This window comes from Lactiplantibacillus xiangfangensis (genome assembly GCF_001438845.1).
In the GTDB taxonomy this organism is placed as follows: domain Bacteria; phylum Bacillota; class Bacilli; order Lactobacillales; family Lactobacillaceae; genus Lactiplantibacillus; species Lactiplantibacillus xiangfangensis.
The window spans coordinates 55,187-99,905 of the sequence record NZ_JQCL01000098.1 but is presented as its reverse complement, the minus strand read 5'-3'; the positions used below and the strand labels follow the sequence as shown (position 1 = coordinate 99,905).

The window sequence follows — 44,719 nt, the reverse complement described above, 5'->3', positions numbered from 1 at the left end:
TAATCATCAGATGAATTATTGTATTTCATCTGACAACCATAAAGGGATTATCGCAGCCTTACAATTATGCAGGCGTGACCAAAATTAATTATTTTAATTTATTGTAAATGACACTTTCAACTGCTACTTAGACCGGCTAAAACCAGTGCCGGATCAACGCACTACCACCAAGCGTCAAAACAGCCAATAAAATACCGACTGAGCGTAAGGCGTGGCTATCAACCGCGGATTCACTAGTTTGTGGTAATTTACCACGAGTTTGAATGGCTGGCGTTGCTGCATCAGCTTGGGTAACCGTCGTCTTTGCGCTCGACTTCTTAGTCGCTGGTGTTGATGAACTTTGAGCGGGTGCCTGACTAGCAACACTCTGTGAACTAGAACTAGTCGCTGCGCCCGTTCCGTTTTCAAACCCACCGTCAACATCGATCGTCCCCGTATCTTCATCGATATCTGGGTTCGGGTCGGTATTGTCTTCAGGATTATCAGGTTCCGTAACGATGGTATCAGTATCGGTTCCATCGTTAGAATTCGAGTTTTCATCTGGCGTACTCGTTACGTTAGATGAACTGGAGCTTGCCGAATTATCACTTGATGAATTGGAACTTAAATCACTTGAACTTGATGAGCTAACACTTGAATCACTTGAACTTGAAGCACTTGAACTTGATGAGCTAACACTTGAATCACTTGAACTTGAAGCACTTGAGCTTGATGAGCTAACACTTGAAGAACTGGAACTTGAAGCACTTGAGCTTGACGAACTAACACTCGACGAGCTAGAACTTGACGAACTGGAACTTGATGAGTTAACACTCGACGAGCTGGAACTTGAAACACTTGAACTTGACGAGCTAACACTCGATGAGCTAGAACTTGACGAACTAGTTCCGCCACCAGAGCCACTGTTTTCATTCTTATCGTAAACTTTCCCGTTAGCTTCTTCTTTACTCCGGTCACCGTTAGTGCCGCCGCCCCATTCCATAATGGCTTGGTTCTTGAAATGGTAGCCACTATTCATGAGTTCTGGTTCCGTCACCTTAGTATAGTAATCAATTACAATAAGGTTATTGACCTTATCATTAAAATCTAAGTTAAACCCATTATCGGTGTATTTTACATTATAAGCATCTTCACTAATCTTATCCGCCCGCTTATAAGTCGTTTGCGAAGACCATTTACCATTGTAGACTTCAACGCCTTCGATCATGGTTTGCTTATCACCAATGGTATCCGAAATGGATAAGCCTTCCATCTCTAATTCTTGGCGGTTTACTAGAATCGTCCACTTAATCCGGCCATTTTCGACGTCCATCGTACCCTTTTTGGATAGGTTAGCTTCATTGGAAACGATATTAATGACCGAGTTGCTCGAGCCACCGTTTTCCAAATTGAACACAACGTCTTTTTCACCAGTATCTTCATAACGATACTTAGTGGCCAGGTTCAGCCGGATTTCGGTATTGGTCTTGCCTTCAACGTTTTCGTTCATGGTCAGGACCACTTTGCCATCCGAGGTCACTTTCCCAGTCCCAATCACCTGACCGGTCTCCTCATCGGTAACGTCAAAGACGTCCCCCACCGTTTTGGCCCGCAGGTTTTCTGGCAAGTCAACCGTAATCGTATCACCAGCATGTAAGGCCTTGTCACCAAATGCAAGGTTGTATTCAATCTGCACCGTGTCGGCATGCTTATAGTCTGGACCGTTTAATACGGATGCCGAGGTTGTGTAATCCTTCGCATCGTAATTAGTGGCCGCTTGAGCTGGCATCGCTTGGCTTAAAACAAACAGTAAGACAAAGCTTACTAATCCTAGTAGCCAATAACAGCTACGTTTACCTAATTTCAAAGTTAACTCCTCCTTATGTTTATCTAAAGAAAAGTATACGCCTGCCAAAGTCATTTTCAATAGACTTTGTAAAGGATTGGGTTACTTAGTCAATTTATATTGAACAAGTTTCTACTTATAAATAAGCGTCTCAGTACTAATGAAAAACCGGGCATCGGCTTTTCAGTCGTGTCCGGTCAATTAATTGCGTTAGTCGTGCCCAAAACTGGCCGTTTTTGCAGCCATAAACTGTAATACCGTGACGCCAACAATGAGAACGGCACCCGTAATCCCAAATAAATTAAAGTTAACGCCTAAAAACAGGACGCTTAAGATGGTTGCGGATAACGGTTCAATCGTCCCTAGCACACTCGCCGTCGTCGGTAAAATAAATTCCAAGCTCTGCAGGAAAAATAAATAAGCTAGCATCGTTCCAAAAACAATTACAAAGCCAACTTCCAGCCAAGCCATTGCGGATAATTGGGGGACGTGGCGCCACGCCTGACTCCCGCCAAACACGAACATGCCCCCAATCAGCATCGACCAGCCAACGATGGCCGTTGCGCCGTAATCCTTAATAAGTTTCGTCGGCATGAGCGTGTAAATCGTCGCTCCAACGGCGGCCAACAGCCCCCAAATCACTGCCGTCAATGGCAACGCCAGTGAATGCAAATGCCCCTGTGTCACGATTAAGACGGTCCCAATCAGAGCCGACGCCACTGAGATCACGTTAATCTTACTAGGCACCCGCCAGGAACGGGCCGCCAAGAAGAGAATGATCAAGACGGGCGACAATGATTGTAAAATGGCCGCTGTCGCTGCGTTACCAGTGCTGATAGCCATGAAATACGTTAACTGCGTCCCCACCATTCCTAGCAAGCTGAACGCGACTAATTTTCCCGCCGCAGCTGGTCGTTTAAACACCGCCATCACGGGCACCCGTCGCAGGGCACCGTAGATGAGTAGCAGGAGCCCCGACACGACCATCCGCACAGAAACGAGCCACAGTGTTGAGATATTCGTCGTATCAAATAAGTGTTGCGCGACGGTCCCCGAACTTCCCCAGAAAAACGGCCCCGCACTCGCAAGCACAAAACCAAGCGTTTTCTTTTCCATTGCGTAACCCCCTCTAGATCTTATTAGACCTAGTCTAACAAGTATCTTTTCCATTTGAAAGGGGCCCGCGGTTAATTGACAGGGTCACGCGACTAGTCTAATCTTATAGCGTGCAAGGAGGAAACGCATGAAACATCAAAAATTAATTTATTGGTTGCTTGGGATCTTTGCGGTTGTCTTCATTGGCGGCGCATTAATCATCCCAAACCCAGCCATTAAAAAACAGGTTATCAGTATTGGTAATATTATTACGGGACATGCTACCAAGACCAGCGGTGCGACCCACAATGTGGCCCATACCGATCTTGGGGAAAAGTACCAACTTTCTAAAAATGAAATCAAAACGTTAGGTCAGCTGAAAGTCACGGGGATTGGCGACTCCATCATGGTGCGGACGACTCCTGATTTGAAGGAGATTTTCAAGAGTTTTAACGTCGACGCTAAGGTTGGCCGGCAAGTTTCCGCAGCGCCTTCAGTCATTAGTCAATTAAAAGCTAACGATGCGATTCAAAAAAACGTGTTAGTCAATTTGGGGACTAACGGTCCAACTGACGCCGCCGCAATTGACGGTATCATCAAGCAAATCGGCAGTGACCATCAAATCTACTGGGTCAACACCCGCGTTCCCGGTAAGAAATGGCAAGACAGCAATAATAAGCTGATCGCCGCTGCAGCTAAGAAATACAATAACGTCCACTTGATCGACTGGTTATATATGAGTCAAGATAACGATAACTGGTTCGTAGACGACAATTTACACCCAAACACCTTAGGCGAACGCGAATATACCGCGACAGTCGGCCAGACCATGGCCAAGACGGCAACACCGTAACGTCAAAAGTGGGCCAAAAGGCGATTAGTTTGTGAGCATTAACGTGAAAGCAGCGATTATTCCTGAGTTTGGAATAGTCGCTGCTTTCGGTTTAAGCGGAACAAACTGCCTTTTGGCCCACGTTCCTACTGTCTCAGACTCAATTTTTTTACAGCATCATTAGTGCATCGCAACGATCATTCGGTCGCCCCACGCCTCTAACGCTTGCAAACTTTTTTGTAATTCTAAACCGGTCGACGTTAATTGGTACTGGTAGTGGTCGCTTTCCGTAATCAAACCAAGCTGGCTCATCTTAGCGAGTACCGTTAACAATTTCAACGTGCTTAAGCCCCGCACACGCCGGCGCAAGACCATAAAGTCGGCTGGTTGCTGGCCCAAATTACTGAGCGTTAACGCGTACCACCGATCATTTAGTAACGCTAACCCAACCTTCGTTCCAATATTGACATCCCGCATGACCATTGTCCCTGACCTCTTCAAATTAGATTATCCACTTATTTTAAGGAAGTCAGCTGGCAAATGCGAGTAATTAGTTCGCCGGTCTATTCTTTGAACTGGATTTTGACGTAGTCTCTGTAAAGCGGCACGTCGGCCATCAATTCTTGGTGGGTTCCAGAACCGCTGACCCGACCACCTTCAATGAAGTAAATCTGGTCCGCATCGATAATCGTACTTAAGCGGTGCGCAATCACTAAAGTCGTCCGGCCCTTCATCAATTCACCCAAAGCCTTTTGAACCATCGCTTCGGATTCTGAATCCAAACTAGCCGTTGCTTCGTCGAGCATTAAAATCTTAGGATTGCGGAGAAATGCCCGGGCAATCGCTAAACGTTGCCGTTGTCCACCGCTGACCTTCACGCCCCGCTCACCAACTTGCGTATCCAAACCGTCCGGCATTGCCCGGACGAATTTATCAGCGGAAGCCAGCGACAAGACGTGCCATAACTGCTCATCACTGTAGCTTTGGTCAGAACCATACGTTAAGTTATCCCGAATGGTACCGGCCATAATTGCGGAATCTTGGCTAACGTAACCAATTTGGGACCGCCAAGCATTTAAGCTAATCTGGTTCACATCCTGGTCGCCAATTGTAATTTGCCCACCCTGAGGCTGATAGTAGCGTTCAAGCAAACCAAAGATTGTGGATTTCCCACCACCAGATGGTCCGGCAAAAGCGACGACCGTATTTGGTTTTGCTTCAAAACTCACATCGCTTAAGATCACTTTACCGTCATCATCGTAGGCAAAGTTCACGTGTTGCATCGCAAGCGTTTGGTCAGCTACGGACTGGTCCGTTCCGGTCGTTAAAGCTTCTTCAGGTTCATTCAACAAGTCACGAATGCGTTCAGTTGAGCCGTTTGCCTTGGATAACGTGGTAAAAAATCGACCCAATGTCCCTACAGGACCAATAATTTGGAACAGGTACATTAGAAATGAGACCAACGTTCCCATTAACATCGTGCCACTAGCGACCCGCGCCGCAGCGTACACCAGCACGCCCACAAACAAGGCCATCATGCTAGCTGTCATGACCGGACCCGCAACTGAATCATACATTGCTTCTTTTAAACCGATTTGATAAAGTTTCGTAATTTGTTGTGACCCGTTCGTCGTTTCGGAAGGTTCGGCATTGGACGATTTCACCAGCCGAATCTCACTCAGGGTTTCGTCGGCAGTACCGTTAAACCCAGCTAACGCATCTTGGCGTTGCCGACCAATCTTACTACTCTGACGCATGATTGGCATCATCACGAGTAAGATAAGTGGAATCGCTAAAACCATGATGGCCGTCATCTTCCAGTCCATCAAAACCATAATGACCAACGCACCGACAAGTTGCAGCAGTGACGTGACCATCTGTGGAAACGCATTAGCGAGTAAGTCCTTAATTTGCGTCGAATCGTTGACCAACCGCGACGTCATTTCACCGGTCTTAACATCGTCAAAGTAGCTGACGGGTAATCGTACGAGCCGGTGCCATAACGTTGTGCGTAAGTTTGCCACAACATTTTCACCAAAGATACCAAGTAGCGTTCCCGACACGGCACTGATTACCGCACTAATTAGGAACAAGCCAATCACGCCAACCAATAACTGCTGGTTAACACCGTGACTGAACCCGTTAATTAAGGTCTGCGCAAACTTCGGGACCATTAGTTGGGCACCGGTTGCCAACAAACCAAGTCCTAACCCAATCCAAAGTTGCCAATATTTCGGCGCGGTCTGCCGAATCAGGTGTAAGAACCCCTTCATATCAAACTTACCGCGGGTAGCGGTACTTGGTGCTGTCATTCTACGTTCCATTTCTCTCTGCCTCAAAATTTCTTAATATTAGAACCAGCCGCGACCGCGACCCCATCCTGGATGTTGTGACCAGTCGTGACCATGGCCAAAATGCATTAAATCCTGAACGTCTAAGTCAGCGGCGTTTACGCTGACCTTATCTAACAAACGCTGTAATTCTGCTTGTTCGTCATCACTCAAATTACCGAATAACTGGTCCGCCAAATCGGCAACGCCTTGGTCACGATGACTGGCCATCTTTTGCCCTTTTTCGCTTAGACGGACAATGACCACCCGTTTATCCCGACTACTAGGCTCACGAACGATCAATCCCGCGTCCTCTAACCGACTGAGCGTCGCACTAACCGAACTCGGCCGGATATCTAAGATCTCTGCAATTTCCGCATTCGTTAATCCTGCGGGTGAGTCGACTAATAGTTGTAACAAACGAACTTGTCCACGACCGTTACGTTCTGAGCCCCGACCATCAAAGTGGTGTTGATGGGCCACCGCCATTAGAAAGGCGCGATTTTGCATTAATTTACCAAAACTATTAAATAAATCTCGATTGTTTGTCGTCATAAAAATGACCTCCTGTACTTGAATGATAATTATGTTAGCACGATAGTTAGACTAATACAACAAAAACTAACTAGTTTTCTAATCGATTGGTTAATAAAAGCGGACAACCCCTGATTTAACAGGATTGATCCGCTCAATTTTTATTTAGTTTTTATACTGCGTGCCATCAGTGAAAACCGGACTAGGGCCAAAACCAAAAAGCCCGTGAAGACTCTCACGGACCAAAAGGTTAGGAGGTGGCAACTAAAAATCAGACGGCACGGTATAACCGGTTGTTGCTGATTCGGGTTGCTTTTTGTCGCGATATTCACAAGGCTATGCTGAGGAACTAACCAGCCACAAACAGTTAGCATCCTCATAAAAAAGCTTTTATAGTCAACAAGCAAATGTTACAACCGGCAATCCATTTTTAACAGCTACCACACTATGGCTATATTATAACTGATATTGTGCTATTTTTCACATTATTATTAAAATAAAAATGCAATCTTTACAGACTGCATTTCGATTATCTTATGACTTGGCAACTACGAAGTAATTCCCTTCCGGATCCGCAAAGTTAAACGTTAACTGACCGTGATTATCGACCACCGGCCCAGCACCTGGAATCTGGTGATGCAACGTGTTGAATTGGTCACTGAAGAACATTAGTGACGGAAAGTTAGTGGCAACTTCTGGTGAGTATTGCGCGATAAACGCCTTTGAGAAAAACGCGAGTTCAACTTCCGGGGTAATCTTCAACACCACGTTATTTGATCCATCTGGCAACGGGTTAATCTCCGCCACCCGTGCCCCTAGGTGATCCTGCCAAAACTGAACAACCTTTTCCACGTCCGTTACATAAACCATGCAGCGTACTTTATCCATCAAGCGATCCTCCAAGCTAAGTTTTACATTTATTTTACCCGTTACAACCTACCGTTGTCGCCCGAAACGACACCCGTCCCTACTTTTTATTTAAACAGCCTTTTTCACCAGCCATCATAATTTTATTTATGATGCGATAGTTGTTTCCTTTATTTTGGCGTATATTGGGGGCAGTAACCAAAAAAGGAGCTATTTAGAATGCGTTTATCTAAATTAATCACCACGACTAGCATTATTTTATTAGGGGTCGCCGGGACCGCCTTGCCGGCACAAGCCGCGACCACCTACCACCGCACTAAAACGGTCAATGTTAGTCACAAGCCTTACTACGCCACGAGCAAGAAGGGGCATACGTACCGCTTTGTCGGATCTATTAAACATTTCAACTTCAAAGCTAACCACGCGTTAAAAAACTACACGCACACTACTTGGACCCGCACGGCTAAAACGGCCGTGACAAAACATGGTCAAAAAGTGACCTACTACCACGTCACCAATGCCCAAAATAAGGCCACTGGCTGGGTCGCTGCCAGTTATCTCAAGGCCGGTAAAAACTACCAAGCAACAACGACCAAGTCAGTTAAAACCGCCCCCTATTACCGAGCTAGATCCGTTAAATTCACTAAGTTAAGCGGATCTAATCAAGCTATCAAGCGACGTACCGGTAGCGCCCTAAAAGCCCACCTGACTTACAACCGAACCAAGCAACGGAGTCTCTACATTCACGGCAAAAAAGTGCACTACGACTACGTCACTAGTGCCAACAAAAAGGCTAAGGGCTGGGTCAAAACCAGCGCACTAAAAGCCGGCAAGCATTACCAAATGTCGACACCTAAAAAGATGGCGGCCCAAACCTTTATTCGGGCTAAAGCTGGCAAGATTTACGCGTTAACGGGTTCTAATAAAGTCCTTAAAATGAACCACGCCAAGGCATTATCTGCAAGTGACACCTATACGGCAACCCAGTCCCGTCACGTTTACTTGAAGGGCAAAAGGTATACTTATTACCACGTCACCAATCCAGCTGGCACCGTTAACGGCTGGGTGAATCGCGCTTACCTCAAAGCTGGTCAGCATCAGACCTCAACAACGCCGTCCGTTTTTGATGGCCGCCACGAAGACGTTTTATACATCGGTGATAACACCACCATTTATAAAGACGCTAACTTAACGCAGGCTAGCACCACGCTCAAAACTGAAAGTTCAATAACGGCTTACCCAGACGGCATTCGTGAACTTTCCGATCACGTCTACGCCATCCCCGTTAAGGTCGCCGGCCAAGACGGTTACATGAAGGGGCAATTCCAAGAACTCCCAGATAACCGCCTGCTCCCCGCTGGTTTCTACTACAGTCTGTCTGACACCAGTTTCTATGGCGACGTCAAACCTACCGATAGCGTCGTAAAAATCAGCGCCTCATTCCTAACGGGCACCACTTGGCAATATTACTACGCCGGTGGCCATACGATTTACCGTTATGATGGCCAAAATTGGACAACTAAATAAGTCTCCAAAATGGTAGCAACTAAAAGCGGTAGCAAGATTGTGACGACAACCTTGCTACCGCTTTTGCGTCCGATAATTTTCCCATTTAGTCGCTAAATAACCCCATTAAGTCACTGGCTTGTAACCGTGCCTTGGCTTCCCCGCGAACATCCAGTTTGATTTGGCCGTCTTGGACCATCACCAACCGGTTACCATAAGTCAACGCGTCACTTAGCTTATGGGTAATCATCATCGTGGTCAAATGTTGCTTTGTCACGATGGCTTCCGTCAGTGCCATGACTTCCTTGCTCGTCTGCGGGTCTAAGGCGGCAGTGTGCTCATCCAGCAATAACAATTGTGGCTGACTCAAAGTCGCCATCAGTAACGACAACGCTTGCCGTTGCCCCCCTGATAAGTATTTCACCTGCGTCGTCAAACGGTGTTCTAGGCCCATATTTAGGCTGGCCAATAATGTGGCGTACCGCTTTGCCTGGTCTGCACGGCGGTAACGTCTTAAACTCAAACTACCCGTATGTTTTTCAGCTAACGTTAAATTTTGAGCGACACTCAATTCACCGGCCGTTCCCATTTTAGGATCTTGAAAGACCCGTGACACCCACCGTGAACGGTAGGCTACCGACCGTTTTGTGACGCGGTGTCCGGCAACCATTAACTCACCGGCATCTGGCGTCAAAGTTCCAGCAATCGTGTTTAAAAGCGTTGATTTTCCCGCACCATTATTGCCGATGACGGATACGAAGTCCCCGGGTTCAATCGTCAAGTTCACGTTCTTCAAAACGTGCCGTTCGTTGCTGGTTCCCGGGAAGAAGACTTTCTGTAGTTGTTGTACGTTCAGGATGGCGGTTTGTGACATTTTGCTCGACTCCAATCTGTTTGAGGTAACGGTTTAATTGACGTTTGGTTTGGTATTTAGTCTGTAACATCGGTAAGCAAATCACAATGACGAGGATGACGGCTGACAAGATTTTAAGATCGTTAACCGGAAAGCCCATCCCCATGGCAAGGGTCAGCAAGTAGCGATAAATGATCGCTCCGACGACCATGCCCGTCAACCGAATCCATATCTTACGTCCATGGAGGAAAATCTCCCCAACTAACACGGAAGCGAGTCCAATGACGATGGTCCCAATCCCCATGCCGATGTCCGCGTAACCATTACTCTGCGCAATGAGGCCGCCGGATAACGCAATCAAGCCGTTTGATAGCATGTAGCCAATGATGACCATTCGATCCGTGTAAATTCCGTTGGCTGCACTCATTGCGGCGTTGTTCCCCGTTGCCATTAGTGACAACCCTAAGCGTGTTTGGAACAACCAAACGAGGGATAAAACAACCAGCGTGGTGATGATGCCCCCAATTAGGATGGTCTGGACATCCAGTGACCAACCGGCAGGCAGGTAATTCGTCAGTACTTTTTGATCTAGTAATGGCACGTTTGCCCGGCCCATAATGTGCATGTTGATAGAATATAACCCGGTCATGGTCAAGATTCCCGCCAGCAGTGACGGCATCTTCAACTTGGTATCCAACATCCCGGTGACCCAACCCGCGGCACAACCGCCAAGGAACCCCAACAGACTAGCCGTTAAAGCGGACTGGCCGTTGAGCATGGTACTAATCGTAATGGCCGCGCCGAGTGGAAAACTGCCTTCAGTGGTTAAATCCGGAATATCTAAAATTCGAAAGGTCAAGAACACCCCGATAACGAGCGGGGCCCAAAGTAACCCCTGTCCAATACTTGTGATTAACATGTTCGTTGCACCCCTTTCTAAGGTTGTTTGATTTGGTCAGCCGTTAGTCCAATTGATTTGGCATTGGCCTTATTAACGTATAGGTGTACTTTATCCGCAGTCTGGACCGCCATAGTTGCTGGTTTCTTTTTCTTAATCAAGACGTCGTAAGCCATCTTCCCAGTCTGTTCACCTAACTCGTAGAAGTTTAAACCGTAAGTGGCAGTTCCACCGTCTTGTGCCATTTCGATTGATCCGGTCACAACGGGCAGTTTAGCAGCCTTAGTCTTTTGACCGATCGTCTTCATCGCGCTGGCCATTAAATTATCCGTTGGTAAGTACAGTCCGGAGATTTTGCCTTCTAGGCCGGCCAATACGCTGGCAATATCGTTAGTACTAGTCGCGCTGACCACCTTGAGTTTAATCTGATACCGTTGCGCGTATTGCTTAGCGATTTTAACTTGTAAGACGGAATTTTCTTCCGAAGAATTATACATAATCCCAATCGGCTTGTTACCCTTAGCCATGCTCTTGAGTAATTTTAACTGCTTTCCCACCGGCATTAAGTCGCTGGTCCCACTGACGTTGGTTCGTGGTTGTTGATTACTTTTCACTAACCCAGCGGCTTTCAAATCCGTCACCGCCGTGACCAGCGTCGGTGTCGTCGTGGTCTTCTTCGCCAAAGCCTGGGCAGCCGGAGTTGCGATTCCGACCAATAAGTCATTTTTTTGTTGAACCAACTGTTGGCTCATCGTGTTCAGATTGGCTTGGTCGCCCTGAGCATTTAAATCGTGATACTTGACCTTAATTTGACTACCATGCGCCTTCAATTCTTGATCTAGCCCCGCTTTAAATCCTTTACGGGCTTGATCCAGCGAACCGTGTTGAACGACCTGCAAGATACCAACCGAAACGGTCTTGTCATTATTACCACTACCATTTCCGCTACAAGCGGTCAAAATCAACGCCATCCCAATCATTAAGCTTCCTAACATCGTCTTTTTCATCATCAATCTCTCCTCAAAGTTGGTTATCAATAACTTCATTCAACGTCTTGATTGAAGCTTTCAGAAAACAAAAAACACCAGTTAGATTCAGGATAGAATCTAACTGGTGTTTTATCGGGCCCGATATTTTTCCAGATAGATTGTACCCGTACCTATCTGGTGTTTAAGTCATGTGAAATAACTTTAGCTCCCGATAGATACAAACGCGTCGTGCGTGCGCTTGTATCCATCGTATGAATACAAACGCTATCTAAAGAAAAAGCTAAAGGCAAATTGGTTATTTAAATGAAGTTTACTAATTAAAGACATCGGCGGTCTTCCTCTCATTTCAATTTACAATTAATAGTTAATCATTAAAGAATTCTCATGTCAACTAATATTTTCACAGAATTTTATTATTTTCCAATTTAAATAGTGCCCTAAGGCGTTGGCACGTCACTTAATGTCCAGTTGACTGCCCCAGAATATTTAATGCTTGAATCGGCGAAAACCCCCGGTTCAACATCTAAGAAGATCCCAGCTTTGCTAGTGTCCTTAGGATCAGTCGTCCAATTTGAAGTGACCTCCGTCGTGTTCGACGTGCCACGATCCCCAGAATCAATCAGGGTGCTCTTGGTCAAATCACTCACCTGACCATTAGCGTCACGATAAGTCAGATAACCAGGCAGCTTATGACTGCCACTAGTTAAGTCGGTCGCTGAAGCGTACAGGTACCATTTGGAACCCGCCGTTCGGGTGTCATTGATGTTAACGTTCCAAGGTGAAGATGGGCCGTATAACGCGGTTGCTGTCGGGACACCGTGGCTTCCAAAATCAATACCACTAGAAATCGTGCCGAATTTGACCGTACCCGGTTTGACTAAGGTAATGGTCTTAATTGCTGACTTCTTCGTCCCGTCAGTTGCATAGAAATCAATCGGCATACTGTCGTTAGCGGCGACCTTCTTCAACGCCGCTGCTAAATCGCCCGTATCCGTTTTGACGTCGACACTACTACCAGACGAACTCTTCCCGGTAACATTGGCCTCAGACTTCACCCAGTCGGCAAAGTCACTGTCAGACATGGCTTCTAGCTTAGTCACATCATCACTCGACAAGTTAAGGGTCGTCTTGTCCGCAGCAATCGTAACTGGAGCAACTGTTACAAACGAAAATGCCGTCCCGTAATCCCCGAATTCATTGGATTCAGCAACTGTTAAGCTCGTTGAATTTTTAAGTGCATCTCCAGTTAAATTTAGCGTCCACTTGCCATCATCACCAACCGTCGTCGTATCCCCAGTAACATTGTTACTAATAAGATCACCAGGATGATCCCCTTTTCCATTAAGAACCGTCGTTCCAGTGGTGACGGGCGAAGTCGTAATAGTTGGAAGTAATTTTTTGCCCACTCGACTACTGTAATACTTATTAACGTGCGAGGATAAATCGGTTGTAAAACAGTAAGCAATATAGATAGGACCACGAGTTTTCAAATCTTTCAAATCAACATTAAAAGTAATATTCTGATCAATCGAAACACTTGTATTTTTAAACCCGATACTAATAACTTGAGACGGGGTAGTAAACGATTTCCCATTCCTATCCAACAAGTCAAAGTAATATGATGTAATATTTCCAGGCTTACTTTGTCCTGCCCCGGTTGTTGTCGTCATCGTTCCACTAACTGCAATATTAATTTGCGTCGTACTAGTTGAAATCCGGTCTTCAGATCCATACGGTTTTAAACCGTCTGCTTTAACAGTAACTGTTGGCGTCTCCTGTAAGAAAGATAGCTTCCCATTGTCGCCACCTTCATTAGGGATCCGTCCACTTCCCATTGAATCTAGTCCCGCTGTCACGTCCGTCAACGTTGCCGCATGAACTGCTGGACTAGCTGACAACACCGTACCAGAGATGACCAACAGGACGGCCAACACACGCCAAACTTGTTTCATTTTCATCGTGTCGTCCCCCGTTCCGTCAGCTGCACATCACGCCAGACTAAATAGCCCAGAACAGCGCTAAGTAATAATAAGCCACCCAAAATCCGCACGTACCACGCGTAAGCTTCCGCCGTTTGTGGTAAGCGTCCTGATTGAAGCGTCTTTTGCAACGTTCCGGCCATGGCACCAGCGTTGCTAGCTTTCCCTGTGTCCGTTTGGCGAATTGTCTGACCAGTTGGAATATGGTGATTAGCCTGAATCGTCGCCGGATCAACTACCGTGCTTGTACTTGGTGTGAAACTAACGCCCGTCTGCGTTTCAGATTGCGCAAACGCCGCCACTGGCATCAACCAAACAATCACGAGCATTAACGCTCCCGCAAGTCCTAGCTTGATTGTTTTCAACTTGATCACCCCTTAATTGAGTTTATGCGTTCTTCTTTTGTCGTCGTTTTTTGATAAAGAAGATCAACCAAAGGACTAGTAAAACAATCACTAACATACCAAGTGCACCCAACCCAATGAGCCACCAAATACTAATCCCGTTGTTATCTACGGATGCCTTATTATACTTTTGTGCTGCCGCAGCCGTAATTGTAAAGTCTTTATCAAAAGTCCATTCATGGTCACTATTTTTAACCGTCATGTGTAAATGATATTGACCCGCTTGTAATTTCGTATCGCCCAACAAGATTGGGTAATCATAACGGGTATTGGGGGCCATCTGAACACCTTTGCGCGTCGCTTTTTTGACAACCTGATCATTACTTTTACTCGTAATCGTCGTCTTAGTCGTTAAGTTCGGAATCATTACCGCCGTTGGGTTCCGCAATTCTGCAATAATCCCCCGGTGATAATTAATCATGCCAGCTTTAACGTTACCTAAAAGCATGTTAGGCTTGGGCGTTTGCCCCGAAGTGTACTTCATCCCAATGACGTAAGAATACTGACTCTTCATGTTCATGGCACCTTTGACGGAGCCAGTCACCTTGTCATCGACCCGCTTAAAGTACCAGCCGCCTAAAATGACCCCGTTGACTTGCTGGCTAGGCATCGTCACTTGGGCGCTCACCGTTTTAGACCCATTAGCGGGAACCGTTACGGTTTTTGTGCCATTGATTTTAGTCAGATCACTCATCTTATACTTCAATGATGAATCGTAGTTAGTTTTCGGAGAGACGTATTCAATACTACCGTTCGTATTCGTATACGCCGTATTGATGCGCGTTTGGACTTTCATATCTTTATTGGTGCTGTTGTAGATAACCGTTCGCAACGTTTCCGTTTGTCCTTTTTTCATTTTTAAATCAAAAAAGGAATTCTTCTTGTTGATTTGGTTCTTAGGGATCTTAGCTGCAACGCTAAACCCAACGTTACCTTGCGTCCCTTGCGAGTGCTTCGCAGCTTTTGCTGGCAAGCTAACACTTAAGTCCAAACCAACTAGTAGCCCCGTCACTACCCACTTCTTCAGCCATTTCTGCATATGAGTAACGACTCCTTTCAATTATATGTAAAGAAGATGCCCATTACCAAGGCAATGGCCATCTTCTTTTTAGTTATCTTACCTTATTAACAATTAGTTAGATGGGGTGTCGCTTAAACTCCAGTTCAAAGTCCCATCGTAAGTTTTAGCAGAAGCCGTGTTAGCAGCCACGTTTAACGTCAGGTTGGCAGGGTCTAAAGAATCGACCGTTACCCCAGCACCATTGCCCGTAGCTGCGGTTAAAACAACGTTAGAAGTTGTTCCAGTTGCGCTACCACTACCAGCATCGATGGTAACGGCATTAGAAACAGCACCGTTGCCATCAGTACTACCAGAAGCGGTCACGTTACCAGCTGGTAAGGTAATCGTAGCACCCTTCAAGCTAGCAATGTCACCCGTACTAGTGACACTTAAATCCCAGCCAGCGTTGGTCCCACGACCGTCAGCAACTTCAAGAATAACCTTTGAACCAGTATTAGCACCACCTGAACCTAATTTGAAAGTGCCGTTAGTAGTTGCACTGTCCTTGCCGGCCTTACCCTTAGCATCAGTTGCGCCGTCAACAGCACCGTTAGCGTTGTACTTATGTGCATTGATCAAATCAATTTCATGGGTCCCAAAGTCAATTGTAGTTGGGGCGTAGGCTAAAGCTAACCCGGCGCCCGGCTTACCACCGTTATTACCATTGTCAGTTGGATCTGGATCTAACGTTTTATTGGGGTTGTTTGGATCAACGGGTTTCGTCGTATCCGTATTAGCTGTAAACGTAACCCCAGTCGTGGTAGAACCCGCATCGGTAGTTGCTGCATTCGCAACAACTGGCGCAGCGGCCCCTAATAATAAAGCACTCGTCATTAATAAACTACTTACCATTTTTTTCATAATTAAAGTACATCCCCTTGTTCGTCTTATTCTATATTTATAATTTAACACATTAATCTTTAATGGCAACCGTTTATTACCAAGGCATACTAATCATCCCTGCATAAAGGTGCACTACATCAATCATTACAGCAATAAAAATATTTTTCTTGAAAGAAATAAAAATTCATATTCAAAGTGAAAATACACATTATGCATTCTCCAGTTCAACCCACGGCTAATAAAGATAACCAGCGCTTTCTTTGATATATGGGCATTCGTAGCTGTTAACAATCTACGGTGAACAGTTTATCAAAAAATAAATAAACTGATGTGAATCGTATAATTAACACCTTGGTTTTAGTATTTCAACCGCTATCAATAACCTTTATAATATAGATTCAATTACAGATTAATAATACATAAAAGCTCCCTATTCGTGAATAAAGCTTATACATCCATTCATTTTTCAAAAATGCGTCTTTGTCTACAACTGCATTATATGGGGTGCTTGTATTACATTTACTTATAATGAAATATTTCAATTGCAATATCCCGTCCTTTGCTGCACAACTCATCCAACTCGTTCAACAAAAACTATTGTTTATTAGAATTAATATATGAATATTTGAATGATCCTCTAAATAATCAAAAGTGGTCTATTTCCTTTCCCCTCTCAAACCACAGTTATTTCCCTATTATCAAAGGAATTATCACTTTAAAATCTTAAGCGATTATTTTTTAGGTACATCTAAAAAATATTTCATTTACTATAATTTTATGCTACATTGTTAGAGGCTTAAGAGTTAAAGAAAGGTGGAATTTGAATTGAATTCTCACAAAAATGGGGAAACGACGAAACCCAAGCATAAGCTAATCGAATATGCGAACGGTCCGTCGTTGGAAGAAATTAATGGTACCGTTGAAGTTCCTAAGGGAAAGGGCTTCATGAAAACATTGTTTGCTTATTCTGGTCCGGGCGCGTTAGTCGCCGTGGGGTATATGGATCCGGGCAACTGGTCAACTTCAATCACTGGTGGGCAAAATTTCCAGTACATGTTGATGTCTGTTATCTTAATGTCAAGTTTGATCGCAATGTTGCTTCAATACATGGCGGCTAAACTTGGCATCGTGAGTCAGATGGATTTGGCCCAAGCCATTCGTGCCCGTACAAGTAAGGGGCTTGGCGTTGTTTTATGGATTTTAACTGAGTTAGCCATCATGGCAACTGATATTGCTGAAGTTATCGGGGCAGCCATTGCGCTGTACTTGCTATTCCATATTCCGTTAGTCATCGCGGTATTCATTACCGTCTTTGACGTCTTAGTACTGCTTTTATTGACCAAGATTGGTTTTCGAAAAATCGAAGCCATCGTGGTCTGCTTAATCCTAGTGATTCTATTCGTCTTTGTCTACCAAGTTGCCCTCTCAAACCCTGACTGGGGCGGTGTTGTTCGTGGACTTGTTCCGAGCGCCGCAACTTTTTCGACGGATCATCCCGTGGGGGGAATGACCGCCTTATCTGGTTCACTTGGGATTATCGGGGCAACGGTTATGCCACATAACCTGTACTTGCATTCCGCAATTTCACAAACACGTAAAATTGACCACGATGATGATGAAGACGTTGCCCGCACGGTGAAATTCACTGCTTGGGACTCTAACATTCAATTGACTTTTGCCTTCTTCGTTAACGCGCTACTGCTCATCATGGGTGTGGCCGTTTTCAAGACCGGCGCCGTTAAAGATCCGTCATTTTTCGGCTTATTCCAAGCTTTGTCAGACGCTTCAACCTTGAGCAACCCGCTCTTGATCGAAGTTGCCAAGTCGGGAATCTTATCCGTCTTGTTTGCCGTTGCGTTACTCGCTTCTGGCCAAAACTCAACTATTACTGGTACCTTAACGGGACAAGTGATCATGGAAGGCTTCATTCACATGCGCACACCACTATGGGTTCGTCGCTTGGTCACGCGCCTGATCTCCGTGGTTCCCGTGCTTATCTGTGTCCTATTCACCAGTGGGAAAACGGCGGTTCAAGAACACACCGCCTTGAATAATCTAATGAATAATTCCCAAGTCTTCCTGGCCTTCGCCCTACCATTCTCAATGTTGCCATTATTAATGATGACTAATAGCGAAGTGGAAATGGGAAAACGGTTCAAGAACAGCCTTTGGGTCAGCGTTCTCGGTTGGGTATCTGTCATTGGGCTGACGTATTTGAACATGATTGGGTTACCCGATCAGATTCAGGCCTTCTTTGGCGACAATCCCACGGCCGGACAAGTCCAACTTGCAAATATCATCGCCTACATCTTAATTGCTGGGGTGCTCTCACTATTAGCTTGGACTACTTACGACCTCTACCGCGGTAACAAGCGTTACGCCGCAAAAGTCCAGGCACACTTAGAAGCAACTGAAGATTAAACAGTAACTTCATAAAACCAGCTCATTTCTTCCATCATAGTAGTGAGTTGCGATTCATTTGAAAAATCAAACTAAAGATTGAAAGTGCTAAAGCTAGTTCAATCGTTGCCATGATACTACTTATCGTTAAAAGATTAGTGTTTTTCGTCGCTTCGCCGGGCTTACACCACGGACGGTCCGGGACAATTGCGTCTTTTGCAATCGTTCCGGGCGAGGGACTAGACCGCTCCCCAGGCTAGCCCCGGTCCCACGACCGCATGTCATCAGTGGCAACCGGAATAGCTTACAAGCAGCTAATTTTTATTGGCTTAGATACTGATATAGCAGTGCTTAATCCTTAAATTTAACTTTCAACCTTTAGAAATCGAGCTACAAAAAAAGGATCCGAGACAATCGTCTCGGGTCCTTTTTGCGATGCAAGTTGTGTTAGTTAAGCCTTTAAGAGTTTTTCAACTTCGCTCTTAAGCTTAGCATCATCCATACTCATATAAGGCGCGACTTCATCAGCGGTCTTGTCAGTATCATGGCTGTCATCGTCCATAAAGTGATTCCAAATCGCATCGCGAACTGGTAACTTGGAGTCACTCCAATCAAAGACATCAGACATCTTTTCATCCAATAAACTGTTCATTTCCACATTCTCAGCCATACTAAAACAACTTCCTTTCTAACTTTTTGGTACACCTCTAGTATAAGGCAAATTTGAGAAAGTGACTGAAATTGGTCTGGATTTTTTCAGATTGTTAAGTCACCGGCTAGCTAGGTTGATAAATTTCCCGTAACGCCGCAATGTCTCCATCAGATAAGACGCTCTTTCCCTGACTGACTGGGTACATGACGGATTGGGTAGACGTGCTGTGGTCTAGTCCCAGGGCGTGACCCAATTCGTGCACGGAAACTGCTTTACTGAAGGCGGCGCTGTAATCCCCGTTCAAGCTGGCAGAGGCGTTATTCCAATACTTAATGCCGCGAATGCTAACTTGCTTAGTAATCTGGGGACCACCGTGCCCTAATTCAATCGTCGTATCACCGGCCGGCATCTTTTTGAAGTAGACCGAGAATGTAATCGAGTTTTGATGATTCTGGGCACTGCCTTCAACCAAGTGAACTAACCCAGTTTGGTTGTAGGTGGTGACAGCTTCTTCAAATACTTCTCGTCCAGTTACAGAGAGTTTCGGGTTAAAGTGGTAGTAGTAAGTTTTAGACAGTGTCGTCTTTTGAACAATCGATTCAATCGGTGTGGCATTCGCCGACTGCTTCTTCGTGTTAGACTGTGCTTTCGCCTCAGTCGCTTGTTTAGCGCCAGTTGTTTCAGAAGATGACGTTTTCGCCGTAGCGCCATCCGCCATCAAATGACTCGACAAGCTTCCGGACAAGGCCGCAACTAGGTTGTTGCGCACCTGACTGACAATTGTCGCTGCCTGGGGTACGAGGGTCGCCCGGTTGTTATAGCCCCAACCAACGGCCACGATGATGATCAGCGTCCAAAATAGATTTTTAATGACTTTCAAATTAGTGACCCCTTTAAGCGTAATTCATCGATTTGCGTAAGTTTCATAATACCGATTAGATTATCCCCCATTTTACAATTACTGAACACTGAAAGGTTCCTCAACCGAATAATCCTAATAAAACTTTATACAGCTACAGATTGGAAACTGAATTTTGTGATCGAACAACTAGCTAAAAGTATCGTAATTAGTCACGACCGGGGCTATCGGTGAACCTTAGACTATTCCATGAATCTAACTGATTCCCGTAAATCAACAGCTATCGTCAAAGTTGAGTTTAGCGGAGTCGGCAGAATCGGTGTGCTGTGTCGGCAATGTCAGTCTGGCGTTCCTGGCCGGTCTGATATTGCGGGGCGATTTAAATACGTGGGTTACCGGCTTTAAATCGAGGGCGCAGACCGCACTATGGCTGCGTCCGTCCCCCACAGCACAGCGGTTCTGTCCGACAGAGCGGCACATTTAGATTTTTAGTTTCTCAGTTTAAAAGTCCGTAAAAAAACGGCAATCACGGTCAAATAATCGACCGTAATTGTCGTTGAAGGATTTTACTTACGAAAAACAAATAGTTTTGATAAAAAGAAGTTTCCAATAATCGCACAAAGTTGACCAATAAGTTTGGCAATGGGTGCCGAAGTGCCAACTAGTGAAATCGTAATCCACAATACTAGGGCTTCAATCAAGTAAGTCGCAATCCGTGTGCCGTAAAACTTGCCCATTTCACGAAACGGATGGGCAGAATGATGCTTAAAAACAAGCAAGCGGTCCACCCAGAAAGCCACCTGAACACTAATGATCCATGCCGTTGCGTTAGCGACTTGATATTCAACCTTAAAAACTTGGTCCATCAAATAAAAAGTCACAAAGTTAACGGCAACACTGATGAGTCCCCAGAGGACGTACCGAACCGCCTGATTTCTGGTCTGTTTCTTCGGCGAAGCCAGCTCAGCATCCAAATCAGCGATGGGTTCAAGCATTTCCTCCGCCGTCATTTCCGTATCAGGGGTCAATTCACTAGTTGTTTTTGGTTTAGTCATCGTCCTCACACCTTTCAATCCAGTTATAGGGTATTGGCCTTTTATTATGCCTAATGCAAATTGGCATTGACCAACATTCCAACTCTCATTAATAAGTTTAGCACAACGTTCCCTATGACACTCAATCTCCGTGAAAAAGATGGCCGAATCCAAAAACTAAATTGCGATTACTTGGGCAGATGTCACCTGTTGCGACCGGGCGACGCGCCGCTTTAAAAGCCCCAGTTCAACCGTTTGACTGCCGGTACTGAGCACCATTCGACTGGCTTTTAAATCAGCAATCGTGACGGACAAGCCCCGCCGGTTAACACTCAACTTTCCGGTAAGTTCCATTGTTCCAACCGTCAACTGGCAGTCGTAGGTGCCCTGCGGTGGAAGTTGTTGTAGCCGACTAGCAGGCCGAAACTGAAGTGGTTCGTCCTGACGCGACTGAACTAACTGCCCCGCTAACGCGTACTGGTGCCCCAGTAATTCATTGGCCTGTTCGATATGGCCAAACTTGATTAACCGCCGAATCTGAGTCGACCCGATCTTTTGTTGATCTTGAGCTAGCTCCGAGACGACGACCACGTCAAACGCATCGTGATTATAGCGCGGCATGTCCGCAATCGTTGCCTGACCGCCACGACCAAACGTATAGTCGAAGCCGCCAACCACAACATCCGCATTGAGTGCCATCAAGTAATCCCGTACAAACTTTTCCGGTGCGATGCCGGCAAAGTCGCGGTCAAAGTCAACCACATAGGTCGTATCGACTTGATTTTGCGCTAATAAGGCCAGTTTCTGACTAATGGTGTTCAAGTACCGAAAATCCGTTTGCCGACTGGTATTGAAAACCCGTGAAACGTGCCGGTTAAACGTCATAACGGCGAGCGGTAAGTGCCGTTCGTGCGCTAATTGACGTGCCCGCGCAATCACGTGCTGGTGGCCCTGATGGACCCCGTCAAAAAACCCGAGGGCGATCACCTGTCGCACCGGTTTGGACATCATTGCTAATTTATGTGGGTTTAACCGAACTACTTTCACGATAATTTCCTCCCAATCTCTGACGAACAAAGACGTCCGAGCATACGCCGCGGACGTCCTTGTTCGGTACTCTAATTAAGCCTAGGCTTATTTGCTAGCTTGCTTCAAGAAGTAGCTAAATGGTTTCAAGTCTTGTGCTTGGTACTTTTTAACGAATTCATCAATCTTAGTTTGATCTTGCCATGATGAGTCAATGAACATGTGCTCAGTTGTGAATGGCATCTCGTGGGTTAACTTAACGTCAATCAAAACAGGCTTGTCCGTGTTCTTAGCAGCATCCATAGCTTCCTGGAATTCAGCCTTTGTCCGAGCGGTGAAGGCTTCTGCGCCCATCCCTTTGGCAGCGGTTGCCCAGTCAGTAGCTGGCAAATCAACACCTGACAATGGTTGTTTGCTATCGTCAGTTTGTTCTGCTTCAATAAAGCCTAACGTTTCATTGGAGAAGACCACGTTGACAATGTGTAACCCGTATTTAACTTGGGTCAGAATTTCTTCCATTAACATTGCGAAACCACCATCACCACTCAAGCTGTAAACATCGCGGTCTGGGTAAACAACCTTGGCAGCAATTGCAGCTGGTAAGCCAAAGCCCATCGTTGCGTACTTCCCAGAGGTAACCCACTTTTGATCACCATGAATATCAACTAAGCGTTCGAAGTTAATGTTGACGTTACCAACATCCACACCGAAGACGGCACGGTCACTAGCAGTCTTGTTCAAAACATCGAAGATTGGTTCTGGACGAACTGGCATTTGATCACTGTCTTTGAAGCTATCTTGCCATTCAACCCAGTTCTTCTTGTCAGCGATAGAAGCATCGTAGAAGGCAACGTCTGATTTAGCTTCACCAGCATCGATCATTGCCCGTAAGGCTTTCTTAGAATCGGCTAACATCGGTACATCAACGTGATGACGTTTGCCTAACTTAGCACTTTCAATATCAATTTGAATAATTTTAGCTTTGCGATTGAAGAGGAAGATACTGAATGGTACATCGTTACCAACCCAAACGATCAAGTCAGTGGCGAAACCAATTTCAGCCCCAGGCTTAGGTGCAACCCGACCGGTTGAACCTAAGTATGCTGGGTAATCTTCGTCAAGAATACCTTTAGCCAATACTGATGAAACTAATGGCATCTTGAATTTTTCAGAAGCTTCCTTTAATTCATCGGCAGCATCCTTAGCACCAATCCCGAAGTAGATCATTGGGGACTTAGCGTCCTTGATCATTTTAACGGCTTGATCGACACTTTCCTTAGCTGGTTCTGGATAAACTGGTTCAACGTGCGTGTTAGCAGCTGAAACATAAGTGTCATCAATTTCTGCCCAGCCGAAGTCCTTAGGAATGGTTAGAACGGCAACGCCCTTCTTTTCGTAGGCTTCTTGGATGGCTTCGTCGACTAATTTTGGTAAGCTCTCAGCCGTCATTGCGGTCCGGTTCCAGACAGCAACGTCATCGAAGATTGGTTCTTCGTTCATTGCTTGGAAGAAGTCAATGTTCATCCGGCTAGTTGGAACTTGTGCCACAATTGCGAGCACCGGTGTCCGGTCAACCTTGGCATCGTATAATCCATTTAATAAATGAACCGCGCCAGGGCCAGCAGAACCGAAGCAAACCCCAATTTGACCAGTTAGCTTTGAATCAGCAGCGGCCGCAATGGCACCTGCTTCTTCGTGACGAACTTGGATAAACTTGAAATGATCCTTTTGGTTATAAAGTGCATTCATAGTTGAATCAAATGAACCACCCGGATAACCATAGATATGATCTACTCCCCAAGATTGAATAACGTTCAGTACGGCATCTGAGCCACTAATTTTGTCAGCCATAATATAATCTCTCCCATCCAATTTTCGCTTCGCATCGATTGGGATGTAAAGTTGTTTATTTGCTAATTTGTTGTTGTAATCGCTTACAACGTTATAATAGAGCCCGTCCATTGGTATAAGCAAATCAGTTGTTCGACCAAATGTTTTCTTATTAAAACCGCTGTCACTACGATTAGGCGCTGTTACACTTTTAACAAGTAAAATTTAACTCAAAAGATTCTTAAAAGAATTTGAAATATTCTAATATTAAATCAAAAAGAAAGAACTCAGCGTAAACTGGATTCTTTCTTTCAGAAAGCAATAAATTTCGATTAGTCTATTGATAAGCATTCTCTATCTATACTTTTATTTTTAATAAAATTTGTAGAAGGCTTGCTTCGTTTGAACTCAATTTTGTATTTTTACGATACGCTACCGAGATATGAAAGGCTTCGCGTAACGGATCATCAATTTTCAATCCGACTAACCCTTCACCCGGTAAAATGGCGTCCTTGACAAGGAACCCTAGCCCCAAATTAGTGCGGACAATGCTCTTCATCCAGGTGATGTCTGAAGTTCGATAGATCACTTCCGGTTTAACACCGGCAGCTTGGCAATAATCACGAAAAGCTTGGGGGTGAATAAAACTGTCGTCCATCCCAATAAACTTCTGTTGGTCAAGCTCTTGAAAACTAATCTTTCCCCGTTTCGCAAACGGGCTATTTTCACTAACGATCACTTCAAACGGCCGGTCGCCCAGCGCAGTGGTCTGAATCTCCCGCAAATGCAACGGGTGCGCGGAAGCAATCAGCGCAATGTCGAGCTTGCCCTTTGCTAGGTCATTGAGGACCTGTGCGGACCCCTCTTCCACGACCTTCAGCTGCTTCAACCAGCCCCATGCTAATAGGTGCTTTGCTACTTGGGGGAAAAAGAGCGCCCCAAGGATAGGCGGTAAACCGAATCGAATTTTCGGTTGTTTGGCAGCTTCAATTTCACGGTGCGTCAATTCAAGACTGTCACTCATCACTTGCGAGTTCCGGTATAGCAGCTGTCCAGATTCAGTAATCAGCATCTGTTGGTGTGCGTGATCTTGTTGTACGAGCTGAGCATCAAACTCTTTTTCTAATCGTTTCACGGCCTGCGTGACGGCTGGCTGTGAAACGGCGAACTTTTCGGCGACGTAAGTATAATTTTTATACTTCACAACGGCCCGAAAAAGCGCTAAATCACGAGTATTCACGGTGGATCAGTTCCTTTCTTATACGTTCGTGCATTCCTTCACGCCCTAAGCAAACTGGTGGACGTTTATAATTATTACTACCATCATATAGCTAAACCTGGTTTCAGGCTAACGGATTGATTAGCGGTGTTGCGCTGTTTTGACACACAAGATTGAAAACAATGAAGAGACTGTCTTTATTAGCACAGTCTCTTCATTGTTTTATGAGTTTATTTGAAAATTGAAACTTATAACTAAATACTGTTGTATTAGCGAAGACGGGCAGAATTGGTGTGCCGTGGTGGCAATATTAACCGGTGGTCCTTTGCCGGTTAATATTGCCGGGCGATTCAAAGACGTGACTTTTCGGCTTTGAATCGAGGGCCCAGACCGCCCCTCGGCTGGGGCCGTCCCTCATAGCACACCGTTTCTGCACGGCGAAGCGAGCGATTTAGTCTTAACTTAATTCTGCCAAAAAACAATCGTAGTAGATTTCGGTCATCATTTGCCAATCGCTGTACTGAATCCACTCGTCGCCCTTGTGCGCAATTCCCTTTTGACCAGGAAATGACGGGCCAAACGCAACGGTGTTAGGCATTCCCCGGGCATACGTGACACCCGTCGTGGTTACGGGTGTGCCGTCCAGGCCGGTATCCTGCTGATAAATCGCTGAAAACCGTTTGATGAACGGTTGGTTCTGATCTTTAACGGTCGACGGGAAACGGCGGTTAATGATCAATTCAGCATCACTCGGCAAGACAGAGCACAACTGATCCATCAATTGATCTTCACTGACTGAAATCGGATAACGCATCGAAAAATTAGCCGTGAGGGCGACATCACTTTTAGCAACGGCGTACAGTGATAGCTGTAATTTCCCCGAGGCGGCGTCTTCAAAATCAATCCCAAGATTATGCCCGTCATACTGATGACCAATCTTAGTCGCAAGCCAGTCGAAGAACTGACCCGTTTGGCCACTCAATTTGGCCAGAAACGACGCGGCTTGTGGAACGACGTTATCCGCTAAATCAGGTGCGTTACTGGGTGCTTTCTTACCATTAAACTGTTGAACCGTCCCGTCAGCCAAAGTCACAGTGGCTGCGGCTGGCAAATAACTGCGGTCAAACGGGCCACTAATTGATGTGATTTGGTCCAACGACCCATCGTTGGGCTTCAACTTCAGCGTCACGTCCAGCAAGCCCCGTTCGCCATAAACGATGGGGAACTTGCAGTCCGGTGTGATTCCGACAACTGGCGCGGGTTGCTCTGCTAAATAGTGAGGCAAATCCCGACTGCCACCCTCTTCGTCACTGCCGAACATGATGCGGACCCGCTTTTTGAGGGTCGTCCCACGCAATTTGATCAAATACAGCGCAATCAACGTTGAGAGTAGTGGGCCCTTGTTGTCCAAGATACCCCGGCCATACATCATATTTCCAACCTGCGTCAGTTGATACGGTGGGTAGTGCCAGTCGTTTTCAACATCGACCACGTCCACGTGGCCTAACACGCCAAAGTATTCCGGCGCATCGGCAGGCCCCGCTTCAGCCCAACCGACACAATTGCCGGCTAAGCCCGTCCGGAAGCCCATCTTTTTCGCTAAATCTAGCATGTACGCAACGGCACGTTGCGGGCCAATTCCAAACGGTGCTTCAAAGGTCGCGTGGCTGTTGACACTGGGAATCCGTAATAAGCCGTTTAAATCCGCTAAAAAATCATCTGCGTGGCTATTAAATAATTGTTCAAATTCTGGTCTAAGCGCTTGCATATTCATGCCCCTTAAATGTTACTGAAATCGATATCAACGTCCTTCAATTCGGCGGCTTTCTCGTCGCGTAAATATTGATTATCTAAAGTTTTAATGAATGGGTAGTAAATAAAGAGGTCCAGCACCATTTCAAACAGCTGCAATGCCGAACCAAGCCAGCTACCGGTCGACAACCATCCCGATATCAGTGGTGGCGTGGTCCAGGTCAGCATAACCCCATTCGTCAGTGGGACCCATCCTAACGAGAAGACGATCCCGGAAATAACCGTGTTAACAACGGGCGCGATAATGAATGGAATCGCAATGATTGGGTTCAAAACAACTGGCAACCCAAAGATCACGGGTTCGTTAATCCCAAAGATTCCAGGAACAATGGCTAATTTAGCCAGTTCTCGGACCCGTTTTGAACGACAAATCGTCAACATAATAATCAGTAAGGATAAGGTACTCCCACCCCCACCATACGTGGTGAACATATCAATAAATTGTTGGTTGTAAATATGAGGAATCTTGTCCCCGGCTTGCCAAGCTTTCAAGTTATCTTGTGACAAGACGAAGAAGATTGGCGACCAAACACTGTTAGTGATGGTTGGGCCATTGATCCCGAAGCACCAGAGTAATGAGGCTAAGAAGTTATACAAGGTTGCTGATCCTAAGGAGTTCCCAACGTGGGTCAGCGGTGCTTGTAAGACAGCGTAAATAAAGTTATAGGCGGTATTAAAGTCGGTTAAGCTGAAAAGGACCCGGACAAGGAAAAAGGCCAGCACAACTAACGCACTAGGAATTAAGGCGTCAAACGATTCACTAACGGCCGGCGGTACCCCGTCAGGCATTTTAATCGTCCAGTTCCGTTTAACCGCAAATTTAAAAATTTCAACACTAAGAATGGCCGTAATGATCCCTAAGAAAACGCCGTTGGGGCCAAGAAAGACCGTTTCAACAGCGCTATACGATTTTTTACCCACTTCAAGGGTCGTTGGGGTCAAAATTAAGAAAGAAATAATAGCAACGGCCGCGGAGTTAACGGCGTGTAGCCCGCGATTCTTACCATAAGCGTAAGCAATCCCGAAACAAGATAATAATCCAGTAAAATTAAAAACTGAGTTAGAAACGGCACTAAACCATTCGGTCCAATGTTGCCCTAAAATCCCCGTCCAGAAGTCTGCCCAACCAGGAATCGGGAAGTTTCCGAACAATAGAAACATTGATGTCACAATGATCAGTGGCATGATGACTAAAAAACCATCACGTAACGAGCGGAGTACAACGTTATTACCAATTTTGGTTGCAACCGGCATTAACACTTGTTCAAACTTTCTTTGCATAGTGCTTGCCTCCTCATTCTATTAATAACAATATTTACTAATATAGTCCGTAGCATCTTCCTTGTTAGCCTTTTTCGCACACAGGGTCAGACCATGTTCAATGGCGTCGGATAAGCCCGTCCCACCTTTTTTCGGCATCTTAACAATATCTAGTTGACGCTGATACTCAGCCAGAAGGTCCGCGTTCTTTTCCCGCGCAACCATGGCAACTACCGGCACGTCGGAGCCACTTTGGACCGCCAGACCGACTTCACAGGCCATCTGCGCAAACTCTGGGTAATCATAAGTTGGGCCTACAAGTAAAACATCGGGCGCCATTTTTTTGCACATCCGCATAACCTTTCCCTGCACGAGTTCACGATTATCCGCATAGTAGCCGGTGCCACAATAAAAGGTTGCCATCACGTCGCCTTTTTGTTGCTTAAGGTCTTTAGCTAAGGTATCCGCAGCCCCCATGGCAAGCTTTTTCCCGCCTAACTCGGTGTCCGCCTTTTCCTTACCTCCTAGCCCAGCTTGAATCTGGTCTAACAAAACAATGACTTTCATACGATTTAACCTACTTTCTAATGATGTCTGTACAAGATATTATGGAAGGTATATTTATCAGAACGGTAATACGAATCGTCGTACAAGATAGGATAGCCATCCACTGAGAAAGTCACGGCGTGGGATAAGAATCCCGCAGCGCCCGTGGGTACCGTTAACAAGTTAGCAATCCGTGCATCCATTAAAATGGCTTCCAGCTCTTGGCTAGCGTACCCAATCGTCAGCGTTTCCTCCAACTGTGCGTACAGCGACCCACTCGCCTCACTAATTGTCAGATCCGGCAAAGTCGCAATCCGCACGTACAGTTGTTCCACCGTCATGGGCTGCTGATCAATCAACCGTAGCCGTTCGATTCGCCATAACGGTTCATCACCGGCAACTTGTAGCGCCGCTTGAACGTGTTCGGGGACAACCGTTAATTTGGTCAGCCGTAGGACCCGCGTCTCCGGGTGCAAATGCATCTTTAAGGCCACTTCCGTAAAACCGGACAACCCATCGACCCCACTTGAGATCTTTTCCGGCATCATGGGTGCCAACACGTAAGTCCCGCGGTTGCGGTCTTTGACTACAACGTGTTGTCGTTGTAAGACGTCAATTGCCTTGCGCATCGTTAACCGACTTGTACCGTACTTCTTGGCTAAGTCACTTTCAGCGGGTAATTTCTGATGATCCGCATAGTTTCCTTTTCGAATCGCAACGGCTAACTGCTCCGCCACCTGTTCGTATAAATATTTTTTCACCCATTCCACGTCCCTTAACTAATCAATTGGTGCCTTAATCCGCTTAGCATAAGCGTCCATCCAAGCTTGTGTAATCGGCTCGATGGTTGTCGTTCCATTCTCACCTGGATTAGCCATCATCACCTTCGCCGGATGAGTTTCATCACCAACGGCAAAAGTGAATTCAACGTTCGTTGCGACACCCCATTCACCCGCCTTATTCAGCGCAATCAATGAGAATTCGCCCGCTTTACCATAACGTTTCTTTAATTTCTCAACAAACGGATAAACTGCTTGGTCACACGCGGCTTGTGGGGATAATCCCGTTCCCATTAAGCGCACGATTTCATAACACAAACAGCCCTTCATAATATCTTCGCCAAGTCCAGTCGCCGCTGCGCCACCGATTTCGCTGTCACAGTAATACCCGTCGCCGACTAAAGCGGAATCCCCAGTCCGGCCTGGTTTCTTCATAAATAACCCAGAAGTTGACGTCCCAACACTCATTGAGCCTTGCTGGTCCAAACTGACCATTCCAACCGTGTCATGGCCGTCATACGGGCTCAATCCCTTAGTTTCAATTTCACGTTTGCGTTTCGCCCAAATTTTTTGTGCTCGTTCGGTTAACATACTTTTCCGTTCGAACCCATTTAACGCGGCGTATTCCGATGCTCCGGTTCCAACCAAAAAACTATTAAAGTGGTCATGACTTAACTTTCTGGCAACACTGACCGGATTTTTCACATCACTAATACCCGCTACGGCACCAACTGCGAAGGTATCTCCATCCATGAAGGCCGCGTCCATTTCAACTAGACCATTTGCATTTGGCAAGCCACCATAGCCCACCGATTTAAAATATGGGTAATCCTCAACGGTCGTAATTGCCGTTTCCACGGCATCACCACTGGATTGCCCTTTTTTCATTGCTTCAAGGCCTTTTTCTAGGCCTTCATAAGCCATCCGCCAAGTTCCAATCATTGCAATTGCCATTACTCATCACTCCTTTTGATTTTTAACGTTGTAATCGTTTTCACCCACTATTTTAAGCGATATTGTATATACAATCAAGAACATTTTAAACAAATCAAAAAGTATTGTATAAAAAATTAAATATAAAAAGATGTTTACCATTATATTAAGTGTTTAACCAATTTTACAACCCAATTATTGATTATACCGTTGGTTAACTTACAAACTGCCGATATAATTTATGTTTTTAACGTCGATTTTACACCTATACCAATTTTAAAAATTAAACAATAAATTAGTTAGCTCACTACTTAAAAGCTTACCTTTTCATCCTAATAACGGGCCCGATTTACTACCACGAAATTCGAATCCAAGCCGTAGCTATTTTGTTAACCGCTAAATTCGAATTTTGTAGGTCTACCTAAAAAAGTATTTCAGTTTTGTATTTTTTATTGTACAATAACAATTGTTCAAATGTTTTGAAATAGAGAAAGGTGGAATTGCACTTGAGTGAAAAAGAAACTATCCCAACCCGCAAGCATAAACTGATTGAATATGCGAACGGCCCATCCCTAGAAGAAATTAACGGTACGATCGAAGTTCCTAAGAACCTTAATTTCTGGAAAACACTGTTTGCCTATTCAGGCCCTGGCGCCTTAGTTGCCGTTGGTTACATGGATCCCGGCAACTGGTCAACTTCCATTACTGGTGGGCAAAACTATCAGTACATGTTAATGTCTGTCATCTTGATATCAAGTTTGATTGCGATGTTGCTTCAATACATGGCCGCTAAACTTGGTATCGTGAGTCAGATGGATTTGGCCCAAGCCATCCGTGCCCGGACGAGTAAGTCCCTCGGAATTGTTTTGTGGATTTTAACTGAATTTGCCATCATGGCAACCGATATTGCGGAAGTTATCGGGGCTGCCATTGCGTTATATCTATTATTCGGAATTCCTTTAGTAATTTCAGTTTTTATTACCGTTTTTGATGTTTTGCTCTTATTGTTATTAACTAAAATTGGTTTCCGGAAAATTGAAGCCATCGTTGTTTGTTTAATCTTAGTTATCCTATTTGTCTTTGTTTATCAAGTTGCTTTATCTAACCCTGATTGGGGTGGTGTGATTAAAGGCCTCGTGCCAACAGCTGCCACCTTCTCAACGGCTCGTTCCGTCAATGGGATGACCCCACTGTCCGGTTCACTTGGGATCATTGGGGCAACGGTCATGCCACATAACCTTTACTTGCACTCTGCGATTTCGCAAACTCGAAAAATTGATCACAGCGATGAAGCAGACGTGGCGCGGACCGTTAAGTTTGCCAGCTGGGATTCAAACATTCAACTGACAGCGGCCTTCTTCGTTAACGCCCTCCTACTTATCATGGGGGTTGCCGTCTTCAAGAGTGGCGCGGTTAGAGACCCTTCATTTTTCGGGTTGTATCACGCATTATCTGATACATCAATGCTCAGTAACGGAATCTTAATCAACGTTGCAAAATCCGGTGTGCTTTCAGCCTTATTCGCCATCGCCCTATTAGCCTCTGGTCAAAACTCAACCATTACTGGGACTTTGACCGGGCAAGTGATTATGGAAGGTTTCGTCCACATGCGGATGCCACTATGGTTACGCCGCTTAGTCACCCGGTTGATTTCTGTGATTCCCGTCTTGATCTGTGTGGCCTTAACTAGTGGCAAGAGCGCCATTGACGAACATACGGCGTTAAATGATTTAATGAATAATTCGCAAGTGTTCCTGGCCTTTGCCTTACCGTTCTCGATGTTACCATTACTGATGATGACCGACAGTGCGGCTGAAATGGGCCATCGTTTTAAGAACAGTCTGTGGTTAAAAGTTTGTGGTTGGGTCTCCGTCATTGGTTTAACCGTCTTAAACTTGATTGGTCTACCCGACCAGATTGCCGCCTTCTTCGGTAGCAATCCGACCGCGACACAAACTGATTTAGCTAATGTCATTGCTTGGCTTCTAATTGCGGCGGTTCTCGCCCTCTTAGTTTGGACCATCTATGACTTGCACCGTGGCAACCAACGTTACGCGGCTAAACTGGCCGCCAAAGCAAAGGAGAGTGCTGAATAATGGCTACAAAATTTAAACGAATTCTGGTCGGGGTCGACGACTCAGCCGACGCCCTACTCGCCTTCAACTACGCCATTCACCAAGCTAAGCAAGACGACGCTGAATTGATCATCGTTTCTATTTTGGAAAATGATGACATGAACGTCTATCAAGCTTTGAGTAAAGACTACGTACACGGTGAACGTGATGAACTCGAACAACACCTGGCCAAATACCAAAAACAAGCTCAAGATGCTGGTCTGACAAAGGTTCGCACGGTCATCGCTGAAGGTGAACCTGGTGAAACCATCGTTAAAGAAGTGATTCCCCACGTTCAGCCCGACCTTTTAATCATCGGGTCCCTTGCGAAAAAGGGCATTGCGAAGCACTTTGGGAGCCAAGCCGCTTACATGGCTAAATATGCCCCAATTGCCGTATTAGTGATTCGCTAAATTCACGACTAAAAAAGATCTTGCAATCCGTTGAGATTGTAAGATCTTTTTATTTGATTATAATTATTTTAGGTGTGGTGAACTTTAATTGAATATTATTCCTAAACGTCTTATAATGACCTTGTGTTAAGGATTGAAAGGAGCGTTCAGAATTGACCCCAAACGAGACTTACGATGCATTAGAACGGTGGTACCTTTTACCCACCACTGAATTCACGTGGCGACCATTTACAGATACGGCGGTTTACGTCAAAACGGTGCAACAACGGTTAGTTTATCGGTTAGATTTAGAAAATATGGCAGTCATCATTTTCAAAGCAGATCCTAGTACTGAACTCTCGGAACACTTTCTACCGCTCAAAACGATCCCATTGACCGCTGAGCAAATTAATGATTTAAAGCACCACAATAATCCACCAGTCATGCAATAATTGCGTTCTATTAACCAAAATACCGATTGCGGGTCATCATTTTAATGACTTACAATCGGTATTTTAGTTATTCAGTTTTAGTATTTGCACGCCGGTCGTGGCGAATCAACCAGAGTAACCCGATCAATAACACAACGATGACGGCTAATCCCAACGCATTTTTAAAGTGGGCCTTGATGAGTTCATCCCCGCCACAAGCGTAGATCACGGCGGTTGGAATACTTCCGACCAACGTTGCCAGTGCGAGTTTACGTGGCGTCACCCCCGTCTTGATTGCCGCCAAACTCACTAATGACGTTGGAATGAATGGAATCGTGTACCCAATAATAATTCCTAGTAATGGGTGTCGCATGTTTTCAATCGCATCAACAATCTTACTCGGTTTAGCGGTCTGTTTTTCAGTCACGCGGTTAAAGACCCGTTGGGCAATCAAGTTGCCTAGCGTAATTCCGATAATGTTGAGGACGGCACCCAGGCCCTTACCAAAACAGATCCCCGCAATCACGCTAATGGTCGCCACCGGTGCACCGGGAATGATTGAAAAACAAATCAGTAGCGGAACCACTAATAAAATATCGACGGCCCGATGACGCCGAACTTGGGCCACGATTGCTGCCTGGTCAAAGACTTGTTCACGTAACATCTCCCATGTACCGTGGTACCGAATTGCTAGCAGTACGATCAGTAGCGCCGCCAGTACTGCGGCCACACTGATCAACTGATGTTTTGATAAGCTGACTTTCACCGGCTACGCCCCCGTTGGTTTTGATAATATCCTTATTATCACTAATATTAGACCTGCTGGCAATCAATTACACGGTAAACACCATAAATAACTAAATAGAGCGTCCTGGATGGGGCGCGTGCTTAATTTCATGCGCCACGTGACCCAACATTGCGTTGACCATTTCTAAGATGTGCGGGTCATCCAGACAGTAATAGACGTGTTTGCCCCGTTTACTCCGCGTGACCAACTGATATCGAAATAAAATGGCTAATTGGTGCGACACAATCGGCTGCGCTAGCTGGACATGGTCCACAATACTTGAAACATCAGCTTCATTATTTTCCAAGAAGTACAAAATTTTAATCCGGTTCACATTGCTAAGCACCTTATAAATTTTAACGGCTTCCGCTAAAATCGGTTCACTAACATCCATCTAAGCATCCTCCGTTCCTATATCAATGCCATTAAATGACTAATTAAGCCGCTATCCCAAAAGACGTACAATCCAATCAAGACGTAGCAAATCTTCATCAACCGCTCACCGTGGGCCGTCATGACCCGTTCCACGGCCGGAATATCCGCCACTAGTTTAATCAAAAAGACCACGATAATCGTCAAAACACCAATGAACCCTAAAGTCATTAAAAAGTGTCCCATCGTTTCCCCAACTAAAACTGGTAAAAAGATGGACAGATTACACCCCGCACAGACTGATAAGTAAGTGACTAACACACTCAAAACAGGCGAACGACTCGTCTTGTCCCCGTCATCATCGTCATCATCGCGAAAGGCCATCCAAATCGGCAAAAAGCCAAGTATTCCCAGTAACCACTCTGGTAAGAATAAAGCCAGCGTCTTACCGATAAAGAAGCTCGCCGTTAATAATAGTAGGTTTCCTAGCAGGTACCCGACTAATACTTGCCAAACCCGGTACTTCTTTAGTAAAAAGATCATCATGAAAAAGAAATCCAAGTTAACACTCAAAAATGTTAACGCCAATAATCCATAATTCAAATTGCATCCCTCACTCTCTTTAATATATATTAAATGTCGCATATGTAATATGTAAAGGACAAATTAAACTGACCTTTCGATTTTAGACGCTAAAAAGCACTCCAGACCATTAATTCGTCCGAAGTGCTTCTTTACACGCCGCTTTAACTATTGAAAGCGCGCCTCCCAAGGCAATCCCATTCTATCCGATAATCCGGATTAAGTTAAGTGCTGATCTTCAAGTCATCACCAATGATCCATGATTTGTGGGTAAATAAATCCAGCATTCATTCAAAACACTTGGCTTATTCCCCATTAGTCGCAAAAAAAGCCTCCCAAAAACTATTTGGAAGACTCTTTATGGTATTTTACTTTAAAAATAAGGAAACAAATTTAAACGCGGCGTTTACGGAACCACATCACAACACCACTAGTTGCAGCTAATAATGCTAACCCAGCAATTCCAAGCCATTTCTGAACTTGTTCGCCGGTTTGTGGTAACCAACCAGTTGATGATTGGCTAGTTGTGCTGCTTGAGCTAGCTTGATCAGTTGGCGTTGCAGTTGCTTCTGCTTGGCCGGTTGTGGTTGATTGGCTGCTGGAGCCAGCTTGGATGCCAGTACCTGCTGAACCTTTGTCACCATCTTGACCCTTAGCACCTGACTGACCGTCTGCGCCTGGTTGACCATCTACACCCGGTTTGCCATCTGGACCCGGCTTGCCGTCTGTGCCTGGCTGACCTGGTTTACCGTCTACTCCTGGCTTGCCATCTGGACCTGGTTTACCGTCTACTCCTGGCTTGCCATCTGGACCTGGTTTGCCGTCTGCACCTGACTTACCATCTACACCTGGTTTACCGTCTGCGCCCGGTTTGCCATCAGTGCCTGCTTGTCCTGAGGTGGCTGGCATGCCATCTACACCTGGCTTACCGTCTGCGCCTGGCTTACCGTCTGCACCTGGTTTACCGTCTGCGCCTGGTTGACCATCTGTTCCTGGCTTACCGTCTGCACCCGGTTTGCCATCTGGACCCGGTTGACCATCTGTTCCTGGTTTACCATCTGTTCCTGGTTTACCATCTGTTCCTGGTTTACCGTCTGAGCCTGGTTTGCCATCCGTACCTGGTTGACCATCTGTTCCCGGCTTGCCATCCGTACCTGGTTGACCATCTGGACCTGGCTTGCCATCTGCACCCGGTTGACCATCTGGACCTGGTTTGCCATCTGTTCCTGGCTTGCCATCTGTTCCTGGCTTACCGTCTGTTCCTGGTTTGCCATCCGTACCTGGTTGACCATCTGTTCCCGGCTTGCCATCCGTACCTGGTTGACCATCTGGACCTGGCTTGCCATCCGTACCTGGTTGACCATCTGGACCTGGCTTGCCATCTGTGCTTGGTTGTTCACCATCAATACCTGGTTTAACTTCCGTCCCTGGTTGTTCTGGCGTAGTATCATCAGTCGCCAAGTCGGCAAGGATTTCCGTACCATCTTGACTTGCAGCCATGGCTTTTTCAAGACTCACTTTGCTAGCTGCACGTGCGACAGATTTGAAATTAATGGTTGCTAACTTACCAGCTGGTTGCTTATCAAAACTGACCGTTAACTTCAAGACACCATTTTCAACGTCCTTACGTAAAATCTTTACGCCACTTGCTGCCTCGATACTATCAATATCACGACCATCAAGCTTAACTTCCATGTCAACGGCACCCAATGCACGCTTGTCATTGTTATCCGCAATATCGATGATTGCCTTGTTACCTTGACGGTGCAAGTTTACCTTTTTAACGTTGCCACGCTTCTTTTTAGCTAATTCAGCTTGTGATAAGAAGGCAGATTTGTCGAAGACCTTGCTATCTTGCATGTGTGGTACGTTTGGTACTTGTAACGCGTCTAAAACTAAAGCCGTGATATCAGAGTTACTACCACCCTTTAAACGCCGACCGCTGTCCACAGTTTCACCACCAAGTGCAATAAAAATATCGTGGTTAGGACCATTATTAGCACCATGATTAGTACCAGCACCACCGTGATCGGCATTGGCAATCACTAACGTATCATGAATGTGCCCGGTCTTTTCAAGTTGATCCATAACTTTTTTGAACATACCATCATATTGTGAGTATTTGCTCCAATAATTATCGTTAAACCAACCGCTACCATGACCCGTATGATCCATGAAGTCACTTTGCATGTAAACCATGGACGTACTATCAAATGCGGAAGTTCCAATATAATCAGCAACGTCATCAAATGACTTTAATGACTGAGAATTCTTCGTTTTTACGGAAGCATCGGGTTCAACAATAGCATTGACGATTTGCCCCCATTCAGCAAAGGCTGCTGCCCCCTGAGTTGGGTTATTATCTTGCAAAATTTTGAAAACTGAAGGAAATTGTGGCTTTTCCTTACCAAAATCTGCAAAATAGTTTTCTCCCATGCTTGTATTGGTTCCTTGATATTCCTTTGGTAGCGTTCCCCACGGACGACCATGCAACATGGAAATGTAGTTTTGCGCTGAAATTGCTGGTTGCACGGATTTCGCAGTCGTACTCATTGCAAACTTATTATTGAACAGGTCCAATAAATACGGATTTTTCCGCTTAGCTAAGATGTTAGGGTCCGTTGTCCACGCAGGGGTGCCCGTTCCTTTCGCATGGTACATCCCCTTAGGATCCCAGGAATTACCACCGCCATCAGTTGTTAATACGACCACGTGCTTATAAGGCCTGATTTCAGCATTCTTAGCAACTGCTGCTTTTTGAGCGTCGGGTGCTTTGATAATATCACCAACCCCAATGACACCATCGCCGTTAAAGTCCAACGCCTTTTTGCCATGGATTTGAATCGTTTGTGGGGTTCCTAGTTGTGTCTTACCACTTTCAGTTATCTGTTCAAAACTTACTTTCGTGGTACCAGCCTTCTTGGCAGTAAAGTTCACATGCGCCAACCGGGTCTTGGCATATTTGATAAAAGCGTCCGTTGTTAAAGCAGCTGTCGACGTAATTTGGAGCCGCCCGTCAGCAACGTGCTTAACAACGGTTTTAGACCCACCCAAAGTTCGTTCAGCGTTGTCGAATTGTAACATGGTCGGATCGAATACGACGTCTATTGCCGTTTCGCCCGGCTCGCCTGCTTTAACTTGGCGTGCATGCACTTTTAGCCCGTATGTATGTCCAATCGCAACTGCTTTTGCGCCGGTCATCATTGTTTCAACTGCTTGGTTTCCAAGGAACACTTCATGCGTTTCAGCAGAAGCTTCTTTATTCAAAGCCGCTACTTGTTCAGCAGTTAGTGTGTGGTCGTATAACCGGGCCGATTTAACTTTCCCCGTCATTTGTGATTGCACATGGGTACCAGGATGCGCATCGCCACCCAAAACAAAATCATTCGTACCCTGGGCTAAACGCAGGTTTCCAGGCATCGGCAATGATTGAACTAACTTCCCGTCTAAGTACAAGCTAGCCGTCTTATTTTTATCAATCACACCGACCGCATGTACCCAATGTCCGACACGTAAATCTCCACTTGGCTCCTTATAGCTATGACCGTCGTTCGCAAAAAACGTGACTTTACCATTTTGGACGCCTAAACCAAGCCCACCACTTTCTTGGCTAGAAAAAATTTCATGTTCATGAGCAGTATCGGCCGCTGGATCGTACTTAAAGTACGCTTCAATTGCCATACCATTTTTCAGCTTATCAAACTGTGCGGATGAAAAGACCGTGTAAAAGCCCGATTTTCCGTCAAAGTTGTGGACTTCACCCGGTAATTCAGGATCCGTGGTTGTCGTAGGGTTACCCTTCTTAACCCAATTAGTCTGGCCCTTTAAATCAGTCAATTGGCCATTCTTTACCTGCAAATCAACAAACGCTGAATCAGAGACAGCATTCGTCGTTGTTGGGGTATCCGCTTTTGCCTTAGTCGCAGCGGCAGACTTCACCATCGTTGCAGATGATTCGTTTGAATTTGTTACGGCGGCAACGGCGGGGGTTACCGTCGTTGTCAAAATAGATGAACAGATTAATAAGGTCGTTAAAACTCGCGGCTTCATTAAAGTTATCACTCCAAATAGTTTATTATGATTACTTTCATAACCATGAAAACAAGCATAAAGAACTAATGTAAATTATTCATAGCGAACCATGTAAAGAAAAGATATAGTTTGTGTCGAGATAACCGCACACTAATAATTACAGTCATTAGTTAATGCTAGTATGTCACGATTTAGGCAAGCAAAAAGGTGCCCCCTGTTCGGTAGGCACCTTATTCATCGATTACTGTTCGCGTTGATAGCCATTATCTACAAGTTGATTTTTAAACCAAGTTTCAAACATCGTGCCATACCAAATTGCACCAAGCAGGTTAATAATCAGGCTGACGTTTTCTGAAAACAGGAGTTGCGCAACCATATTGACCAATATTAGGGCTAAAAACGGCACGGCCGATTTAATCATAAAGTATGGTGTTCGGCAGCGGACGCTGAATAACGCATAAAACCACGTAAACAGTAAGGCCCACCAATTAAATGAGCCGTAAACTTTTTTAGTGATTGTTTCACCATTAACTGTCTTTGTAAAAATCATGTTTTCTTTGACCCGGCTTCTAAAGCCAAACCACTCGGACCACCCAAAGTTCACATCAGCCCCTCCTTATAAAAAACAATTAAAGTCCATTATACGGGCCGGCTTGCTGGTTCGTCAAACTTGAAGCGGATTGTCGTTTTGAAAACTATGGTTAATCATGCTTGAAAAATTCCCGCACTTCCGCCAAGTAGCCGTGGGCAGCATTAACGCGCCGTAATAAGTCCTGATCGTGAGTAATGGTAAAGCCGGTCTGGCGTAAGTGCGCATATAAATCGGCGTACGGTAATTGCACGGCCTTGGCTGCCGCAATTTCAGCATCGATATCATACGCAACTTTTCGAAAATCGACAGCCAGTTGACCCGCATCGGTGACGGTTAGTAACGCGTAGTGTGCGCGTTGGTCCGCCATCAGCTTCGGATATGGACTGTACGGCTGTCCGGTTGCACCCGGGTTGATGATCAGCTGTCCGCTCGAAGACGTCCGCATGAGCTGTTGATGCGTGTGTCCATAGATGGCGACGTCATGGTCCTTCGCCAAGTGATCAAAGTTTTCCTGCGCCTCCGCAGGGTACAAATCGTGTCCCGTCGACCGCTCGGGCTGGTTATGAGAAAGCCCAAAGTTCAGTCCGTTGACCACCATCGTCGTCGCAATCGGACGGTGCACTAACGCTTGGTAATCCGCTGACGCCAAGCGTTTGATTAAATACATCGTCAAACGTGCGAAGTAAACTTTTGACTCGTCGTCCCAATGTCCCTGCCCAGTAACTACAAAGTCAATCCCCTGTTCCCAGTTTCCTTGTAACCAGACTTGTGGCTGAACCGCCTTCAACGCGTCGTACAAATCCTGCGTTCCTGGGCCGGGTAAAAATAAATCTCCTAAAAACCAATAATCAGTTGCTCCCGCACGCTGGGCATCCGCCAGCACTGCCCGTAATGCGGATAGATTCCCGTGAACGTCTGCCAACACCGCAATTTTTCGTAACATCGTGCCCACTTCCTTTAGTTGATAGTTTTAGTATACGCCGAACCCCTTAAGAAGTTCATTTTTCTAAACGTAAATAAAACTTATTAATTTCATTGTAAAAGGTCAACTAATAGGCGCCAAGATAAGAATAAATTATGATTAGTATTAATGACAACCGAATAGATTGGGGGATTTATCATGTCACACTTACCTGTACGGCTCAGCGCCAACGCACCATTTATTCATTTAGAAACTTGCTTACACGCCATCGTTCAAGATGGTTTTAGTGGCCTTCACACCGTTAAACTCGACTTAATCAACGAACTCACCCGCCTCTTGGACGCACGCATTACGATTCTGCTCGACCAACCCCACTTTATCTTAATTATCCACAACCACGATGAAAAATTAGCGGTCTTAGGTACCGTCCAGCAGCATAGCAATCAAGCTTACGATATTACGTTGGATGGTCACACCGTCAATACCGGGCCAACCATGATTCAAGCCATTCGCGACTTCATCTAAATGATAACAGTCGGCTATGACTAGCATCGTCACACAATTTTTTTGTTTAATAAACCTTTGTCACCATTAATTATCCACACCCCATATGCTAAAATTGAACTTGTATTCAATATCAAGGAAGGTGTGTCTGGTGACAAACGATAAAACCGCAGTCGGGCGCCGCATCAAAACGTTGCGGCAAGCCAATCATTTTAGTATGGCCACCCTTGCAACCATGGTTGGCGTTGCTGGCAAAAGTACGATTAACGACTGGGAAAAAGGACGCACTCGCCCCCATGGTGAGCGATTAGTCAAAATTGCCCAAGCGCTTGATACCTCCGTTAACTTTTTACAACACGGGGACTTAAAGGACTATGTGTTCAACGTCCTAAAAGACGATGGCCTTAACAATCCTGAGTTTAACGTTCTGCTATGGGAATACGTCGATTTGACCACGACCAATCCCGGTATTCTATCCGGTGACGTTTTTAATTCTCAGTCACATGAACAAGGTAAAAACGTTGTTAGTACCAATATCGATCCCATTATCGATACTGCAATTAACCAAGTTTTACCAGCGGTACTGCGTGACTTTTCTGCTAGTGCCTATCCGGAACCATCCGCTGTTATCAACAGCGCCTGTGATCGCTTTCGGAAACGAATTCAACTCATTCGACGTACTTTTACCGGCAAGTATAACCGGATCATCCGGTTGCTAGACAACGTTGACTTATACGAAAAGCTTGGTGACGACCCCGCATTAGCGCACTACTTGAATGCGGCGACTGATGTTACTGGTGGCTACGATATCGACCAGAACTATCAACAAAAGATGAACGCGTTGATCACCACTTTTCATCAACAACTCAACGACATCAACGCAGACTACCAAGCAGCATTGAAAAAACAACGCCAAACAAAAACGAATTCAACACTCTGAAATGAAGTTGAATTCGTTTTTTAGCCTCAAATGACGCGTTTGTGGCGTGCTACCACCGCCCCTACAATAACATCGGCTATTTTTTTAAAAAGCATAACGCTAAAGAATGCAATCACAACTAATATTGGGAAGATCTTTGCTAACCCCACCCAGAAAACTAACTGGACTTGGCCCATCAAGATTTGCGCCGACGTTGCCATAATGGCCGTAATAAACAGCGTAAAAATAATATCTTCTAACAGGGACAATTGCCGTCCTGTGAATAAGTGAATAATCCAGTGACTCAACGCGTGTAATGGTAAACAGGTTGTGGAAAACAGCGCCACACACCCTGTGGACAAAATAAGAAAGCGGGTGCTGTCCCAAATTAAGGGCGCGCCTAATAGCAACGGCGTCACGGTACTCATCACTGACGCCATCCCGAACGACACAATGACGTTGGTGGCCCAAAAAGGCCCCGATTTAAACTTCTGCATGCTGAACCCCTCCAAAATTAGTGTCACAAAGTCGCCTCCATCCCCATGGTTACGCGACCCTGCGCGCAGGTTTAGTTGTCGAATCGATTACGGCTAATAACACTGATGTGCTCGCATTGTAATCGTCTTCATTTATAATCAGCTTATCGTAACTAATTTTATTGTCAATCGATATTGTTACCATTTTCACAATACTCACTAAATTATTATTAACCACATCTGATGTCTAAAAAAACCATTCAGAAACATCAAATTTCTGAATGGCTTTCCTCTCTGGTCGAAACGTGGCCCAAAAGGCAGTTTATTCCGCTTACCTTGCAATTAACTTACCCACTTTTTGGTCATGGATCACTTGTCCACTGGTGGATAACTTTAGTTTCTTGATCCAATTTGCCGTTTTATCCACAGTCACCCTGACAGTCGCGTCTTCGTCAGCTTCTTCAAGCGCATCTTGATCCATAAATGCAATTGGTGTTGCGGGCGTCACCGTATCCCCTTCGTGAACGTACGTCGCTGTTTCTCCCGCTAACGGCTGACTACACCGGACGCGCACCAGCACCTTGCCGCTCATTAACTCAATCACGTTTTGCTCTGGCGCAAGGGTGCTTACCGTCCCGGTCACCGGACTATAAATATGATGATTACTTGGTTCAACTGAAAATCCAGTATTTTCCGCTAAATCGGTTAGTTTTCCGTCAACCGGCGCGTACAATTTTACTCTTTTACCAAATGAAAATAATCCCATAATATAACCCTCCCGTTGATTAAGTGACCCGCCATTACTTCTCTACAAGGTCATCCTACGTTATCAAACGGGTTCCAGGTCAAGCCTTTTATAAAAAAACTATTTCAATTACTAAAAAAATCACTCCAAGACGATCGTCTCAGAGTGATTTTTATTTTGCGACAAGCCTAACTATCTAGGGTTAGTTAGCCTGTTTGGCCGCTGCAAAACCTTTTTGAATTTCAGCATCACAGTCAAGGGTCAGTGACATTTGTATTTGTTCCCCAATGTGTAAACCCTTGGGAAAACGGACCGTTCCACCGAAATAGTAACCCTTCGCGTCTGGGCCACCATCGACGGCAACGTGGACTTGACCAGCGTCATCTGCGCCGACAACGTAAGTATGATGATCCTTTTCAAAAGTTTTAACCGTAACAACACTCATTTTTGACCCTCCCGACCTGATCTTACTTATCGCCAAGCATTTTTTCAGCAGTTTGCAAAACGTTCTCACCGTTCATCATGCCGTAATCGGACATATTAATAATGTCCATCGGAATTCCAGCGGCATCCGTCCGCTTCTTAACGTCGTTAAACATGTAGCGAATCTGTGGTCCGAGCAATAAAACGTCCGGCTTCTTATCAGATTCCAACTGTGCCGGGATTTCCGATGCGGACTTTGCGAAGATTTCGTAGTCCACGCCGTCAGCCTTAGCAGCGGCTTGCATCTTTGAAACTAAGAGCGACGTTGACATCCCCGCGGAGCATGCCAACATAATAATTTTTTCAGCCATCGTAGTAATCTGCTATGCAAAATATAGAGAAATGTAGAAAATCATGGCTAATTTCTACATTTAGAAAGATTACATATTTCCTTTCTTGATTTTTGCTTGCTGCCGTTATTGCACCGGTATTCCGATATTCCACTAGGGAGTAATCGCATTGACCAACTATGACAGCTTAAGGACTTAGCCAGCCCCGTTTAGTTTTTATTTTTAGATTAAATCTAGTAAATTAGCAACGGCATTTTCATCACGATCGAGCACTACGCCACAACTATAACAAACATATTCACTATGCTTAGTCTGATGTGTTGTATTACCTTTTAATGTGATTTTATCGTTCCCAGATTTGATATGGCCACATTTTGAACACCGCTGCGTTGAAGGATATTGGCTATTCGCAAGTATCAGTTTCTTGCCGTACCACTCACACTTATAGCTCAACGTTTGACGAAAGTAACCAAACATTGAGCGTTGTAAGCCTTTAGAAGCAACATGGCTCATCTGCATCACCTTAACGGACAGGTCTTCAATCACGATTTTATCGTAACTATTGACAAGTTTTATCGTAAATTTTTGTATGATATCATGCTGGATGTTGGCAACTTTACGATAATCACGTTGCAATTTGGCTCTCATTGCAACGTAACGACCGCCCTTAGTTGCATTATTCCTATTCACGACTCGCTTATGAGCTAACTGCT

43 protein-coding genes are annotated in these 44,719 nt (G+C 45.4%); 8 read left to right on the top strand and 35 right to left on the bottom strand.

Annotated features, from left to right (window positions below; all coding sequences use genetic code 11):
- Positions 1–136 precede the first annotated feature (136 nt).
- Both IV64_RS12530 and IV64_RS12525 read right to left on the bottom strand, forming a co-directional pair.
- Positions 137–1,846 carry a collagen binding domain-containing protein gene (locus IV64_RS12530; RefSeq protein WP_057707564.1) on the bottom strand — a complete coding sequence of 570 codons (1,710 nt, stop codon included), beginning with the start codon at positions 1,844–1,846 and terminating at the stop codon, positions 137–139.
- Positions 1,847–2,035: 189 nt separating this feature from the next.
- A complete protein-coding gene (locus IV64_RS12525; RefSeq protein ID WP_057707563.1) occupies positions 2,036–2,941 on the bottom strand; it encodes a DMT family transporter in 906 nt (301 codons plus the stop codon).
- Between the two features lie 127 nt (positions 2,942–3,068).
- Here IV64_RS12525 and IV64_RS12520 point away from each other — a divergent pair, with 127 nt between their 5' ends.
- The gene (locus IV64_RS12520) at positions 3,069–3,773 is read left to right on the top strand and encodes an SGNH/GDSL hydrolase family protein (RefSeq protein WP_057707562.1); all 705 of its coding nucleotides are present in this window, start codon (positions 3,069–3,071) and stop codon (positions 3,771–3,773) included.
- Positions 3,774–3,932: 159 nt separating this feature from the next.
- On the opposite strand, the gene IV64_RS12515 is transcribed toward IV64_RS12520, so the two are convergent.
- The 4 genes from IV64_RS12515 to IV64_RS12500 all read right to left on the bottom strand — a co-directional run bounded on the left by IV64_RS12515 (position 3,933) and on the right by IV64_RS12500 (position 7,504).
- Complete coding sequence (locus tag IV64_RS12515; protein ID WP_057707561.1) at positions 3,933–4,235, bottom strand: winged helix-turn-helix transcriptional regulator; 303 nt, start codon at positions 4,233–4,235, stop codon at positions 3,933–3,935.
- A gap of 80 nt (positions 4,236–4,315) precedes the next feature.
- Complete coding sequence (locus IV64_RS12510) at positions 4,316–6,076, bottom strand: ABC transporter ATP-binding protein (protein ID WP_057707560.1); 1,761 nt, start codon at positions 6,074–6,076, stop codon at positions 4,316–4,318.
- 27 nt (positions 6,077–6,103) lie between these two features.
- Positions 6,104–6,637 (bottom strand): MarR family winged helix-turn-helix transcriptional regulator, encoded by a 534-nt coding sequence (locus tag IV64_RS12505; protein ID WP_057707559.1) that lies wholly within the window; start codon positions 6,635–6,637, stop codon positions 6,104–6,106.
- A 513-nt stretch (positions 6,638–7,150) separates the two neighbouring features.
- Complete coding sequence (locus tag IV64_RS12500; RefSeq protein WP_057707558.1) at positions 7,151–7,504, bottom strand: VOC family protein; 354 nt, start codon at positions 7,502–7,504, stop codon at positions 7,151–7,153.
- Between the two features lie 198 nt (positions 7,505–7,702).
- On the opposite strand from IV64_RS12500, the gene IV64_RS12495 reads away from it, so the two are divergent.
- Positions 7,703–9,010: a hypothetical protein gene (locus IV64_RS12495; RefSeq protein WP_057707557.1), complete on the top strand. Its 1,308-nt coding sequence runs from the start codon at positions 7,703–7,705 to the stop codon at positions 9,008–9,010.
- Positions 9,011–9,095: 85 nt separating this feature from the next.
- Here the strand turns inward: IV64_RS12495 and IV64_RS12490 are convergent, their stop codons facing one another.
- From IV64_RS12490 to IV64_RS12460, 7 genes are all read right to left on the bottom strand, one after another.
- Positions 9,096–9,863 (bottom strand): ABC transporter ATP-binding protein, encoded by a 768-nt coding sequence (locus IV64_RS12490; RefSeq protein WP_057707556.1) that lies wholly within the window; start codon positions 9,861–9,863, stop codon positions 9,096–9,098.
- Positions 9,760–10,761, bottom strand: a complete 1,002-nt coding sequence (locus IV64_RS12485; RefSeq protein ID WP_057707555.1) for an ABC transporter permease — start codon at positions 10,759–10,761, stop codon at positions 9,760–9,762. The genes IV64_RS12490 and IV64_RS12485 overlap by 104 nt, the downstream gene beginning before the upstream one ends.
- Before the next feature lie 17 nt (positions 10,762–10,778).
- Entirely contained in the window at positions 10,779–11,747 is a 969-nt protein-coding gene (locus tag IV64_RS12480; protein ID WP_057707554.1) for an ABC transporter substrate-binding protein, read from the bottom strand.
- A gap of 419 nt (positions 11,748–12,166) precedes the next feature.
- Positions 12,167–13,687: a hypothetical protein gene (locus tag IV64_RS12475; RefSeq protein WP_057707553.1), complete on the bottom strand. Its 1,521-nt coding sequence runs from the start codon at positions 13,685–13,687 to the stop codon at positions 12,167–12,169.
- Positions 13,684–14,073: a hypothetical protein gene (locus IV64_RS12470; protein ID WP_057707552.1), complete on the bottom strand. Its 390-nt coding sequence runs from the start codon at positions 14,071–14,073 to the stop codon at positions 13,684–13,686. Before IV64_RS12470 ends, IV64_RS12475 begins: the two co-directional genes overlap by 4 nt.
- A 22-nt stretch (positions 14,074–14,095) precedes the next feature.
- On the bottom strand, positions 14,096–15,151 hold the full coding sequence (locus IV64_RS12465; protein ID WP_057707551.1) for a WxLIP family cell surface protein: 1,056 nt from the start codon (positions 15,149–15,151) through the stop codon (positions 14,096–14,098).
- Positions 15,152–15,244: 93 nt separating this feature from the next.
- Positions 15,245–16,033 (bottom strand): WxL domain-containing protein, encoded by a 789-nt coding sequence (locus IV64_RS12460; protein WP_057707550.1) that lies wholly within the window; start codon positions 16,031–16,033, stop codon positions 15,245–15,247.
- A gap of 807 nt (positions 16,034–16,840) precedes the next feature.
- Between IV64_RS12460 and IV64_RS12455 the strand changes: the two genes are divergently transcribed.
- Positions 16,841–18,436, top strand: a complete 1,596-nt coding sequence (locus IV64_RS12455; RefSeq protein ID WP_057707571.1) for an Nramp family divalent metal transporter — start codon at positions 16,841–16,843, stop codon at positions 18,434–18,436.
- Between the two features lie 430 nt (positions 18,437–18,866).
- Here IV64_RS12455 and IV64_RS12450 read toward each other — a convergent pair whose 3' ends face one another.
- The 11 genes from IV64_RS12450 to IV64_RS12400 form a co-directional block, all read right to left on the bottom strand.
- Positions 18,867–19,085, bottom strand: a complete 219-nt coding sequence (locus IV64_RS12450; RefSeq protein WP_057707549.1) for a P8 family protein — start codon at positions 19,083–19,085, stop codon at positions 18,867–18,869.
- 106 nt (positions 19,086–19,191) lie between these two features.
- Positions 19,192–19,947, bottom strand: coding sequence for a matrixin family metalloprotease (locus tag IV64_RS12445; protein ID WP_057707548.1), 756 nt, complete (start codon positions 19,945–19,947; stop codon positions 19,192–19,194).
- 545 nt (positions 19,948–20,492) lie between these two features.
- On the bottom strand, positions 20,493–20,981 hold the full coding sequence (locus IV64_RS12440) for a GtrA family protein (protein WP_057707547.1): 489 nt from the start codon (positions 20,979–20,981) through the stop codon (positions 20,493–20,495).
- A 156-nt stretch (positions 20,982–21,137) separates the two neighbouring features.
- The gene (locus IV64_RS12435) at positions 21,138–22,007 is read right to left on the bottom strand and encodes an FAD synthetase family protein (RefSeq protein WP_057707546.1); all 870 of its coding nucleotides are present in this window, start codon (positions 22,005–22,007) and stop codon (positions 21,138–21,140) included.
- Between the two features lie 87 nt (positions 22,008–22,094).
- Complete coding sequence (spxB, locus tag IV64_RS12430) at positions 22,095–23,837, bottom strand: pyruvate oxidase (protein WP_057707545.1); 1,743 nt, start codon at positions 23,835–23,837, stop codon at positions 22,095–22,097.
- 337 nt (positions 23,838–24,174) lie between these two features.
- Positions 24,175–25,056: a LysR family transcriptional regulator gene (locus IV64_RS12425; protein ID WP_057707544.1), complete on the bottom strand. Its 882-nt coding sequence runs from the start codon at positions 25,054–25,056 to the stop codon at positions 24,175–24,177.
- A gap of 436 nt (positions 25,057–25,492) precedes the next feature.
- Positions 25,493–26,803, bottom strand: a complete 1,311-nt coding sequence (locus tag IV64_RS12420; protein ID WP_057707543.1) for a Sapep family Mn(2+)-dependent dipeptidase — start codon at positions 26,801–26,803, stop codon at positions 25,493–25,495.
- Positions 26,804–26,814: 11 nt separating this feature from the next.
- The gene (locus IV64_RS12415; protein WP_057707542.1) at positions 26,815–28,128 is read right to left on the bottom strand and encodes a PTS sugar transporter subunit IIC; all 1,314 of its coding nucleotides are present in this window, start codon (positions 28,126–28,128) and stop codon (positions 26,815–26,817) included.
- Between the two features lie 21 nt (positions 28,129–28,149).
- Positions 28,150–28,674 (bottom strand): GrdB-related putative oxidoreductase, encoded by a 525-nt coding sequence (locus tag IV64_RS12410; protein WP_057707541.1) that lies wholly within the window; start codon positions 28,672–28,674, stop codon positions 28,150–28,152.
- 17 nt (positions 28,675–28,691) lie between these two features.
- Positions 28,692–29,414 carry a GntR family transcriptional regulator, LSA1692 subfamily gene (locus IV64_RS12405; RefSeq protein WP_057707540.1) on the bottom strand — a complete coding sequence of 241 codons (723 nt, stop codon included), beginning with the start codon at positions 29,412–29,414 and terminating at the stop codon, positions 28,692–28,694.
- A gap of 18 nt (positions 29,415–29,432) precedes the next feature.
- Entirely contained in the window at positions 29,433–30,386 is a 954-nt protein-coding gene (locus IV64_RS12400; protein ID WP_057707539.1) for a glycosylasparaginase, read from the bottom strand.
- A 485-nt stretch (positions 30,387–30,871) separates the two neighbouring features.
- On the opposite strand from IV64_RS12400, the gene IV64_RS12395 reads away from it, so the two are divergent.
- From IV64_RS12395 to IV64_RS12385, 3 genes are all read left to right on the top strand, one after another.
- Positions 30,872–32,461 (top strand): Nramp family divalent metal transporter, encoded by a 1,590-nt coding sequence (locus IV64_RS12395; RefSeq protein ID WP_057707538.1) that lies wholly within the window; start codon positions 30,872–30,874, stop codon positions 32,459–32,461.
- Complete coding sequence (locus tag IV64_RS12390) at positions 32,461–32,892, top strand: universal stress protein (protein WP_057707537.1); 432 nt, start codon at positions 32,461–32,463, stop codon at positions 32,890–32,892. Before IV64_RS12395 ends, IV64_RS12390 begins: the two co-directional genes overlap by 1 nt.
- A gap of 152 nt (positions 32,893–33,044) precedes the next feature.
- Complete coding sequence (locus tag IV64_RS12385; RefSeq protein ID WP_057707536.1) at positions 33,045–33,323, top strand: hypothetical protein; 279 nt, start codon at positions 33,045–33,047, stop codon at positions 33,321–33,323.
- 67 nt (positions 33,324–33,390) lie between these two features.
- Here IV64_RS12385 and IV64_RS12380 read toward each other — a convergent pair whose 3' ends face one another.
- The 6 genes from IV64_RS12380 to IV64_RS12355 form a co-directional block, all read right to left on the bottom strand.
- Positions 33,391–34,068, bottom strand: coding sequence for a TVP38/TMEM64 family protein (locus IV64_RS12380; RefSeq protein WP_057707535.1), 678 nt, complete (start codon positions 34,066–34,068; stop codon positions 33,391–33,393).
- A 91-nt stretch (positions 34,069–34,159) separates the two neighbouring features.
- Entirely contained in the window at positions 34,160–34,483 is a 324-nt protein-coding gene (locus tag IV64_RS12375; RefSeq protein WP_057707534.1) for an ArsR/SmtB family transcription factor, read from the bottom strand.
- 17 nt (positions 34,484–34,500) lie between these two features.
- Positions 34,501–35,064: a cadmium resistance transporter gene (locus IV64_RS12370; protein WP_057707533.1), complete on the bottom strand. Its 564-nt coding sequence runs from the start codon at positions 35,062–35,064 to the stop codon at positions 34,501–34,503.
- A 372-nt stretch (positions 35,065–35,436) separates the two neighbouring features.
- On the bottom strand, positions 35,437–39,093 hold the full coding sequence (locus IV64_RS12365) for a LamG-like jellyroll fold domain-containing protein (protein ID WP_057707532.1): 3,657 nt from the start codon (positions 39,091–39,093) through the stop codon (positions 35,437–35,439).
- A 223-nt stretch (positions 39,094–39,316) separates the two neighbouring features.
- Positions 39,317–39,679: a hypothetical protein gene (locus tag IV64_RS12360; RefSeq protein ID WP_057707531.1), complete on the bottom strand. Its 363-nt coding sequence runs from the start codon at positions 39,677–39,679 to the stop codon at positions 39,317–39,319.
- Between the two features lie 97 nt (positions 39,680–39,776).
- Positions 39,777–40,610 (bottom strand): metallophosphoesterase family protein, encoded by an 834-nt coding sequence (locus tag IV64_RS12355; RefSeq protein WP_057707530.1) that lies wholly within the window; start codon positions 40,608–40,610, stop codon positions 39,777–39,779.
- Positions 40,611–40,787: 177 nt separating this feature from the next.
- Here IV64_RS12355 and IV64_RS12350 point away from each other — a divergent pair, with 177 nt between their 5' ends.
- Positions 40,788–41,114 (top strand): hypothetical protein, encoded by a 327-nt coding sequence (locus tag IV64_RS12350; protein ID WP_057707529.1) that lies wholly within the window; start codon positions 40,788–40,790, stop codon positions 41,112–41,114.
- A 130-nt stretch (positions 41,115–41,244) separates the two neighbouring features.
- Complete coding sequence (locus IV64_RS12345) at positions 41,245–42,033, top strand: helix-turn-helix domain-containing protein (RefSeq protein WP_157061164.1); 789 nt, start codon at positions 41,245–41,247, stop codon at positions 42,031–42,033.
- Positions 42,034–42,059: 26 nt separating this feature from the next.
- On the opposite strand, the gene IV64_RS12340 is transcribed toward IV64_RS12345, so the two are convergent.
- From IV64_RS12340 to IV64_RS14720, 5 genes are all read right to left on the bottom strand, one after another.
- The gene (locus IV64_RS12340) at positions 42,060–42,509 is read right to left on the bottom strand and encodes a hypothetical protein (RefSeq protein WP_057707527.1); all 450 of its coding nucleotides are present in this window, start codon (positions 42,507–42,509) and stop codon (positions 42,060–42,062) included.
- A gap of 310 nt (positions 42,510–42,819) precedes the next feature.
- On the bottom strand, positions 42,820–43,254 hold the full coding sequence (locus tag IV64_RS12335) for a PTS glucose transporter subunit IIA (protein WP_057707526.1): 435 nt from the start codon (positions 43,252–43,254) through the stop codon (positions 42,820–42,822).
- Between the two features lie 181 nt (positions 43,255–43,435).
- Positions 43,436–43,678 carry a hypothetical protein gene (locus IV64_RS12330; RefSeq protein ID WP_057707525.1) on the bottom strand — a complete coding sequence of 81 codons (243 nt, stop codon included), beginning with the start codon at positions 43,676–43,678 and terminating at the stop codon, positions 43,436–43,438.
- A 22-nt stretch (positions 43,679–43,700) separates the two neighbouring features.
- The gene (locus IV64_RS12325; RefSeq protein WP_057707524.1) at positions 43,701–44,027 is read right to left on the bottom strand and encodes a PTS sugar transporter subunit IIB; all 327 of its coding nucleotides are present in this window, start codon (positions 44,025–44,027) and stop codon (positions 43,701–43,703) included.
- A 201-nt stretch (positions 44,028–44,228) separates the two neighbouring features.
- Positions 44,229–44,719, bottom strand: a 491-nt coding sequence (locus IV64_RS14720; protein ID WP_237757344.1) for an RNA-guided endonuclease InsQ/TnpB family protein, incomplete at its 5' end; no start/stop codon positions are given.

Coding starts and splice junctions, on each gene's coding strand:
- IV64_RS12500 (WP_057707558.1), bottom strand. CDS start 7,504: ATGGATAAAGTACGCTGCATGGTTTATGTAACGGACGTGGAAAAGGTT.
- IV64_RS12350 (WP_057707529.1), top strand. CDS start 40,788: ATGTCACACTTACCTGTACGGCTCAGCGCCAACGCACCATTTATTCAT.
- IV64_RS12450 (WP_057707549.1), bottom strand. CDS start 19,085: ATGGCTGAGAATGTGGAAATGAACAGTTTATTGGATGAAAAGATGTCT.
- IV64_RS12495 (WP_057707557.1), top strand. CDS start 7,703: ATGCGTTTATCTAAATTAATCACCACGACTAGCATTATTTTATTAGGG.
- IV64_RS12330 (WP_057707525.1), bottom strand. CDS start 43,678: ATGAGTGTTGTTACGGTTAAAACTTTTGAAAAGGATCATCATACTTAC.
- IV64_RS12440 (WP_057707547.1), bottom strand. CDS start 20,981: ATGACTAAACCAAAAACAACTAGTGAATTGACCCCTGATACGGAAATG.
- IV64_RS12465 (WP_057707551.1), bottom strand. CDS start 15,151: ATGCAGAAATGGCTGAAGAAGTGGGTAGTGACGGGGCTACTAGTTGGT.
- IV64_RS12375 (WP_057707534.1), bottom strand. CDS start 34,483: ATGGATGTTAGTGAACCGATTTTAGCGGAAGCCGTTAAAATTTATAAG.
- IV64_RS12515 (WP_057707561.1), bottom strand. CDS start 4,235: ATGGTCATGCGGGATGTCAATATTGGAACGAAGGTTGGGTTAGCGTTA.
- IV64_RS12510 (WP_057707560.1), bottom strand. CDS start 6,076: ATGGAACGTAGAATGACAGCACCAAGTACCGCTACCCGCGGTAAGTTT.
- IV64_RS12420 (WP_057707543.1), bottom strand. CDS start 26,803: ATGCAAGCGCTTAGACCAGAATTTGAACAATTATTTAATAGCCACGCA.
- IV64_RS12365 (WP_057707532.1), bottom strand. CDS start 39,093: ATGAAGCCGCGAGTTTTAACGACCTTATTAATCTGTTCATCTATTTTG.
- IV64_RS12325 (WP_057707524.1), bottom strand. CDS start 44,027: ATGGCTGAAAAAATTATTATGTTGGCATGCTCCGCGGGGATGTCAACG.
- IV64_RS12485 (WP_057707555.1), bottom strand. CDS start 10,761: ATGTTAATCACAAGTATTGGACAGGGGTTACTTTGGGCCCCGCTCGTT.
- IV64_RS12480 (WP_057707554.1), bottom strand. CDS start 11,747: ATGAAAAAGACGATGTTAGGAAGCTTAATGATTGGGATGGCGTTGATT.
- IV64_RS12505 (WP_057707559.1), bottom strand. CDS start 6,637: ATGACGACAAACAATCGAGATTTATTTAATAGTTTTGGTAAATTAATG.
- spxB (WP_057707545.1), bottom strand. CDS start 23,837: ATGGCTGACAAAATTAGTGGCTCAGATGCCGTACTGAACGTTATTCAA.
- IV64_RS12355 (WP_057707530.1), bottom strand. CDS start 40,610: ATGTTACGAAAAATTGCGGTGTTGGCAGACGTTCACGGGAATCTATCC.
- IV64_RS12460 (WP_057707550.1), bottom strand. CDS start 16,033: ATGAAAAAAATGGTAAGTAGTTTATTAATGACGAGTGCTTTATTATTA.
- IV64_RS12390 (WP_057707537.1), top strand. CDS start 32,461: ATGGCTACAAAATTTAAACGAATTCTGGTCGGGGTCGACGACTCAGCC.
- IV64_RS12410 (WP_057707541.1), bottom strand. CDS start 28,674: ATGAAAGTCATTGTTTTGTTAGACCAGATTCAAGCTGGGCTAGGAGGT.
- IV64_RS12415 (WP_057707542.1), bottom strand. CDS start 28,128: ATGCAAAGAAAGTTTGAACAAGTGTTAATGCCGGTTGCAACCAAAATT.
- IV64_RS12520 (WP_057707562.1), top strand. CDS start 3,069: ATGAAACATCAAAAATTAATTTATTGGTTGCTTGGGATCTTTGCGGTT.
- IV64_RS12525 (WP_057707563.1), bottom strand. CDS start 2,941: ATGGAAAAGAAAACGCTTGGTTTTGTGCTTGCGAGTGCGGGGCCGTTT.
- IV64_RS12475 (WP_057707553.1), bottom strand. CDS start 13,687: ATGAAAATGAAACAAGTTTGGCGTGTGTTGGCCGTCCTGTTGGTCATC.
- IV64_RS12340 (WP_057707527.1), bottom strand. CDS start 42,509: ATGCAGAAGTTTAAATCGGGGCCTTTTTGGGCCACCAACGTCATTGTG.
- IV64_RS12490 (WP_057707556.1), bottom strand. CDS start 9,863: ATGTCACAAACCGCCATCCTGAACGTACAACAACTACAGAAAGTCTTC.
- IV64_RS12335 (WP_057707526.1), bottom strand. CDS start 43,254: ATGGGATTATTTTCATTTGGTAAAAGAGTAAAATTGTACGCGCCGGTT.
- IV64_RS12400 (WP_057707539.1), bottom strand. CDS start 30,386: ATGGCAATTGCAATGATTGGAACTTGGCGGATGGCTTATGAAGGCCTA.